The sequence below is a fragment of the Octadecabacter dasysiphoniae genome (assembly GCF_021532615.1).
In the GTDB taxonomy this organism is placed as follows: Bacteria; Pseudomonadota; Alphaproteobacteria; order Rhodobacterales; family Rhodobacteraceae; genus Octadecabacter; species Octadecabacter dasysiphoniae.
In genome coordinates, this window is sequence record NZ_JAKGAQ010000002.1 from 399227 (window position 1) to 454795 (window position 55569).

General features: G+C 56.6%; 61 protein-coding genes and 1 pseudogene (2 of these 62 only partly in view). 35 read left to right on the plus strand and 27 right to left on the minus strand.

Features of this window, described 5'->3' with window-relative positions; translation table 11 throughout:
* From L0664_RS08845 to L0664_RS18675, 8 genes and pseudogenes are all read left to right on the plus strand, one after another.
* Nucleotides 1-1040 carry the 3' portion of a type 2 periplasmic-binding domain-containing protein gene (locus L0664_RS08845; protein WP_235225288.1) on the plus strand. Its footprint begins 526 nt before the window's first position, so 1040 of the gene's 1566 nt are visible here — the last part of the coding sequence; the start codon falls outside the window, past its left edge; the stop codon is at nt 1038-1040.
* Nucleotides 1041-1123: 83 nt separating this feature from the next.
* Nucleotides 1124-3445, plus strand: coding sequence for a DUF4962 domain-containing protein (locus L0664_RS08850; protein ID WP_235225289.1), 2322 nt, complete (start codon nt 1124-1126; stop codon nt 3443-3445).
* Between the two features lie 41 nt (nt 3446-3486).
* Entirely contained in the window at nt 3487-4230 is a 744-nt protein-coding gene (locus L0664_RS08855; RefSeq protein WP_235225290.1) for an SDR family NAD(P)-dependent oxidoreductase, read from the plus strand.
* 20 nt (nt 4231-4250) lie between these two features.
* Entirely contained in the window at nt 4251-4562 is a 312-nt protein-coding gene (locus L0664_RS08860) for a cupin domain-containing protein (protein WP_235225291.1), read from the plus strand.
* A gap of 9 nt (nt 4563-4571) precedes the next feature.
* Nucleotides 4572-5483 carry a sugar kinase gene (locus L0664_RS08865; protein WP_235225292.1) on the plus strand — a complete coding sequence of 304 codons (912 nt, stop codon included), beginning with the start codon at nt 4572-4574 and terminating at the stop codon, nt 5481-5483.
* Complete coding sequence (locus L0664_RS08870; RefSeq protein WP_235225293.1) at nt 5483-6226, plus strand: ribonuclease activity regulator RraA; 744 nt, start codon at nt 5483-5485, stop codon at nt 6224-6226. Before L0664_RS08865 ends, L0664_RS08870 begins: the two co-directional genes overlap by 1 nt.
* A 4-nt stretch (nt 6227-6230) precedes the next feature.
* Nucleotides 6231-7379, plus strand: coding sequence for a mannonate dehydratase (uxuA, locus tag L0664_RS08875; RefSeq protein WP_235225294.1), 1149 nt, complete (start codon nt 6231-6233; stop codon nt 7377-7379).
* Between the two features lie 138 nt (nt 7380-7517).
* A pseudogene (locus L0664_RS18675) lies at nt 7518-8411 on the plus strand (NAD(P)-dependent oxidoreductase); the annotation flags it as partial.
* A gap of 28 nt (nt 8412-8439) precedes the next feature.
* Here L0664_RS18675 and kduD read toward each other — a convergent pair.
* The gene (kduD, locus tag L0664_RS08885) at nt 8440-9186 is read right to left on the minus strand and encodes a 2-dehydro-3-deoxy-D-gluconate 5-dehydrogenase KduD (protein WP_235225296.1); all 747 of its coding nucleotides are present in this window, start codon (nt 9184-9186) and stop codon (nt 8440-8442) included.
* On the minus strand, nt 9183-10004 hold the full coding sequence (gene kduI, locus L0664_RS08890) for a 5-dehydro-4-deoxy-D-glucuronate isomerase (protein ID WP_235225297.1): 822 nt from the start codon (nt 10002-10004) through the stop codon (nt 9183-9185). The genes kduD and kduI overlap by 4 nt, the downstream gene beginning before the upstream one ends.
* A 228-nt stretch (nt 10005-10232) precedes the next feature.
* On the opposite strand from kduI, the gene L0664_RS08895 reads away from it, so the two are divergent.
* Nucleotides 10233-10946, plus strand: coding sequence for a GntR family transcriptional regulator (locus L0664_RS08895; protein ID WP_235225298.1), 714 nt, complete (start codon nt 10233-10235; stop codon nt 10944-10946).
* Nucleotides 10947-11015: 69 nt separating this feature from the next.
* Here the strand turns inward: L0664_RS08895 and L0664_RS08900 are convergent, their stop codons facing one another.
* The 3 genes from L0664_RS08900 to ubiA form a co-directional block, all read right to left on the minus strand.
* Nucleotides 11016-11342: a hypothetical protein gene (locus tag L0664_RS08900; RefSeq protein ID WP_235225299.1), complete on the minus strand. Its 327-nt coding sequence runs from the start codon at nt 11340-11342 to the stop codon at nt 11016-11018.
* Nucleotides 11339-13237: an OmpA family protein gene (locus L0664_RS08905; RefSeq protein ID WP_235225300.1), complete on the minus strand. Its 1899-nt coding sequence runs from the start codon at nt 13235-13237 to the stop codon at nt 11339-11341. The genes L0664_RS08900 and L0664_RS08905 overlap by 4 nt, the downstream gene beginning before the upstream one ends.
* A gap of 72 nt (nt 13238-13309) precedes the next feature.
* Entirely contained in the window at nt 13310-14269 is a 960-nt protein-coding gene (gene ubiA / locus L0664_RS08910; protein WP_235225301.1) for a 4-hydroxybenzoate octaprenyltransferase, read from the minus strand.
* Between the two features lie 11 nt (nt 14270-14280).
* Between ubiA and L0664_RS08915 the strand changes: the two genes are divergently transcribed.
* The 4 genes from L0664_RS08915 (at nt 14281) to L0664_RS08930 (ending at nt 17737) form a co-directional block, all read left to right on the plus strand.
* A complete protein-coding gene (locus tag L0664_RS08915; protein WP_235225302.1) occupies nt 14281-15012 on the plus strand; it encodes a 16S rRNA (uracil(1498)-N(3))-methyltransferase in 732 nt (243 codons plus the stop codon).
* Nucleotides 15009-15518, plus strand: a complete 510-nt coding sequence (locus tag L0664_RS08920; protein ID WP_235225303.1) for a hypothetical protein — start codon at nt 15009-15011, stop codon at nt 15516-15518. Before L0664_RS08915 ends, L0664_RS08920 begins: the two co-directional genes overlap by 4 nt.
* Nucleotides 15519-15577: 59 nt before the next feature.
* Complete coding sequence (locus tag L0664_RS08925; RefSeq protein WP_235225304.1) at nt 15578-16948, plus strand: glutamate--cysteine ligase; 1371 nt, start codon at nt 15578-15580, stop codon at nt 16946-16948.
* 93 nt (nt 16949-17041) lie between these two features.
* Nucleotides 17042-17737, plus strand: a complete 696-nt coding sequence (locus L0664_RS08930; RefSeq protein WP_235225305.1) for a peptidoglycan recognition protein family protein — start codon at nt 17042-17044, stop codon at nt 17735-17737.
* Here L0664_RS08930 and plsY read toward each other — a convergent pair.
* The 5 genes from plsY to L0664_RS08955 are packed head-to-tail and all read right to left on the minus strand — an operon-like array spanning nt 17734 to nt 21585.
* Nucleotides 17734-18342, minus strand: coding sequence for a glycerol-3-phosphate 1-O-acyltransferase PlsY (gene plsY, locus L0664_RS08935; RefSeq protein WP_235225306.1), 609 nt, complete (start codon nt 18340-18342; stop codon nt 17734-17736). The two genes, L0664_RS08930 and plsY, sit on opposite strands and share 4 nt — an antisense overlap.
* Nucleotides 18335-19603 (minus strand): dihydroorotase, encoded by a 1269-nt coding sequence (gene pyrC / locus L0664_RS08940; RefSeq protein WP_235225307.1) that lies wholly within the window; start codon nt 19601-19603, stop codon nt 18335-18337. Before pyrC ends, plsY begins: the two co-directional genes overlap by 8 nt.
* A 41-nt stretch (nt 19604-19644) precedes the next feature.
* On the minus strand, nt 19645-20211 hold the full coding sequence (locus tag L0664_RS08945; RefSeq protein WP_235225308.1) for a hypothetical protein: 567 nt from the start codon (nt 20209-20211) through the stop codon (nt 19645-19647).
* Nucleotides 20198-20626 carry a hypothetical protein gene (locus L0664_RS08950; protein WP_235225309.1) on the minus strand — a complete coding sequence of 143 codons (429 nt, stop codon included), beginning with the start codon at nt 20624-20626 and terminating at the stop codon, nt 20198-20200. The genes L0664_RS08945 and L0664_RS08950 overlap by 14 nt, the downstream gene beginning before the upstream one ends.
* Entirely contained in the window at nt 20623-21585 is a 963-nt protein-coding gene (locus L0664_RS08955; protein WP_235225310.1) for an aspartate carbamoyltransferase catalytic subunit, read from the minus strand. The genes L0664_RS08950 and L0664_RS08955 overlap by 4 nt, the downstream gene beginning before the upstream one ends.
* A 97-nt stretch (nt 21586-21682) precedes the next feature.
* Here L0664_RS08955 and L0664_RS08960 point away from each other — a divergent pair, with 97 nt between their 5' ends.
* The 4 genes from L0664_RS08960 to L0664_RS08975 all read left to right on the plus strand — a co-directional run bounded on the left by L0664_RS08960 (nt 21683) and on the right by L0664_RS08975 (nt 27919).
* Nucleotides 21683-22462 (plus strand): uracil-DNA glycosylase, encoded by a 780-nt coding sequence (locus L0664_RS08960; RefSeq protein ID WP_235225311.1) that lies wholly within the window; start codon nt 21683-21685, stop codon nt 22460-22462.
* Nucleotides 22459-22998, plus strand: coding sequence for a molybdenum cofactor biosynthesis protein B (gene moaB, locus L0664_RS08965; RefSeq protein WP_235225312.1), 540 nt, complete (start codon nt 22459-22461; stop codon nt 22996-22998). Before L0664_RS08960 ends, moaB begins: the two co-directional genes overlap by 4 nt.
* A gap of 91 nt (nt 22999-23089) precedes the next feature.
* Nucleotides 23090-24547: an efflux RND transporter periplasmic adaptor subunit gene (locus L0664_RS08970; protein ID WP_235225313.1), complete on the plus strand. Its 1458-nt coding sequence runs from the start codon at nt 23090-23092 to the stop codon at nt 24545-24547.
* A gap of 3 nt (nt 24548-24550) precedes the next feature.
* A complete protein-coding gene (locus L0664_RS08975) occupies nt 24551-27919 on the plus strand; it encodes an efflux RND transporter permease subunit (RefSeq protein ID WP_235225314.1) in 3369 nt (1122 codons plus the stop codon).
* Here L0664_RS08975 and L0664_RS08980 read toward each other — a convergent pair.
* Entirely contained in the window at nt 27916-28716 is an 801-nt protein-coding gene (locus tag L0664_RS08980) for a protein-disulfide reductase DsbD domain-containing protein (RefSeq protein WP_235225315.1), read from the minus strand. The genes L0664_RS08975 and L0664_RS08980 overlap by 4 nt on opposite strands.
* A 121-nt stretch (nt 28717-28837) precedes the next feature.
* Between L0664_RS08980 and L0664_RS08985 the strand changes: the two genes are divergently transcribed.
* Entirely contained in the window at nt 28838-29404 is a 567-nt protein-coding gene (locus tag L0664_RS08985) for a YqgE/AlgH family protein (RefSeq protein ID WP_235225316.1), read from the plus strand.
* Here L0664_RS08985 and L0664_RS08990 read toward each other — a convergent pair.
* Nucleotides 29401-30348 (minus strand): L-threonylcarbamoyladenylate synthase, encoded by a 948-nt coding sequence (locus L0664_RS08990; protein ID WP_235225317.1) that lies wholly within the window; start codon nt 30346-30348, stop codon nt 29401-29403. The genes L0664_RS08985 and L0664_RS08990 overlap by 4 nt on opposite strands.
* A 90-nt stretch (nt 30349-30438) precedes the next feature.
* Here L0664_RS08990 and L0664_RS08995 point away from each other — a divergent pair, with 90 nt between their 5' ends.
* Nucleotides 30439-32139: an acyl-CoA dehydrogenase gene (locus L0664_RS08995; protein ID WP_235225318.1), complete on the plus strand. Its 1701-nt coding sequence runs from the start codon at nt 30439-30441 to the stop codon at nt 32137-32139.
* Between the two features lie 24 nt (nt 32140-32163).
* Complete coding sequence (locus L0664_RS09000; protein WP_235225319.1) at nt 32164-33189, plus strand: MBL fold metallo-hydrolase; 1026 nt, start codon at nt 32164-32166, stop codon at nt 33187-33189.
* Here L0664_RS09000 and L0664_RS09005 read toward each other — a convergent pair.
* Together L0664_RS09005 and L0664_RS09010 are read right to left on the minus strand one after the other, a co-directional pair.
* Nucleotides 33177-33908, minus strand: coding sequence for a class II glutamine amidotransferase (locus tag L0664_RS09005; RefSeq protein WP_235225320.1), 732 nt, complete (start codon nt 33906-33908; stop codon nt 33177-33179). The two genes, L0664_RS09000 and L0664_RS09005, sit on opposite strands and share 13 nt — an antisense overlap.
* A gap of 1 nt (nt 33909) precedes the next feature.
* Nucleotides 33910-34146, minus strand: a complete 237-nt coding sequence (locus L0664_RS09010) for a DUF6356 family protein (RefSeq protein WP_235225321.1) — start codon at nt 34144-34146, stop codon at nt 33910-33912.
* A gap of 105 nt (nt 34147-34251) precedes the next feature.
* Between L0664_RS09010 and L0664_RS09015 the strand changes: the two genes are divergently transcribed.
* The 4 genes from L0664_RS09015 to L0664_RS09030 all read left to right on the plus strand — a co-directional run bounded on the left by L0664_RS09015 (nt 34252) and on the right by L0664_RS09030 (nt 36013).
* On the plus strand, nt 34252-34713 hold the full coding sequence (locus L0664_RS09015; protein ID WP_235225322.1) for an Lrp/AsnC family transcriptional regulator: 462 nt from the start codon (nt 34252-34254) through the stop codon (nt 34711-34713).
* 16 nt (nt 34714-34729) lie between these two features.
* A complete protein-coding gene (locus tag L0664_RS09020; protein ID WP_235225323.1) occupies nt 34730-35188 on the plus strand; it encodes a hypothetical protein in 459 nt (152 codons plus the stop codon).
* Nucleotides 35189-35251: 63 nt separating this feature from the next.
* Entirely contained in the window at nt 35252-35386 is a 135-nt protein-coding gene (locus L0664_RS09025) for an aa3-type cytochrome c oxidase subunit IV (protein ID WP_235225324.1), read from the plus strand.
* A gap of 6 nt (nt 35387-35392) precedes the next feature.
* Entirely contained in the window at nt 35393-36013 is a 621-nt protein-coding gene (locus L0664_RS09030; protein WP_235225325.1) for a hypothetical protein, read from the plus strand.
* Here the strand turns inward: L0664_RS09030 and L0664_RS09035 are convergent.
* Nucleotides 36007-36336: an AzlD domain-containing protein gene (locus L0664_RS09035; RefSeq protein ID WP_235225326.1), complete on the minus strand. Its 330-nt coding sequence runs from the start codon at nt 36334-36336 to the stop codon at nt 36007-36009. The two genes, L0664_RS09030 and L0664_RS09035, sit on opposite strands and share 7 nt — an antisense overlap.
* Nucleotides 36333-37058, minus strand: coding sequence for an AzlC family ABC transporter permease (locus L0664_RS09040; protein ID WP_235226165.1), 726 nt, complete (start codon nt 37056-37058; stop codon nt 36333-36335). The genes L0664_RS09035 and L0664_RS09040 overlap by 4 nt, the downstream gene beginning before the upstream one ends.
* A 70-nt stretch (nt 37059-37128) precedes the next feature.
* Between L0664_RS09040 and L0664_RS09045 the strand changes: the two genes are divergently transcribed.
* From L0664_RS09045 to L0664_RS09060, 4 genes are read left to right on the plus strand one after another with little or no spacing between them, the layout of a single operon-like run.
* Entirely contained in the window at nt 37129-37662 is a 534-nt protein-coding gene (locus tag L0664_RS09045; RefSeq protein ID WP_235225327.1) for a YcxB family protein, read from the plus strand.
* Nucleotides 37655-38227, plus strand: coding sequence for a molybdenum cofactor guanylyltransferase MobA (mobA, locus tag L0664_RS09050; protein ID WP_235225330.1), 573 nt, complete (start codon nt 37655-37657; stop codon nt 38225-38227). The genes L0664_RS09045 and mobA overlap by 8 nt, the downstream gene beginning before the upstream one ends.
* Entirely contained in the window at nt 38218-39045 is an 828-nt protein-coding gene (locus tag L0664_RS09055; RefSeq protein WP_235225332.1) for a molybdopterin guanine dinucleotide synthesis, read from the plus strand. Before mobA ends, L0664_RS09055 begins: the two co-directional genes overlap by 10 nt.
* Nucleotides 39042-39620 (plus strand): GNAT family N-acetyltransferase, encoded by a 579-nt coding sequence (locus L0664_RS09060; protein WP_235225333.1) that lies wholly within the window; start codon nt 39042-39044, stop codon nt 39618-39620. Before L0664_RS09055 ends, L0664_RS09060 begins: the two co-directional genes overlap by 4 nt.
* On the opposite strand, the gene L0664_RS09065 is transcribed toward L0664_RS09060, so the two are convergent.
* Nucleotides 39617-40627, minus strand: a complete 1011-nt coding sequence (locus L0664_RS09065) for a hypothetical protein (protein ID WP_235225334.1) — start codon at nt 40625-40627, stop codon at nt 39617-39619. The genes L0664_RS09060 and L0664_RS09065 overlap by 4 nt on opposite strands.
* A gap of 13 nt (nt 40628-40640) precedes the next feature.
* Nucleotides 40641-41111 carry a transcription elongation factor GreA gene (gene greA / locus L0664_RS09070; RefSeq protein ID WP_235225337.1) on the minus strand — a complete coding sequence of 157 codons (471 nt, stop codon included), beginning with the start codon at nt 41109-41111 and terminating at the stop codon, nt 40641-40643.
* A gap of 243 nt (nt 41112-41354) precedes the next feature.
* Here greA and L0664_RS09075 point away from each other — a divergent pair, with 243 nt between their 5' ends.
* The 3 genes from L0664_RS09075 to L0664_RS09085 all read left to right on the plus strand — a co-directional run bounded on the left by L0664_RS09075 (nt 41355) and on the right by L0664_RS09085 (nt 45727).
* On the plus strand, nt 41355-43001 hold the full coding sequence (locus L0664_RS09075; protein WP_235225339.1) for an electron transfer flavoprotein-ubiquinone oxidoreductase: 1647 nt from the start codon (nt 41355-41357) through the stop codon (nt 42999-43001).
* A gap of 163 nt (nt 43002-43164) precedes the next feature.
* Nucleotides 43165-44865, plus strand: a complete 1701-nt coding sequence (locus L0664_RS09080; RefSeq protein WP_235225342.1) for a tetratricopeptide repeat protein — start codon at nt 43165-43167, stop codon at nt 44863-44865.
* A complete protein-coding gene (locus L0664_RS09085) occupies nt 44852-45727 on the plus strand; it encodes a 4-(cytidine 5'-diphospho)-2-C-methyl-D-erythritol kinase (RefSeq protein ID WP_235225345.1) in 876 nt (291 codons plus the stop codon). Before L0664_RS09080 ends, L0664_RS09085 begins: the two co-directional genes overlap by 14 nt.
* A gap of 6 nt (nt 45728-45733) precedes the next feature.
* Here the strand turns inward: L0664_RS09085 and L0664_RS09090 are convergent, their stop codons facing one another.
* A complete protein-coding gene (locus L0664_RS09090) occupies nt 45734-46732 on the minus strand; it encodes a polyprenyl synthetase family protein (protein ID WP_235225347.1) in 999 nt (332 codons plus the stop codon).
* Nucleotides 46733-46782: 50 nt separating this feature from the next.
* Between L0664_RS09090 and L0664_RS09095 the strand changes: the two genes are divergently transcribed.
* The 3 genes from L0664_RS09095 (at nt 46783) to L0664_RS09105 (ending at nt 48036) form a co-directional block, all read left to right on the plus strand.
* Nucleotides 46783-46998 (plus strand): putative signal transducing protein, encoded by a 216-nt coding sequence (locus L0664_RS09095; protein WP_235225349.1) that lies wholly within the window; start codon nt 46783-46785, stop codon nt 46996-46998.
* Entirely contained in the window at nt 46995-47747 is a 753-nt protein-coding gene (locus L0664_RS09100; protein WP_235225353.1) for a tRNA1(Val) (adenine(37)-N6)-methyltransferase, read from the plus strand. The genes L0664_RS09095 and L0664_RS09100 overlap by 4 nt, the downstream gene beginning before the upstream one ends.
* A gap of 121 nt (nt 47748-47868) precedes the next feature.
* Nucleotides 47869-48036: a YdcH family protein gene (locus L0664_RS09105; RefSeq protein WP_235225358.1), complete on the plus strand. Its 168-nt coding sequence runs from the start codon at nt 47869-47871 to the stop codon at nt 48034-48036.
* A 34-nt stretch (nt 48037-48070) separates the two neighbouring features.
* Here the strand turns inward: L0664_RS09105 and L0664_RS09110 are convergent, their stop codons facing one another.
* The 4 genes from L0664_RS09110 to L0664_RS09125 form a co-directional block, all read right to left on the minus strand.
* Nucleotides 48071-49006, minus strand: a complete 936-nt coding sequence (locus L0664_RS09110; protein ID WP_235225360.1) for a transcriptional regulator GcvA — start codon at nt 49004-49006, stop codon at nt 48071-48073.
* A 609-nt stretch (nt 49007-49615) separates the two neighbouring features.
* A complete protein-coding gene (gene phbB, locus L0664_RS09115) occupies nt 49616-50341 on the minus strand; it encodes an acetoacetyl-CoA reductase (protein ID WP_235225364.1) in 726 nt (241 codons plus the stop codon).
* Between the two features lie 90 nt (nt 50342-50431).
* The gene (locus tag L0664_RS09120) at nt 50432-51607 is read right to left on the minus strand and encodes an acetyl-CoA C-acetyltransferase (RefSeq protein ID WP_235225366.1); all 1176 of its coding nucleotides are present in this window, start codon (nt 51605-51607) and stop codon (nt 50432-50434) included.
* Between the two features lie 183 nt (nt 51608-51790).
* On the minus strand, nt 51791-52594 hold the full coding sequence (locus L0664_RS09125) for an EAL domain-containing protein (RefSeq protein ID WP_235225371.1): 804 nt from the start codon (nt 52592-52594) through the stop codon (nt 51791-51793).
* Nucleotides 52595-52694: 100 nt separating this feature from the next.
* Between L0664_RS09125 and L0664_RS09130 the strand changes: the two genes are divergently transcribed.
* Nucleotides 52695-53261, plus strand: coding sequence for a DNA-3-methyladenine glycosylase I (locus L0664_RS09130; RefSeq protein WP_235225380.1), 567 nt, complete (start codon nt 52695-52697; stop codon nt 53259-53261).
* Here the strand turns inward: L0664_RS09130 and L0664_RS09135 are convergent.
* The 4 genes from L0664_RS09135 to uvrC form a co-directional block, all read right to left on the minus strand.
* Complete coding sequence (locus L0664_RS09135; RefSeq protein ID WP_235225387.1) at nt 53248-53685, minus strand: molybdenum cofactor biosynthesis protein MoaE; 438 nt, start codon at nt 53683-53685, stop codon at nt 53248-53250. The two genes, L0664_RS09130 and L0664_RS09135, sit on opposite strands and share 14 nt — an antisense overlap.
* The gene (gene moaD / locus L0664_RS09140; protein WP_235226166.1) at nt 53686-53934 is read right to left on the minus strand and encodes a molybdopterin converting factor subunit 1; all 249 of its coding nucleotides are present in this window, start codon (nt 53932-53934) and stop codon (nt 53686-53688) included. It lies immediately after the preceding gene.
* Nucleotides 53931-54593 carry a CDP-diacylglycerol--glycerol-3-phosphate 3-phosphatidyltransferase gene (pgsA, locus tag L0664_RS09145; RefSeq protein ID WP_235225396.1) on the minus strand — a complete coding sequence of 221 codons (663 nt, stop codon included), beginning with the start codon at nt 54591-54593 and terminating at the stop codon, nt 53931-53933. Before pgsA ends, moaD begins: the two co-directional genes overlap by 4 nt.
* A 141-nt stretch (nt 54594-54734) precedes the next feature.
* On the minus strand, nt 54735-55569 hold the 3' end of the coding sequence (gene uvrC, locus L0664_RS09150) for an excinuclease ABC subunit UvrC (RefSeq protein ID WP_235225409.1). The gene runs 1031 nt beyond the window's last position; 835 of the gene's 1866 nt are visible here — the last part of the coding sequence; its start codon lies off the right edge, out of view; it ends in the stop codon at nt 54735-54737.

Genomic DNA, 55569 nt, shown 5'->3' on the forward strand with positions numbered 1-55569 from the left:
ATACGCTTGGATTGGAACAGCCCCAAAACGTCGAAGAACTTGAGGCGACATTGATTGCGTTCCGCGACAATGATCCAAATGGCAACGGTGTGGCCGACGAAATCCCGTATTTCGCCCGCCAATGGGAAGAAGTGAACCGCCTGCTGACATTGTGGGATGCGCGGTCTTCCGGGTCCGACACCTACCATGATTTCTATATCACGGATGCGGGCACGATCGCGCACCCCTATGCGCAAGACGCATATCGCGACGGTATCGCCAATATCGCACGCTGGTATGAAATGGGTCTGATTGATGCGGAAATCTTTACGCGCGGATCGTCTTCACGCGACTTTTTGTTGTCTGAAAACCTTGGTGGTTTGACCCACGACTGGTTCGCATCGACATCCGGTTACAATGGCAAACTGGCGGAAACGGTTCCGGGCTTTAACTTTATCCCGTTCCTGCCGCCAGAATCCGCCGCGGGTGTGCGCATGGAAGAACACCGCCGCATCCCCGTCAAACCGGATGGCTGGGCGATTGGCCACACGAACGATCACGTGATCGAAACCATCAAGTACTTTGACTTCTGGTTCACCGAAGAAGGGCGTTTGATGTCCAATTTCGGCGTTGAAGGCAAAACCTGGAACATGATCGACGGCGAACCTGTGTTCACGGACGAAGTGCTGAATTCCGATGCCGCGGTGAACAGCCAGATGTATCTTGAGGGCGCGCAAATCCAGCGTGGCTACTGGCAGGACTACCGCTATGAATGGCAGTGGACAGCGCAAGCGGCCCGCGAGGGTATCGAACTTTATGATACCGAAGACCTGCTGGTGGATCAGTTTCTGGGCGTCGCGTTCACAGAAGACGAACAGGCGATCTATGACCGGTACTGGCCGTCCCTGCGCACCTACATGCTTGAACGCAATCAGGCATGGATTCTGGGAACAGGCGACGTTGTCGAAGACTGGGACGCCTATATCGAGACCCTAAACGAGATGGGCTACGAAGACGTGCTCGAGGTTATCAACTCCGCCTATGTGCGCCAGTACGGCTAATCACCACATCGCTTCAGATGGCCGGGGAACCCCTCGGCCATCTTCACCTTTACCTAACGCTATGCTGACCAAAGGACCGCCCGATGTCTGCGACGTCTCTTCCGATGCTTGATGAACCCAAAGCTGGCCGTTTAACAATCCAGTATGCGCCCGAGGCTGCGACCCCGACGGTCGAAAACCCGCCGCGTTTTACATGGCTTCCGGTCATTGAGGACGATGCCACTTATGCTTTGCGCGCATCAAAAGACCCGACCTTTCCCGCGAAGAAAACACAGATTTTCGCCCCGATCCCGCTGAATTTCTTTACGCCTGATATGACATTTGAGGCGGGTGACTATCACTGGTCCTATGCGGTTTGTGACCCGCATTCTGGCGCGCCAATCACAACCTGGAGCAGCACACGACAGTTTAGCATTGATGACGATCTGCCCAAAACGCCGCTGCCGTCACGCGAAGCGCGGCTGAAGAATGCAACGCAGGATCACCCGCGTTTGTGGATGACGAACGACAGGTTGGATGATTTTTGCAAAGCCGTGAAAGCCGACCCCGATCATTGCACGTGGTCCACGTTTTACAAGAAATCAGTGCTTCCGTGGATGGATCGCGACGTCATGTCAGAACCTGCGGGTTACCCCGACAACAAACGTGTCGCCGCCGTGTGGCGCCAAACCTACATTGATCTGCAAGAAGCGTGGTACGCCATTCGCCACCTTGCGATTGGTGGCCGCGTAACAGCCGATGCGGCGATGACCGGGCGCGCCAAAGAATGGCTTCTGGAACTTGCGTCATGGGATCCAATGGGCATCACATCACGGTCCTATACCGATGAATGGGCCTACCGTGTGTGCAATGCAATGGCGTGGGGGTATGACTGGCTGTATAATGATCTGACGGCGGATGAACGCATCACCGTGCACACCGCCTTGCTGGCGCGCACCCGCGATATTGCCGAACACGCGATCATCAACGCCAAGATTCATTTGTTCCCCTATGACAGCCACGCGGTGCGGTCTGTGTCGCTGACGATTGTTCCGGCCTGCATTGCTTTGCTGGGGGATGATGAAGACGACGAAGTGCGCGACTGGCTGAACTACTGCATCGAATTTCTGGCCACCGTCTATTCCCCGTGGGGTGACAGCGACGGCGGCTGGGCCGAGGGCGCGCAATACTGGATGATGGGCATGGCCTATCTGATCGACTCGGCCAACCGGTTGAAAAGCTACACCGGCATCGATCTGTATCAACGCCCGTTCCTGCAAAACACCGCCGATTTCCCGCTGTTTTGTAATCCTCCGGATACGAAGCGGGCCTCGATGGGGGATGACAGCGCGCTTGGCGATCTGCCTGCAATCAAGACCGCCCTGAACATGCGCCAGTTTGCAGGCGTGACGGGTAAAGGCGAATACCAGTGGTACTGCGACGAGAACCTGCGCACCAATCCGGGCACCGAAATGGCGTTCTACAACTGGGGCTGGTGGGATACGAATTTCGACGAACTGGTGTTCCAGACAGATTTTCCGGTTGTCGAAGCCACGCCACCGCAAGGCGGATTGCGCCATTTCAAAGGGATCGGTTGGGTCGGCGTGCAGCACGCAATGGATGATCCTGATAATCACGTGCATCTGGTTTTCAAATCGTCCCCGTTCGGGTCGATCAGCCACAGCCACGGCGATCAGAACGCATTTTGCATGTCGGCGTATGGCGAAGACCTTGCTATTCAGTCGGGCCATTACGTTGCCTTCAATTCATCGATGCACCGCAACTGGCGCCGCCAGACCCGTTCCAAGAACGCGATTTTGATCAACGGAAAGGGCCAATACGCCGAAAAGGACAAATCAAAGGCGATGACCGCAACAGGCAAGATCATCGCGGCAGAGCAGCACGGAGATCACATTTTTATCCACGGCGATGCCACGCCTGCCTACCAATCCCTGTCCCCCGAAGTGACCCGTGCGGAACGTAAAATCTATTTCGTGCGCAACAATTATTTCGTGATTGTGGATGAGGTGGACGCGCAAACACCTGTCACAATCGACTGGTTGCTTCATGCGAACCAGCCCTTTGATCTTGGCAAAACATCGTTTCGCAACACGGGCGAACGTGCGGGGTTTTACGGGCAGGTCGTGTGGTCAGAGGCAGGCAAGCCCGAGATGATGCAAAACACAGGTTTCCCTGATGTTGACCCCGTAGATTACGATGGTCTGCCCGTCAGCACATGCCTGACCGCACGCTATCCAAGCGCAACGCGCCACCGCATTGCCACGCTTTTGGTGCCCTACAAACTGGATGCACCAAAGCGGATTTTCAACTTTTTGGACGACCAAGGCTATGACGCCGATCTGTATTTCACCGACGTGGACGAAAACACGTTCAGGGTCGTTATGAAAAAGCTCGCTAATACGTAAATCACCGGCAATGGCCGATCGAACAGGAACGGAGAACTGTCATGAAACTCAAAGGAAAAACAGCTGTCATTACGGGCGGCGGACGTGACATCGGCAGTGCGGTTGCTGTCAAACTTGCGTCTGAGGGGGCCAATGTCACGATCAATTATTTTGCGAGCTCAAAGGGTGCGGATGATACCGTTGCCAAAATCGAAGCAGCGGGCGGCAAAGCGATTGCCGTGCAGGGTGATTTGAACAATCAGGCCGATGTGGATGCGTTGATCGCAACAACAATGGACGCGTTTGGCAGCATTGATGTGCTGGTGAACAACGCAGGTGGATTGATAGCACGCAAGAAAATTGCCGAGATGGAGCTTGAGCATTGGAATGCTGTCATGACCCTGAATTTGACAAGCACGTTCATGATGACCAAGGCCTGTCTGGCCCATATGAAATCCGGCGCGATCGTGAACCTCGCCAGTCAGGCGGGGCGCGATGGTGGTGGCCCGGGTGCGGTGGCTTATGCGACGTCCAAAGGTGCGGTGATGACGATGACACGCGGCTTGGCCAAAGAACTGGGGCCGGACATTCGCGTCAATGCGCTTTGCCCGGGTATGATCGACACGGATTTCCACAACGTGCACACCCCAGATGCGGGCCGCCGCGGGTTCGAAGCAAACGCGCCATTGAAACGCCAGGGGCATGTTGATGACGCAGCCAATCTGGTGCTGTTCCTTGCGTGTGATGACAGTGCGTTCATCACGGGTACTAATATAGATCTTAACGGCGGCATGCTGTTCAGCTAGCCCACTTAAAAGGACACGACATGACTGACTTTCCAGTAGTGCCAACCGGCGAAAACGTAACGCGACAGGTTTTGTCGGATCACCCCGAGATGATGGTCGTTGCGTTTCGGTTTGCAGCGAAAGGGGCCGAAGGGGCCTTGCACAATCACCCCCATGTTCAATCAACCTACGTCAAAGACGGGCGGTTCCGTTTCACCTTGGGTGATGAAGAACGTGAGGTTGGGCCCGGTGACAGCTTTGTCATTCCCAGCGAAATGGTACATGGGTGCGTTTGTCTTGAACCGGGTACGTTGGTGGATTGCTTCACGCCGCGCCGCGATGATTTTCTGTAGGCTGGTGGTATGAAAATTCTCTCTATCGGGGAATGCATGGCAGAGATGTCGCCCCAAGGTGACGTTGGCACATTCCAGCTGGGGTTTGCCGGCGATACGTTTAACACCGCGTGGTATCTGCGCCAGTTCGATCCGAGTGCGGATGTGTCGTTTCTAACGGGGCTTGGGACCGATACGATTTCAGAGCAGCTGCGCAATGTGATTACACAGGCGGGCATAAGTGATGACTACGTGCTTGAAATACCGGATCGGACCATCGGACTTTATCTGATTTCCCTTGAGAACGGGGAACGGAGCTTTTCCTACTGGCGCGGGCAATCGGCGGCGCGGTGCCTTGCGTCTGATCCCGCGATGCTGGAACGGGCAATCAACGATCATGATTTGATCTACTTTTCGGGCATCACCCTTGCCATTCTGGACCCTAAGGGGCGGGCCGCGCTTTTGTCAGCGGTGCGCGACGGGCGGGCGGCTGGAAAAACCATTGCGTTTGACCCCAACCTGCGACCCAGATTGTGGGAAAGCACCGACACTATGTTGGACGTCACGATGGCGGGTGCAGCCGTGTCCGACATCGTGTTGCCGTCATTTGAAGACGAAGCCACGTGGTTCAATGATGCCGACCCACAGGCAACTGCGCAGCGGTATTTATCTGCGGGGGGCCGTACGATTGTGGTCAAGAACGGGGCTGACAGCATATACTTTGTTAGCCCTGACGGCGACGGAACGGTTCGCGTGCCGCCGATTTCGAATATCGTTGATACCACAGCAGCGGGTGACAGTTTCAATGCGGTGATCCTGTCGGGGCTTGGTGGTGGCGTTCCTTTGACGGACAGCATCGCAGCGGCCTGTCAGTTGTCTGGCGCGGTTGTTCAAGCACGCGGGGCACTGGTGCCCATCGCGCCAAGCGAAGGAACACCTTGATGCCCAATCCAGCCCCGGCAGACACGATCACCTTATCCGCTGATACAATTCAGCGCCTGAGGGGCGCGAGCACCGCCACCATCGCGACGCTTCTTTATAAGCGCGGGTATCACAATGCCTATGTGCAAGGGGTCGCACCACTTTCGCCCGACACACCGACGATGGTCGGCACGGCCTATACGTTGCGCTACATCCCTGCCCGTCCTGACACTGACCCGATTGAAGCATTTCGCGAACCCGATCACCCCCAACGGGTCGCGATTGAAGACTGCCCCGAAGGAGCGGTTCTGGTGATGGATTGTCGCGGCGATGCGTCGGCGGCGTCGGCCGGGTCAATTCTGCTTACGCGCCTTCAAGTTCGCGGTGGTGCAGGTGTTGTGACAGACGGCGGCATTCGCGATGCGGCGGGTGCTGCGGCGCTCACGATGCCGGTTTTTGCCGCGAAACCATCCGCACCCACGAACCTGACCAAACATCATGCGGTCGATATCGGATTGCCGATCGCTTGCGGGGACGTGGCGGTTTATCCCGGTGATATTGTGCTTGGCGACAGCGACGGCGTCATGATTATCCCGCGCCACCTTGCTGATGAAATCGCGCTTGAGAGCGTCGAGATGGAGCTGTTTGAACGGTTCGTCCTGCAAGAAGTACTGGCGGGCGTGTCTATCGGTGGCCTTTACCCGCCCACCGATCCGGAAACATCCAAGCGCTTTGCCGATTGGCGCGCGCGCAACGGGGATTAATATCATGCGAGAAACGTGGCGCTGGTTTGGTGAGTTTGACCCGATCCCTTTGAAAGATGTGGCACAGACAGGTGCGCAAGGCATTGTCAGTGCCCTTCATGCTGTGCCCTACGGCGAAATCTGGGCACACGATGCGATTGCGGCGCGCCGTGATGAAATCGCGGCGGCAGGGTTCACATGGGACGTCGTCGAAAGCCTGCCGGTGCACGAAGACATCAAACGCGGTACAGGCGATCTGAACCCGCTGTTCGCAAAGTACCGCCAGTCCCTATCGAATCTGGCGGCTGAGGGCATCAAGACGGTTTGCTATAACTTCATGCCGATCCTTGATTGGACGCGCACGGATCTTGCGGCGCCAGTAGCCCGTGGCGGCACCTGTTTGCATTTCTCGGCTGCAAAAATGGCCGCGTTCGAAATCCACATGCTGGGGCGATCTGGCGCGCGTGATGATTATCATCGCGATGCTGTCACTGAGGGTGATGCCTGGTTTGCCAAATCAACAGAGGCGCAGCGTGCAGATTTGTTATTCGCGATCATGTCCGGACTGCCGGGGGCCTATGATCGTTATGATGTCGAAGGGCTGCGCGGTGTATTGGGAACATATAGCGGGCTGACCCATGATGATCTGCGCGCGAACCTGACACGGTTTCTAAACGAGGTGGTACCAACCGCCGCAGAACTGGGCATGTCCTTGTGCATCCATCCTGATGATCCGCCCCGCGATATTCTGGGGCTGCCACGGATCGTTTCTACGCAAGACGATATTCGCCAGATCCTGAACGCCGTGGATGCGCCCGCGAACGGGCTGACGTTGTGTACTGGATCGCTCGGCTCCGGCGTGGGGAATGATTTGCCCGCCATCGCCAATGCCTTCGCGGACCGTATTCATTTCGTTCATTTGCGCAATGTCACCAAAACGGTGGACGGATCGTTTAGCGAAACGGCCCATCTTGAGGGTGACGTGGATCTTGTGGCTGTGATTGACGAATTGCTGGAGGCCGAAAGCCGACGCGGCGCGAACCTGCCCTTCCGCGCGGATCACGGCCATAGTTTACTGTCGGACGCACAAACAGACACGCAACCGGGGTATACTTTGATTGGCCGTTTGCGCGGTCTGGCAGAGTTGCGTGGTATCATTTGCGCACTGAGTTAGAGGCCGGATTTGACGAATGGCTGTGCCCTACCCACCCCTTGTCTAAATCCCACCAGGTTTCTTGCCGTGGAGCCCCGAATGTCTCTGGTATACTAGTTTGAAATGATCTAACGTCATGATGTTAAACATGACAGTCGCTTAGGAGCTAAAAATATGGAAAATCCCGTTATCGGATTTATCGGCCTCGGACTAATGGGCGGCAATATGGTCGAATGCCTACAGAAAAACGGGCATGAACCGGTTGTCATGGACTTGAACAAAGACGCGGTTGATGCCGTTGTTGCGCGCGGTGCCAGCACGGCGGCGAATGGCAAAGAACTTGCGGCGCAATGCGATATTATCATGCTGTGTCTGACGACTTCGGATGTTGTCGAAGGGCTGATGTACGGGGACGACGGTATTCTGGCGGGCATCAAAGAGGGTGCGGTGGTCATTGATTATGGCACTTCAATTCCGGCCTCGACGCGCAAAATCGGTGCGGATCTGGCCGCGAAAGGTGCGGGCATGGTTGATGCGCCGCTTGGCCGCACACCAGCCCACGCCAAAGACGGCCTGCTGAATATCATGGCCGCGGGCGACAAAGCGACATTTGACAAGGTAAAGCCGATCTTGGACATCCAGGGTGAAAACGTCTTTTACCTCGGCGCACTGGGTGCCGGCCACACGACAAAACTGATCAATAATTTCATGGGCATGACCACCGTTAGCGCCATGAGCCAGGCCTTTGCTGTTGCAGATCGCGCAGGCGTTGACCGGCAACAATTGTTCGACATCATGTCAACGGGGCCGTCTAATTCTCCGTTTATGGGATTTTGTAAAAACTACGCCGTCGACGGTGTCAGCGATCTGGGGTTCTCGGTCGCGAACGCGAACAAGGATCTCGGGTATTTTCTGAAGATGGCCGAAGATTTGGGGACGCGATCCGAAATCGCGGAAGGCACATCCAACAACCTTCAGGCGGCCGTGGATGCGGGCCTGAGCCAAGGCAATGTTCCCGAAATCTTTGACTACTTCATGACGCTGAAGACTTAGGCGTCGCAGCTTGGGTGGTTTTCGCGGGTTACCGCGCAAGCCACCCCCCGTCGACATTCAAGACCGTCCCTGTGACATAGCCTGACGCGGGCGTGCACAAAAACGTCACAGCACCTGCGATATCTGATGGGTCACCCCACCGCCCCGCCGGAATACGCGCCAAGATTTCCGAGCTGCGCTGTGGATCTTCGCGCAAGGCCGTCGTGTTATTGGTGGCGATATAGCCGGGCGCGACAGCATTTACATTGATGTTGTGGGCGGACCATTCATTGGCGAACAATTTGGTCAGACCCGCAACGCCATGTTTTGATGCCGTATAAGCGGGCACGCGGATGCCGCCCTGAAACGACAACAACGAAGCTATGTTAATGATCCGCCCACCTTTGCCACGGGCAATCGCAGCGCGCGCAAAGGCTTGGCACATCATGAAAATAGCCTTGAGGTTGACGTCCATAACGTCGTCCCAGTCGGCTTCTACGTAATCGACGCTGTCCGCACGGCGAATGATGCCCGCATTGTTCACGAGGATATCAAGGTCATCCACGGCCTGTAGACTGTCGGCGGCTTTGGCAGGGTCAGACAGATCGAGGGTAAAGGCCTCAGCGCTGCCGCCTTGTTGTTCAATCAAAGTGACGGTTTCGGCGCAGGATGATCGCCCTGCCGCAATCACGTGGGCACCTGCAGCCGCCAAACCCAATGCAATCGCCTGACCGATGCCGGTATTGGCCCCTGTTACAAATGCGCGTTTGCTGTCCAGACGGAAAGGATCGCTCATCGCAGATCTTCCATCGGAACCATGTCCATGTCGGTGAAATCTACATTGTCACCAGCCATCGCCCAGCAGAACGTATAAGACGACGTGCCCGCACCGGAATGGATCGACCAAGGCGGGGAAATCACGGCCTCTTCGTTGGCCATAACGATATGGCGGGTTTCATCGGGGGTCCCCATGAAGTGGAACACACGCTGGTCTTCCGGGACGTCGAAGTAAAGATATGCCTCCATGCGGCGATCATGCAGGTGCGCGGGCATCGTGTTCCAAACCGAACCGGGCGAAAATTGCGTATAGCCCATCAGCAATTGACAGCTGTCGCACACGTCAGGGTGCAGAAACTGGATGATGACACGTTCATTGGCCGTTTCACGCGCACCCAATTCAACGCGGCGCGCATCAGCGAGCGTAATCAGCTTCGTGGGGCAGGTTCGATGTGCGGGGGCAGACAGCAAATAAAAGCGCCCGCTTTCCAGCGTCACAGCGCCTGCACCCATCCCGATGTACAAAACTTCGCCTTTGCCGACCTGATGGGTTTCACCATCAACCGTAATTGCCCCTGCATCACCAAGGTTCAACGCAGCCATTTCACGGCGTTCAAGAAATGTGGCCGTACCTGTTTCGGGAACATGATCGAGCGTCAGCGGGCCATTTTTGGGCACGCCAGAACCGAGTATCAGGCGATCGTAATGGGAATAGACCAACCGGATTTCGTCATCCGAAAACAGATCGCCGACGTGGAAATGTTCGCGCAATTTCGCGGTGTCGAACGTCTTTGTCGTTTCAGGATCGATAGCATAACGGGTTTGTGCGCTGGTCATTTGTGTGCTTTCAGGTCAGATTAACGGGCGGTTTAAGTGTGGTCGCTTCTATTCGAAGGCGTTGATAGGAACGCGCAATCGTATTTTTGGCCAGCTGTGGGAAGCCTGACGGAATCCTTAAGGTCACTACGCTAATTTCTTCGACTTATAGTCTAGTATTCTAATATGCTAGATAGGTAAGTGTGTCAAAGTACTCTCTTGGCTACTCTGAAAGAAACCGGATCGAACATGCAGATCACCCTGGCACCGCTAAAACCGTCGAACGGGTCCGTCACGGACCAAGTGTTCGACGCGCTTTACGGCGCTATCATTTCCGTTGAGCTGCCGCCCGGCACCAAGGTTTCAGAGGCGGAGCTTGCCAAGGAACTTGATGTGTCCCGCCAGCCTGTCCGTGATGCGTTTTTCCGGCTGTCCAATCTTGGCTTTTTGTCCATTCGTCCGCAACGCGCGACATTGATCACGCAAATTTCGCGCCGCGCCATCCGGGACGCGTTGTTCACCCGCACCGCACTTGAAGTGGAATGTTTGCGGCAGGCGCTGGCCAAAAACAAATCAAGGCTGATTGCCGCGCTGGATGCGAATATCCAACTGCAACACGGGGCACTATCCCAAGACGCGGCCAAATTTTACGCCCTTGATGAAGCCTTTCATGAACTGATCTGCACGGTGTCGGGCCACGACCACGTTTGGCCCCTGATCCGTGAACAAAAAGGGCATCTTGATCGGCTGCGGTTCCTGTCGTTGTCACACAAGCGGCAGCAATTTGTGGTGGCCGAACACAGCGAAATTCTAGGCGCGATTATGACGGGCGTTGGTGCAGACGCCGAACTGAGGCTTCGCGCGCATATTCTGGATGTCGAACAGGTGCTGCCATCGATTGCAGAGCGTCACCCAGACTATTTTGAAACCGTCGACGAAGGCGCCAAACATCAGACGGGCTGATCACTGGCGCCGTTAATACAGCGGATATGGGGGTCTTTTCCTCGCAAGCTGCCCAGCAAGGTATCGACATTAGCCGCCGTTTTGGCGTTCGATATAGGTCCGCATTTCTTCGGCTTCTTGGCGGGCATCGCGCAATCCATCCATCGCAGCGCGCAGTTCGGCCTCGGTTTGGGACAATTGGTTGGTGATCTCGGCTTCGCGTTGTTGCAGGTAGGTGATCGCCTGATCGCGGGTTTCTTCGGCTTCGTGCAGGGCCTGCGCCATACGGTCAAGTTCACCCACTTCTGCTTTGGACACACGGGTAAAACGGTTGATCAGCCAACTGGCGAACCAGCCCAGACAGAACGCCACGAAAAGGATGATCGCGGTGGCGACGATGAATTCGGTTCTGTTCATTCTGTGGCGTCCTCTTGCTCAGCGGCGGCGGCCTCGGCCGCTTCTTGTTCGATTTGTTCAAGCGCTGTGGGTTCTTCGGTGCTTTCGGGCGTGATCAGCGTAAATTCGATGCGACGGTTTGCTTCGCGCCCTTCGGCCGTTTCGTTATCCGCAATGGGGTTGGCTTCGCCGTATCCGACTGCACGGAAATTGGCGACGGGAACGCGGCGCACCCGCAACCCGTCAAGAACCGCATCAGCGCGCTGCTGGCTGAGGCGTTGATTGCCGCCCTCGGACCCTTGGCTGTCAGTATAGCCCGCAATTTCGATCCGCTTGTCCGGGCAGCGCTGCAAAATCTCGGCGATGTCATCAAGGATCGCGGCCCCTGCCCCCGCGATGTTGGCAGAGCTGGGATCAAACGTAATTTTGCGCGCTTCAGTCACGGCAATGATCCCGGCAAGGCATTCTTCTTCGGTCGGCAAGGACGCGATGGGGTCGAGTTCTTCGACATACGTGACGCTGACTTCGAATTCTTCAGTCTGGCCAAGTTTGTCGATCAACAGGCGCGTGATTTCACCGCCCGCGTCCTGCGCGCCTGTGTTGCCGCGAATAACAATGTTGTTTGGCTCAACCACAACAGAGCCATTGGACAGTTTTGACAGGGCTTCGATGGCGGCAAGTACGCGGATCGACCAGCTGTTGGGCAGACCATCGACCACCCGCGTCGCCATTGAAATGTCGGCTGATCCAAACTTTGCGCGGGCGAAATTTTCAGCCGTTAAGTTCAGCAAATCATCGGACACCCGGCCACGCAGTTGCACCAGGCCTTCGGGGCTAAGCGTTGCGATAAATTGGGGGGGGCCTTCGTCGCCCGCCGTTGGCGCGGCGGGCAGGATCGCCTCAAGCGCGAAGACCTCGGGCAGGTTGTTTTCAAGCTGTCCGGCGATGCGATCAAAGTTGCCTTCGACAGTGCCCGGTTTGGCGACCAACGTAACGTCTGCATCCGAAATGGTCACGGTGCCGCCGCCCAGTTCTTCAAGGGCGGTCATCGACATTGTGACGGCATCTGCCCAGCGCGTCGTCGGCGCACCCAAGGCCACGGAACAGCCGATGCGCCCTTCGACACCAGCGGCGGTTGCGGCAGTCACGATGCGGCGTTCGGCGGCAGGTGTATCAGCGACACAGCTGTCAAAACTCGCGCCGCTGTCATCAATAATGAAACGGGTAACAAAAGGTGACACAACAGGGCGCGGGGCGCTGATGCTGATGTTTGTCAACAGCCCATCAGGAATAGAGCGGCGCAGGCTGGCCTCAAGTTCTGCCTTTTGCTCGGGCGAATCTGAAATCGCTTCGACAGACACGCGCGCCGCACGCACCGAAATTTTTGAACGCGGCAATTGGCGCAGGGCCAACAGCGCAAATTCAACAGAAGAATCCCAGCCCTCAGGCACGTCGTAATCAGCCGTTTCCAAAAGATCGGCGAAATTACTGTCCTCGCCCGCGATTCTCTCAAGGCTCTCGGTCAGATCGCCACGATCAGACGACGTCGGGATCAAACCGATGATCGAAATGCCGCTGTCATTGCGCAAAATCTCCATAGAGAATTCTGGCGCCTGCAGGGTGGCGCTGTTCATCACTGTCATGTTGTCGATCACGCGGCTTGCATCGACAACGGACCCGGCGGTGGAAATCGCGCGAAAACCCATCGCTTCGGACGGGGCCTGACCTTCTAGGATCACTTGCAAACCATCGCCCAAAACGCTTGCGAAACTGTGCCCGCGTTCCTCCAATTCGAGGCGGACTGCTTCGACAGAACGTGTTTCGACTGCGGCCACGGCGATCCGTGCGGCGAAGGCACACACGATTGCCGCCAAAAGGAACATGCCAAGTCGAACAAAAAGGGCAGAAAGGCGCATCACGGCGTCCTCGTCTTACTGGGTTATATCCGTGCTTAGGCGGTTGTGCACCAAGGTACAATCAAGGTTCAGTTAAAGGAACAGCGCAACGGCGAAAAATGGCAAAGGAATGAGGCCGCAGTCGCGGTTGGAGCGAAACAAGCGCAGCAATTTGGCGCTATCTTCGGGGTCAAAGCTGCGTTGTTGCCACGCGAGGTGCCAGCCCATCGCCCAAGGTCCGCCCACTGCAACGACCAGCGCCAGCACATTCCCCCCAATTGCAGACAGGATCACGGCGATGCCAAACAGGCAAACCGTGGCAACCATGAAATACCGCAGCCAACGCGGCGTTGTATCACCAAACAAGCGTGCCGTGGATTTTACCCCGATCAGCGCGTCATCCTCTGCGTCTTGGTGCGCGTAGATTGTATCGTAAAATAATGTCCACGCGATTCCGGCAACATAAAGAACGATGGCGGGCCAACCCAAGCTGCCGGTGTGCGCCGTCCAAGCCAGCAACGCGCCCCAGTTGAAAGCAAGGCCAAGGAACACCTGTGGCCACCATGTGAACCGTTTGGCAAACGGGTAAATTGCAACGGGAACAAGGGCGGCAAAGCCCAAAAGCACGGCCATTGGTGGAAATGTCAGAAGGATCAGCAAGGCAAGAAGCGACTGCGTACACATCCAGATGAGCGCTGCGCGCACGCCAACCTGGCCTGACGGAATCGGGCGGTTTGCTGTGCGTTCGACTGATCCGTCAATGTCGCGGTCTGTGATGTCGTTCCATGTGCATCCCGCCCCGCGCATCAAAAACGCACCAATCGCACAGCCCAGCGCGATCCAGAGATCAAACAGCGATGCGCGGCCTGTGTTCAGCATCGCCAACATCAACCCCCACCAACAAGGCAACAACAACAGCCAGGTTCCGATTGGGCGATCCGCACGCGACAGGCGCAAAAACGGACGTGCACGCTGGGGTGCAATTGTATCAACCCAGTTGCCTGTCACGGCATCGGCAATTTCAACCTCTGGCGTCCCGTTGGTGTCGGTCATATGTTCATCCCATGGCCAGAAGTTCATCACGCATTCGTCTGTATATAGACCACCCTTTGGGCCCTGACAAAAGGGTCACGCTGTCACGTGAACAGGCGCATTATCTGTTTGGCGTCATGCGCCTTGGGGCTGGGGATGATGTGTCTTTGTTTAATGGCAAGGATGGCGAATGGCGCGCCGGTGTTGTGGAAAGTTCCAAGCGCGGTGGTGTGCTGGAATGTTTGGAACGCACAGCGCCTTTGCAAATGCCACCCGATGTCTGGCTGGTGTTTGCGCCTATCAAAAAGGATCGCACGTCTTTCATTGTGGAAAAGGCGACTGAGCTGGGCGCGGCGCGGATTGTTCCCGTCCAGACGGAATACACCCAATCTGCCAATCGCGTACGCACCGACAAATTGCAGGCCCATGCGCTTGAGGCAGCCGAGCAATGCGGCGGGACGTTTGTGCCGCCCGTGGACGATGTCGCAAAATTTAACAAGCTGTTGGCGGGCTGGGATCAATCCCGCCACATCCTGTTTTGCGATGAGGCAATGGTGGGTGAAAAAGCGGCCCTCCCAACAGACACCGGCCCATGGGCGATTTTCATCGGCCCGGAAGGCGGATTTTCTGACCGCGAACGCGACGCCCTACTCGCAATGTCATGCGCCCACCCCATCAGCCTTGGCCCGCGTATTTTGCGTGCCGACACTGCTGCGGTATCGGCGCTGACGCTGTGGCAACACTCCTTGGGGGATTGGACATGATCAGACCCGAAATACGTGATGGTCTATGGCGTTGGCGCGAAGTTATTGCTGCGCTGGCGCTGGCTGCTGTCGGGTTATGGTGGGGCACAGTTTCCTTCGGAATCGTGCAATGGATCGGTTGGGGGATGGCCGCGCTGGGGGCTATGCTTGCCTTTTCAGCCGCCCAGAAAGTGCGGTTCAAATCAGATGGGGACGGGCCCGGCGTCGTGACGCTGGATGAACGCCGTGTCACATATCTTGGCCCGCTGGATGGCGGCGTGGCGGATCTGGACCTCATGGTTCAGCTGGATCTGACACCAGCGCCCGCATGGCGATTGATCAACGCAGATGGAAATTACATCGATATTCCCACAAACGCGATGGGGGTCGAAGCACTGTTTGATGTCTTCCTTGCCCTGCCCGGCATTAAGACCGAATACATGTTGTCTGTGCTACAGCGCACACGCCCTGCGCAAATGACGGTCTGGATGGCCCCTGATCATAAGCCTTACACACGTCTGCATTGACACGAGGCGCGGCCTCGGCCACGTCTGAATTCCTGATAGCAAAACTCGGAGCGCTACCCATGTCCATTCCACAGTCCGGCGGCGGCCCGATCACACATCACGACCAGCTCGCGCAATACCTTGCGGATGGATGCAAACCCAAAGCAGATTGGCGCATCGGGACCGAACACGAAAAATTCGGCTATTGCAAAGACACCCACAAACCCCTGCCCTTTTCTGGCGAACGTTCGATTGAGGCTGTTTTGTCCGGCCTGCGGGACCGCTACGGCTGGGCCCCCGTAACCGAAGGCGGTTTTTTGATCGGGTTGGAAAAAGACGGCGCGAATGTGTCTTTGGAACCCGGTGGGGCACTGGAACTGTCAGGTGCACCTGTGGAATCGATCCATCAGACCTGTGACGAAGTGAACAGCCATCTGGCCGAAGTAAAATCCATTGCAGACGAAATCGGTGTCGGATTCATCGGACTTGGGGCCGCACCAGAATGGTCACACGACGAAATGCCACTGATGCCCAAGGGCCGCTATAAGCTGATGGACGCTTATATGGATAAGGTCGGCACCAGCGGAAAAATGATGATGCGGCGGACCTGTACGGTTCAGGTCAACCTAGATTTCGGATCAGAAGCGGACATGGTCCAAAAGATGCGCGTGGCGGTTGCGTTACAACCCGTGGCGACCGCATTGTTCGCCAATTCGCCGTTCTTTGAGGGCAAACCGAATGGCCACAAATCATGGCGCAGCCGGATTTGGCGGCACTTGGATGATGCGCGCACCGGAATGTTGCCGTTCGTATTCGAAGAAGGGTTCGGGTTCGAAGCCTGGGTGCAATATGCCCTCGATGTGCCGATGTATTTTGTGTACCGAAATGGCGAATACGTGGATGCGCTTGGCCAGTCGTTCCGCGATTTCCTGAACGGCAAATTGCCCGCTCTGCCCGGCGAAACACCGACCCTTTCCGATTGGGCCGACCACCTGACAACCGCCTTTCCAGAGGCGCGCCTAAAGCAATTCATCGAAATGCGCGGGGCCGATGGTGGCCCGTGGCGCCGCCTGTGCGCCCTGCCCGCATTCTGGGTCGGCCTGACCTACGATCAAGAGGCTTTGGATGCTGCTTGGGATTTGTGCAAAGACTGGGACGAAGAAACCCGCGAAGCATGGCGTGTCGAGGCATCAATCCACGGGCTTCAGGCGCAGGTAAATGGCCAATCCATGCATGACATCGCCCGTGAAGCCGTTGCAATTGCACAAACCGGATTGCGCAACCGCGCCATGCCCGGTGCGGGCGGCATGGTACCCGATGAAACGCATTTCCTGAACGCACTGAACGAATCCATTGAAACGGGTAAGACGCCGGCAGATGAATTGCTGGATCACTATAATGGTGACTGGAATGGTGATTTGTCCAAAATATACGGTGCGTTCAGCTACTGAATACCTGACTTACGCTAGGTAACCCATTCATCCTAAGTTTGCGCGACTCCCCAAAATATTTCTGGGGCGTTGTTCAATTTTTAGGAGACACCCATGTTCAATAAACCAAATCGTCGGGTGGACCGTGTTTTTATTCACTGTTCCGCATCCGATCACGCCAACCATGACAATGTCGCAACGATGGATCGCTGGCACCGAGAGCGGGGCTGGTCTGGCGTCGGATATCATCTGTTTATTCGCAAAGACGGCACGCTTGAAGCGGGGCGCGATCTTGAACGCGCGCCCGCCGCGCAATCCGGGCACAATCGCGGGTCCATCGCGATCTGCTTGCATGGCCTCAAGCTTGAGAAATTTACCACAGCCCAGTTCGACACCCTCAAATCGCTCAGCGTGCAGATTAACAATGCCTACAGCGGCGCGGTGACGTTTCACGGACATCGCGAAGTTGCAGCAAAGGCATGTCCGGTATTTGAGTATAAGGACGTTCTTGCGTTGAATGAATTTGGCCAATTGGGCCTGACGGGGGCAAACACAAAACCCCTGATTGCGGCCACGTCGTCGACAGATTCCAACAACATGCCCGTGCTGCGGCGCGGGGATCGCGGATCGGCGGTTGCACAGCTTCAGCGGCTTTTGATGATCAAGGACGATGGTATTTTCGGTCCGAAATCAGATGCAGAAGTGCGGGATTTTCAAACAACACAGGGGCTGGTGCGCGACGGTGTGGTCGGCAAAAACACATGGGCTGCGCTGATCGCCAATGATCGTGTGGTGCACGACGGCGGCTAACCCTTTGATCCGATCTTACTTTCGGTTCTGTCGAACAAGCGGCGAATATTGCCTGCGTGGCGCCAGAAAATAAGGGCCGTCAGGAAGATGCACAGCATGTAAATTGTTGGCGATCCAAGGATATGACACCACAAGACTGTTGATGCTGCCGCAACCAGTGCCGCAAGCGATGAATAGCGAAACACGGCCGCTGTGACCAACCACGTGAGGCAGGCAGCGATGCCAACTGGCCATGCCAACGCATACAGCAAGCCAAGGAATGTCGCGACGCCCTTGCCGCCCCGAAACTTGAGCCAGACCGGAAAGCAATGGCCCAGCATCACGCAAAACGCAGCGAGTTGGGCGGCATCCGGTCTTGCGTATTCAAGTGCCAGCAGGACAACAACCGCGCCCTTGCCGGCGTCCAACAGCAATGTCAGCACGGCAGCCTTTTTGGACCCTGTGCGCAACACATTCGTCGCGCCGATATTACCCGACCCGATGTCGCGCAAGTTTCCGAGGCCCATCACACGCGCCAAGATCATACCGAAGGGGATCGACCCTACAATGTAGGCGATGACAGCCCAAAACAGATAGGTATCGATTGAACTTGCGATATCAGGCATTGGCCAACACCTTTGTCTGGTTCACGCCGCCCACATAGGTCGCGATGACGCGGCCCTGCAAAATCGCCCCGTCAAACGGCGTGTTCTTGGATTTGGAATGAAGGCTGAAGCGGTCCAATTTGTAGCTGGCATCAGGATCAAACAGTACAAGGTCAGCAGGGGCGCCAATCGCCAGACGTCCGCAGCTCAGGCCAAGACGTTTGGCAGGATTAAGCGACAACGCACGAAACAGCGCGGGCAAATCCATGTGATCCGCATGAACCAACCGCAGCGCCGCCGGAAGCAATGTTTCCAGTGCAACTGCCCCTGATGCGGCTTCCTCATAGGGCAATCGTTTGGATTCTTCATCCTGCGGGGTGTGCATAGACGAGATGACATCGATCACGCCCGAGGCCACGGCCTCAACCACGGCAAGCCTGTCGTCTTCGCTGCGCAGGGGCGGCTTGAGCTTAAAGAATGTACGGTAATCGGCGACGTCCATTTCATTTAGCGTCAAATGGTGAACGCCAACGCCGGCGGTGATGTCGACCCCGTTTGCTTTGGCACGTTCCAGCGCGGGCAGCGCGCGGGCGGTCGTGATCTGGTCTACGTGATAGGCTGCACCCGTCATTTCCAGCAGGGCAATATCACGGTCGATCCCCATACGTTCGGCCATAGGGGACACTCCGGACAACCCACGCAGGGTCGCGAATTTTCCCGATGTAACAGACCCGCCAGCCGACAGCCCCGGTTCTTGCACGTGGCCAATGACCAGCGCACCGCAGGATTTGGCATAAGTCAGCGCACGGCTGAATACTTTGGTATCGGTGATCACACGGTCACAATCAGTGAAGGCAACGGCCCCCGCATCCATCAAGAAGCCGATTTCAGTCATTTCGCGCCCCGCGCGTTCTTTGGTCAGGGCGGCCATTGGCAAAACATTGACGGCGGCATCAATCGCTGCGCGTCGTTCGACGAATTCCAAAACTTCCGGTGTATCGATGGCAGGATCTGTATCGGGGCGCGTGACGATCGTGGTGATGCCACCTGCAACGGCAGCACGACCCGCAGATGCGAAACTTTCTTTGTGACGTTCACCGGGTTCGGACACTTTAACGCCGATGTCTACGATACCGGGCGCGAGGCATTTGCCGCCGCACTCGATGACGTCGTCGGGCGTGCAGTGTTCGACGATCACGCCATCCGCAACGAACACGTCACCGATGGTATCGGTGCCCGTTTCGGGATCAATCAAGCGGGCGTTTTTAAAATGCGTCTTCATGAAATTCCTTTTGGCCAAGCGGGCCGTGTCCGTAAACCGTTTTAACCGGCAATCTTGATCATCACCCAAACCAACGCGGCCATAACCAGTAATGCGATGGTCGCCACCCGTCCCCCCATGGCCGCATCCGATGGCTGTTTCTTCGGTGGGGTATCATCAACAGGCCCACGCGCGCTTTCGTCCGGCAAAGGTTCAAATGTAACGGGTGCGTTGTCTTGTCGAAATGTCGCGACATTGCCCAGCGGCCGTTCAGGCGTCAGCGTTTGTGCGATGCCACCAAAGGCACGGCTGAACACCAAAACAACGGGGCCTGATACCGCACCAAGCAATTCAAGATATGGCGCGAGGTCCGCCTCAGATACGCCGTGCCCTGTGCTAAGATACTCAGCAAGACCAATCCCAGCGAGGTCGGCGATATCGAACGCCTCAATATGATCACCGTCCAAATGGGTGGCACCGAGCGCGTCAAGAAGCGGCCAAGGATCATCTGCCCCGATCCTGCCATCAACGGTGAAAATCTCAATATCAGTGCTGGGAACGTCGAGGGAATAGACACGGATCAGACCGTGTTCCTGCGCGGTTACCGTGTTCGGATCAATCTGTGTCATCACTCGCTCCCCTTGCGGTGTCGATGGCGGCTGCGAGCGTTTCACCGTCTGCCGCGTAATACAGCGGCAGCATCGCGCGATCCGCCCCGTGGCGCACCCCGACGACAACCGACCGGGCTTTGGTTTCAACCACATCTGCCAGATCAATCGCGGTGCCATCTTGCAGGATAATCCGGCGGTTCGTGATCCAAGCGCGGTGGCGGCCCAGTTTGAACCGTTCTTGCACCAACAGCATACAAGCCAAAAACAGCGGCAGCATAATCCAGAGGGTATCGGGGAAAACGAGGGCAAAGATGAGCGTAGGTACAAGGCTGACCAACAGCAAAAACACAGCGGCGCGCCGGAAGGTACGATGGCTTGGCAGATGGTCAAACACGATCACCTCGCCTTCGTTCAGGGGGGGCGCGTCGGTCACACCATAACCCCGGCGGCGCGTGCCCCGCGTGCAGCCCGCAAATTGCGCGCCAATAAATCCATCGCGGCCATGCGGACGGCGACCCCCATTTCGACCTGTTCCTGGATCACGCTGCGGTTGATGTCATCCGCGATTGTGCCGTCAATTTCCACGCCGCGGTTCATCGGGCCGGGGTGCATCACGATGGCGTCTTCTTTGGCATGGGACAGTTTTTCGGCGTCCAATCCGTAGCGGTGGAAATATTCTCGTTCGGACGGGATGAAACCGCCATCCATGCGTTCTTTTTGAAGGCGCAACATCATGACAACATCGACATCTTCCAGTCCTTCGCGCATGTCGTGAAACACCTCAACGCCGAGGTCTTCGACACCGCTGGGCAGCAACGTCGGCGGGCCAACGAGGCGCACGCGGTTTTCCATTTTACCGAGCAACATGATGTTGGAGCGTGCCACACGGCTGTGCGCCACATCACCACAGATCGCGATGGACAGGCGATGCAAACGCCCCTTGGCACGCCGTATCGTCAAGGCATCAAGCAAGGCTTGCGTGGGGTGTTCGTGACGACCGTCGCCCGCGTTCAGCACCGCGCAATTCACCTTTTGGGCCAGCAAATCCACGGCCCCGGAATGAGGGTGGCGCACGACCAATAGATCGGGCCGCATCGCGTTCAGCGTCAGCGCTGTGTCGATCAGGGTTTCACCCTTTTTGATCGAGCTGGCCTGCATCGCCATGTTCATCACGTCAGCGCCAAGGCGTTTACCCGCGATCTCAAAACTCGCCTGTGTGCGGGTCGAATTCTCGAAGAACATGTTGATCTGGGTCAGGCCTTCAAGGACATCGCGGTGCGCGCGGCCTTTGCGGTTATCCTCGGCGTATTTATCCGCAAGGTCGAGAAGACTGGTTATTTCAGACGGGTGGAGGTGTTCGATCCCAAGCAGGTGTTGCGCGCGAAATGTCATGGGACCTCCGGTTTGACTAACGGCGCTTATATGGATGCAGCGACGGGTCGGCAAGATCAGCGCGTGAACTCCGCACGAGGGCGCGGTAAGATGGCGCATGGAATCGGCAACAGAATTTTGGGGCGCGAAGGCAGCCCTCGACTGGCAAGTCGAAATGGGCGCGGATGAGGCCATCTGCGACGCCCCGATTGACTGCTATGCGCTTGATGCCAAAAAGCCCGTTCCAAAGGCCGTCGCGGTCGAAAACGCGACACCCGGCATTCCCGAACCTGTCGAAGTTGACGCTGTCGCGGTGGCCAAGGACGCTGCCGCTGCCGCGCAAGACCTCGATGGATTGCGCGCTGCGATGTTAGCGTTTGAACACTGCGCGCTAAAGGCTGGTGCGCGCAATATGGTGTTCGCGGGTGGGGCGGTGGGCGCCGACGTTATGATCATTTCAGATGCACCGGACCGCGAAGAAGACAAAGCAGGCGCGATGTTTGTGGGCCGATCCGGTGTGCTGTTGGATAAAATGTTGGGTGCAATCGGTATGGGGCGCAGCGGTGAAGCACCCGTCTACATCGTGCCCGCCTGCCCTTGGAACCCGCCACAAAACCGCGAACCCAATGCAGCGGAACTGGCTATGTTGCGCCCGTTTCTAGAACGCCACATTGCGCTGGCCGCACCCAAAGTGCTGGTCTTGATGGGCAATGGCCCGTGTCAGGCATTGCTGGGCAAAAACGGTATGACACGCCTGCGCGGCGGTTGGACAGACGCGGCAGACCTTCCCGCGATCCCGATGTTCGCCCCGTCCTATTTGTTGCAAAATGGGTCGGCAAAACGCGATGCATGGGCAGACCTTTTGTCCCTTAAATCCCGCCTGAAAGGCCTGTCATGACCATTGGTGACACCCGTGAATTCATCCCCGTACGGATCGCGATCCTGAGCGTGAGCGACACCCGTGGGATCGACGAAGACCGGTCGGGCCAAACTTTGGTGGACCGGTTGACAGACGCCGGCCACATCCTTGCAGATCGAAAAATCCTGCGCGACGAGAGGGCCGATATCGCGGACCAGTTGCGCACATGGTGTGGCGACGAAAATATTGACGTGATCCTGACGACGGGCGGCACTGGCCTGACAGGGCGCGATGTGACCGTGGAAGCCCACCGCGACGTCTATGAAAAAGAGATCGACGCTTTTGGAACGGTTTTCACCATCGTTTCAATGAACAAGATCGGAACCAGCGCTGTTCAAAGCCGCGCGACAGGTGGGGTGGCCAATGGCACCTATCTGTTTGCCCTGCCCGGCAGCACGGGTGCCTGCAAGGACGCTTGGGACGAAATTTTAGTCAAACAGTTGGATTATCGCCACCAACCCTGCAATTTCGTTGAGATTTTACCACGCTTGGATGAAGGCAAACGGCGGAAATAGTGATCCGTCATGCGACATCTAACGTAATTCATAAGACTGCCGCATGCGGCAAACGCGACCGTTTTTTGGGACCCCGAATTAGGATTAAGTCATGCAGTTTTTAAGACGAAGCCTCGTCGGGGTATTTTTGCTGGCCGTAACGCTGTCTTTATTCGCATGGGCTGGAAATACTGTTCGCCTCGCGGTGCAAGAGCGCCTGAACGCCGAACCGCGCAGTTTCCCGCAACGTGAACGGATTTTATCCGTCAACGTCGTGACGGTGACACCGAGGATGATCGAACCGGAATTGACCGCCTTCGGAGAGCTGAACAGCACCAACACCTTTGCGCTGCGGGCGTTGACGGGCGGTACTGTTCTTGAGGTATCGCCAAACTTTGTCGATGGCGGACGGGTGGAAATGGGTGAATTGCTGGTCAGGATTGATCCACGCGATGCGCAATCTGACCGTGACCGTCTTGTTGCCGACCTGCGCGACGCCGAAGCCGAAGTGCGCGACGCCGACCGCGCTTTGATCCTTGAGCGCGATGAGCTGGCCGCGGCACAGGCACAGGCAAATTTACGCACGCAGGCGCTGACCCGCCAACAGGATCTGGCGGATCGCGGGGTTGGCACCGCCGCTGCAATTGAAACCGTTGAACTGGCGCTGTCGGCCGCCAATCAGGCCGTATTGTCGCGTCGTCAGTCCGAAGCCTCAGCACAAGCGCGTTTGGATCAGGCGGCCACCCAACTGGATCGTGCGCGCCTGAACCTTGCGGATGCAAATCGTGCGCTGGCGGATACTGAAATTACCGCGCCATTTGGCGGCACTATGTCTGATGTTAACATTGCCCAAGGGCTGCGCGTAACAGCGAACGAACAGCTGGGTGAATTGATCGACAAGGACAATCTTGAGGTGTCGTTTCGCCTGTCCACGGCGCAATACGCGCGCCTGACGGGTGACGACGGCGGGCTTATGTCTGCCCCCGTCACCGTTGAGCTTGAGGCGCAGGGATTGACCCTGACTGCATCCGGCCAGATCACCCGCGAAAGTGCGAGCGTTGGCGAAGGTCAGACAGGTCGTTTGCTGTTTGCCCGTCTTGATGACGCGTCCGGCCTGCGCGCCGGGGATTTCGTGACGATCCGTGTGACCGAACCTGCCCTGCGCGGTGTCGCCTTGGTCCCTGCGACCGCAATCGCAGCCGATGATACGGCACTTGTGTTGGACGCTGAAAACCGCCTGTCCGAAGTCGCCGTAGAGCTTTTGCGCCGTCAGGGAAATGATGTCATCATTCGCGCACCCGAGCTTGACGGGCGACTGATTGTAGCCGAACGCTCTCCGTTGTTGGGGGCCGGAATTGCGGTGCAACCGATTGATCCAGACGCTGCCGCTGTTGTTCCAGAACCGCCCGAGATGCTGACGCTTGATCCAGAACGGCGCGCGCGATTGGTCGCGTATGTCGAAGGATCGCGGATGCCACCGCCCGTCAAATCCCGCATCATTGGCCAGTTGGAACAAGACGAAGTGCCTGCCGATGTGGTCAATGACCTCGAAGCGCGGATGGGAACCTAGATCATGAATCCCAGCGGTATTCTGTCTTATCTTACGCGCCACCGCACAGCGGCGAACCTGTTGATGGTCATCATGTTGGCCGCCGGTTTGTTCGCTTATCCGAAGATGCGCGCACAGTTTTTCCCCGATGTGATCGTAGACAATGTGACAGTATCGGTTGCGTGGTCCGGTGCGGGCGCAGAAGACGTTGATGATGCGATTATCCAAGTGCTGCAACCCGCACTGCTGGGCGTGGAAGGCGTGACCAACACATCATCCACATCATCCGAAGGGTCCGCACGCATCAGCATGGAGTTCGAGCCCGGTTGGGACATGGCCAAGGCGACAGAGGATGTGCAATTGGCCGTTGATGCAACGTCCAATCTGCCCGAAGACGCGGAAGACCCGAACGTGCGGCGCGGGCAATGGTCAGACCGCGTGACGGACGTGGTGATAACCGGACCCGTGGCGCCTGAACAATTGGGCCGCTTTGCCGATGAATTTACGGTGCGTTTGTTTGCACAAGGCGTAACACGGACAACCATTCGCGGGGTCGCGGCACCCTCAACGATCATCGAAGTTCCGTCGCTTGCGCTAATTCAATACGACATCACGATGGCCGAAATTTCTGACGCAATTGCGCAAGAGGTGAACGCAGATCCAGCTGGCGATGTTTCTGGTGCTGCGCGCGTGCGTACAGGTGTCGAAAAACGCACGGCTGATGAAATCGAAGCGATTGTTCTGCGCACGGACGCCAATGGCGCAGCGCTGACGATTGGTGACGTCGCACGGGTATTTACCGAAGGCGTTGATCGCGCCCGCGCCTATTTTGTCGGCACGGATTCAGCCATCACGATCCGCGTTGATCGTGCGGCCACAGGTGATGCGATTAAAGTGCAAGCAACCGTTGAGGAAGTCGCGCAGGCCTATGCCGCCACCTTACCCGCTGGCACAAGTATTGATCTTATCCGCGCACGCGCCGAACTGATTACAGGCCGTTTGAACATTCTTTACGAAAACGCGCTGCTGGGCCTCGCGTTGGTTGTGGCCCTTTTGTTCATGTTCCTGAATGCGCGCACGGCGTTCTGGGTTGCCGCTGGCATTCCGGTTGCCATGGGCGGTGCGATTGCGCTGATGTATGCCGCTGGACTGACCATCAATATGATTTCTTTGTTCGGCCTGATCATCACCTTGGGCATTGTGGTCGACGATGCGATTGTCGTTGGCGAACACGCCGATTATCGCCATCGAAAACTTGGCGAAAGCCCAGCACAAGCCGCTGAAAATGCGGCCAAAAAGATGTTCAGCCCGGTGTTTTCCGCCACTCTTACGACGATCATTGCCTTCTTTGCGCTGGTTTTGGTTGGCGGACGGTTCGGTGATTTGATCGCTGATATCCCGTTTACCGTCATCGTTGTTCTAATCGCATCGCTGATCGAATGCTTTCTGATCCTGCCGCATCACATGTACAAAGCCTTGGCCGCAAGCAGTGGCGACAAATGGTATGACGCGCCATCGCGGGTTGTGAACCGTGGGTTTGACTGGGTCAAAGAAACGCTGTTCCGCCCGTTCATGGCGGGTGTCATCTGGGCGCGCTATCCTGTGATCGCGATTGCCTTGTTGTTGTTGGCCGTGCAGGCGGGATCATTGATCCGTGGCGACGTGCAATGGCGGTTCTTTAACGCCCCCGAACAAGGCAGTGTCACAGGCAATTTCGCGATGCTGCCCGGTGCCACACGCCAAGATACGCTTGAGATGATGCAATCATTGCAAGACGTGACAGAGGCGTTGGGTCTTGAATACGAGGAACGCTATAGCGCGAACCCCGTTGATTACGCCATCGCAGAAGTGGGCGGTAATTCGGGCCGTGGTATTGCAGGCGCAGACACCAAAGATGCGGACCAATTGGGCGCGATTGCCATTGAATTGATCGATGCGGACAGCCGCCCCTATTCCAGCTTCGCCTTCGTGGCTGAATTGCAGGATCGTGTGATCCGCCACCCGATGGTCGAAACGGTGTCGTTTCGCAGTTGGGGCAGCGGGCCCGGCGGTGACGATATTGACGTGCAATTGTTCGGCGCGAATTCTGAAATCCTGAAGGCTGCCGCAGAAGCGCTTAAGACTGAGCTTGAGCAATTCGGAGAGGTTTCGGCGGTTGAGGATTCCCTGTCTTATGACAAAGAAGAACTGATCCTTGAACTCACGCCACAAGGCCAAGCGCTCGGGTTCACGATTGATGGTTTGGGTCGCGTTCTGCGCAATCGTTTGGGCGGGATTGAAGCCGCCACATATCCGGACGGCCCACGGTCTGCGACGATTCGTGTTGAGCTTCCCTCAGGAGAGCTGACGGCAGATTTCATCGATCGCACACAGATGCGCGCGGCGTCCGGTGCTTATGTGCCGCTTGCGGACATTGTAACTGTGCAATCGCGCACTGGGTTTTCGACAGTACAGCGTGAAAATGGTGTGCAGTTGATTTCGGTTACGGGCGACCTCACGGACGATGACGCAGATCGCGCCGCAGAAATCCAGACCCTGATCCAAGAAGACATCCTGCCCCGCATTGAGGCCGCGTTCAGTGTTTCGACGTCTTTGTCAGGCCTGAGCGAACAAGAGGATGAATTCCTCAATGATGCGCGCGTCGGTCTGATCTTTTGCCTTACCGGGATTTTCCTTGTGCTGGCGTGGATTTTCCAAAGCTGGTCGCGCCCTATTGTCGTCATGGCGATCATCCCGTTTGGCCTGATTGGCACAATCTACGGGCATGCCGTGTGGGAAATTCCGATGTCAATTTTCACGGTTGTCGGGCTGTTGGGAATGACGGGCATTATCATCAACGATTCAATCGTATTGGTAAAAACAATCGATGAATACGCCGAAACCCGCGCGCTGATCCCTGCGATCATCGATGGTGTAAGTGATCGTTTGCGCCCTGTTTTGTTAACGACGCTTACGACCGTTCTGGGCCTCGCGCCGCTGCTATACGAAGGATCATCACAGGCAGAATTTCTGAAACCAACCGTCGTGACATTGGTCTACGGACTTGGGTTTGGTATGGTTTTGGTGTTGTTCATCGTGCCATCGCTTATGGCGATGCAAGGTGATGTTGGCGTGCAGATCGGATCAGCCAAGCGCGGGTTCACGAGTAAGTCACGCGGTATCGCAATTCCGACCCGTATCGCTGTGTTTGGCACCGCTGGTTTGTTCGCTGCCATCGTTGCACCAATGATGCTGACGGGCGCGCCATGGGCAATTTTGGGGGCCGTTCTTCCGGTGCTGAACAGTGGTGTGGTGATGGCGATGGGCATTTTCCTTGCGGTGACGCTCGTGTGGTTGCTGATTGTCTACATCGCGATGGCACTTTTGGTGGGCCGCGCCAAAACACCTGCCTAACCCGCGTCACATCCACGAATGTCGACCGACTGACCATTGGCAAGCACCGTAATCCGCATTTCGGAACGGTTCAGTGCAAAACCACCCCCGTTTACGTGGATCATGTCAGCGCGCGCGAACAGATCGTTGCCGTCGCGCCATGTTTGCGGTTGCGACACCCAAACTCGTTGGTCACCGGCTTCTATCACGACGTCTTCATATCCGCCCATCGCCGCCATATCGATCTGCGCCGTGACGCGCAGCCCGTCTTCCATAGGTTCGAGCAGGCAAGTCACATCACCAACGCCTGCTTCTTGCGCGGTCCGAGGGCGATCCAGAAGGGCCGCAACAATGGCTGGATCACGTGTGCCCCCAATGGGCAGCAAAGCATCAAAATCCAACAAAACCGGAACACAAATTTCTTCGCACACACCGATCTGAACTTGGCCGCGCATCTGCGCAGGCGCACCAGCGTCCGGCACGCGCAATTCAACCGGAATAACCACAGATGTGGAATAGCCGATAGATCGCATTCCGTTGTCTTCAAACACCTCGGGAACGGGCCAGTGTAACGCGGCGCCGTCAAGGTTTTGCGATCCCTGCCAGCCAAAGCGCGGCGGGATGCCACCATCACCGGGAGAGCGCCAATAGGTTTTCCAACCCGGCGCAAGACGCACCTGAAGCCCCGCCATATGCGTGCCACTGTCCGTCCGCCAACCCGGCAGAATTTCAAGTTCAACCACGCCATTCGCGGGATCAGCCCAAACTGGGGCCGCCACACACAGCGCGACAAGTGATGAGAGAATTCGAGATTTCATGCCCCTTCCTGTGCCAATCGCTGCACAAAAGAAAGTCACGTTTGGGTCAGGGATATGTCAGCGGGGTGCACGGCGGTGGGGCACCCTTGCACCTTGGCCTGCGCGGCCCCATCATTAAGGGATGACCAACAGCACCAATTTGACCGGAAAATTCCTAATTGCGATGCCTGACATGGGTGACCCGCGTTTTGATCACGCAGTGGTCTATATGTGTGCGCATTCAAGCGATGGTGCCATGGGGCTGATCATCAACAAACCCACGCCCGAGGTCCGCCTGACTGACCTTTTGGAACAGCTTTCGATTGAAGAAGGCGACGTGGCCGTCGATGTGCGTATTCATTTTGGCGGGCCCGTTGAAACCGGGCGCGGGTTCGTGCTGCATACATCAGATTACGTGTCTGGCGCAGGTACGATGGAAGTCGGCGGCGGGATCGCAATGACTGCGACGCTTGATATTCTGGAAGACATCGCAATGGGCAATGGGCCGAAACGGTCAATGCTTGGGTTGGGGTATGCAGGTTGGGGGCCGGGCCAACTGGAAAGTGAACTGGTCAGCAACGGATGGCTGGTGTGTGATGCGGTCGAAGACATCCTGTTTGGCCGCGCCGCAGAACACAAATGGACCGCGGCGCTTAAGACGCTCGGGATTGATCCTTTGATGCTTTCGACCAGTGGCGGAACGGCCTAGCGCGGGGCGGCTGCGCGGCGAAGCCGATCATTGATTGCGCGGCCAAGACCCCGTTCAGGGATCGGTGATACCGCAATCCTTTGCGCGCCAAGTGCATTCAACTGATGCAAGGCATCAAACAAACGCGCCGCCGCTTCGACCAGATCACCGGATGGCGACAGGTTGACTGCGGCATCGACTGCGCCAAAACCAAGTAAGGTTTCCCCCTGCTCAGCGTTCTCAGCATTCAACCGAACGGTGCCATTCGGGGCATAATGGGATGCCAGTTGCCCGGGCGAAGAAGGCGCGCCAGTTTCCCCTGCGCGGACCAACGGAGAGCCCAGCGCCGCCTCGATCGCTTCTGTCGGGATTCCACCTGCGCGCAACAATGTTGGCACAGGTTGCGTTGCCACGATGGTCGATTCGAGGCCAACGCCACAGTCCCCACCATCAATAATTCCATCGATGCGGCCTGTCATTTGATCCGCAACATGCGCGAACTTTGTCGGGCTGATCTGCCCTGATGGATTGGCGGACGGCGCCGCAATCGGCCCTGCAAAAGCCCCCATCAAACCCCGCGCCACTGCGTGATCCGGCACGCGGATCGCCAAACTATCAAGGCCGGCTGTAACCAACCGAGAAATCCCCGAATCTGCGCGCAGTGGCAGAACCAACGTCAGCGCACCCGGCCAGAATGCCTGTGCCAAACCCTTTGAAACTTCGTCAAATTCAACAAATGCCTCGGCCTGCGCCAAAGATGCGACATGCACGATAAGCGGATTAAAGCTCGGTCGGCCCTTGGCATCATAAAGCCGCGCGACGGCTTCGGTGTTGCGCGCGTCTACGCCCAGCCCGTAAACCGTTTCTGTTGGAAAAGCGATCAATCCACCTGCCGCCAGAACAGCCGCAGAGGCGGTGAACCCAGCATCGTTCGCCGCAAATGTGCGTGTCGTCACTTTCTTCATGACGTCGCGTTTTGGTTGCGGGTTTGGCCCATGGGTTTAGCCTTTCGGAAAACAAATACTTACGTTCCCAATAGGCCAAGGATCAACCGGATGCCATATCGCTCACCCATCGCCGACTTTCGCTTTCTCATGGATCATGTGGTTGGTTTTGATCAGGTTGCAGCCACAGACCGCTACGCCGATGCAACAAGCGACACCTGTGATGCAATCCTGACAGAGGCCGCAAAGATGTGCGACGAAGTGCTCGCGCCATTGCAGCGCGCCGGGGATCAGCATCCGGCCGTGTTGGAAAACGGTAATGTACGCACATCGCCGGGCTTTGCAGATGGATACAAAGCCATCGCCGAAGGGGGCTGGATCGGGATTTCGGCGCCAGCAGTTCACGGCGGCATGGATTTGCCGATCACGCTGGCGATGGCGGTAAACGAGATGATGGCCGGTGCGTGCTTGTCACTGCAATTGAACCCGTTGATGACACAAGGCCAGATCGAGGCGCTTGAACATCACGCCAGCGATGCGATCAAAGACATGTACCTGCCCAAGCTGATATCGGGCGAATGGAGCGGCACGATGAACCTGACCGAGCCGCAGGCCGGATCAGACGTTGGCGCGCTGCGATCCAAGGCGGACCCGCTCAACGATGGTAGCTATGCGGTTTCAGGGCAGAAAATCTACATTTCGTGGGCGGACAATGATTTTACTGAAAACGTCTGCCACCTTGTGCTAGCCCGTTTGCCCGATGCACCCGCAGGCGTCAAAGGCATCAGCCTGTTCATGGTCCCGAAAATCATCCTGAACGAGGACGGGTCTTTGGGGGATCGCAATGCCCTGCGCGTTGTCAGCCTAGAACATAAAATGGGCCTGCACGGATCACCCACTGCAGTGATGGCATATGACAACGCAAAAGGCTGGCTGGTGGGCGAACCGAATGCGGGATTGGCTGCCATGTTCACGATGATGAACAACGCCCGCCTTGGCGTCGCAACGCAAGGTATTGGTGTGGCCGAAGCGGCCTATCAACACGCGCTGACCTATGCGATGGATCGCAAACAGGGGCGCGCTGGCGGGTCTGGCGCGATTGCGGAACATGCTGACGTGCGCCGGATGCTGGCATCAATGAAGGCCGATACATTTGCCGCCCGCGCAATTTCTATGGCCAACGCAGTTGCCATCGACATGGCCACGGCCACAGGTGATGCGGCGTGGGACGCGCGCGCAGCATTGCTCACTCCGATTGCCAAAGCCTTTGGCACCGATATTGGCGTAGAAGTCGCCGCAACAGGCATCCAGACCCATGGGGGTATGGGGTTCATAGAAGAAACTGGTGCGGCGCAATTTGCCCGCGATGTCCGCGTTACGACGATCTATGAGGGCACGAATGGTATTCAGGCCATGGACCTTGTCGCGCGCAAGATGGCGGACAATGGCGAAGCTGCTTTTGCCTTACTTGATGAAGTAGAAGCCGCCGCAGAAGCCGCCAAAACATCTAAACCCGACCTTGCCGAACCGGTCTGGCACGCGGCAGAAACCCTGCGCGAAACGACTGAATGGCTTGTGGCGCAGGATGTACAAACGCGGTTTGCGGGGGCAGTGCCGTACCTTCGGGCGTTTGCGCGGGTCTTGGGCGGGCATTATCACCTTACGGCCGCACTTCAGGGGGATGCGACCCGCGCAAGACTGGCCGCGTTTTACATCAAACGCATACTTCCCGAACACGCAGCCCTTTTGGCGCACGTTCAAGAAGGTGCGGATGATCTGATGGCGATTACGCTGGATGATCTGGTGGCGTGATCGCAACTGGGTTAGGCACGCGCTATGACTGATCCCATCCGATACCCATGGTCCGAACCACCCGCGCAAGGTGAAGCAATCGAAGTTGCGAACGGTGTGCTGTGGATGCGCCTGCCGCTGCCAATGGCGCTGGACCACGTGAACGTCTATGCGCTGGATGATGGTGCCGGTTGGACGATCATCGACACAGGATTCGATTCCCGCAAAACCCGCGCCATCTGGCACGATCTTCTGGCCGGACCACTGGCCGCAAAACCCGTGACCCGCGTGATCGGGACGCACCATCACCCGGACCACATCGGGCTTGCCGGTTGGTTTCAAGACGCCGGCGCAGAACTGGCGATGCCGCGCACTGCTTGGTTGATGGCGCGAATGCTGACGCTGGACGAACAGCCCGCCTACCCGACACGGTCTATCGAGTTTTACCGCAAGGCGGGAATGGATGATGCAATCCTTGCCAAACGCCAAAACGACCGCCCGTTCAATTTTGCCGATTGCGTGCATCCGATGCCGCTGGGGTTCACTCGCTTGCAAGAAGGCGGGACGATCCAGATGGGCGGGCGCACGTGGGACATCCGCATGGGCAACGGCCACGCCCCCGAACATGCAACATTCTGGTCGCGTGATGAAAATCTGGTCATTGGCGGCGATCAATTACTACCGTCGATCAGCCCAAATATTGGCGTCTATCCAACTGAACCTGATGCCGATCCGCTTGCGGAATGGCTAGAGGCGTGCGAACGCCTCGCACCCTTTGCCCGCGATGAACACCTTGTGCTTGGGGGGCATAAATTGCCCTTTACCGGCTTGCCCAAACGGATGCAGCAGCTGATCGATAACCACCACGGGGCACTGAAACGGCTGATTTCCCATATCGCCCAACCGCAAAGGGCTGGCGATTGCTTCAAACCGCTGTTCAAACGCGAGATTGATGAGGGCACATATGGATTGGCGTTGGTCGAAGCTCTCGCCCATCTTAATCATTTGCACCAAACGGGTCAGGCCACCCGCGAATTGCGCGACGGGGCGTATTGGTTTCAAGCGGTCTGATTGATCCCGAGTGAGATAATTTTGTTCGCTGGAATTGCAGCCCAGGACCCACCATCCAAAGGTTCTGACGCGAAGGCCTTGCCGCCGTTATCAAGTGATCCGGACGCGTACAAAGTCGGCGCTGTTCCACGCGAGGCATGCCGAAATCCGTACAATGTTGCGCCATCCGAAAACGTGCACGTAATCTTGACGGGGTCCGGCCCCGATCCGATTTTCGCCAAGGTTGCGGCCATTGCGCGTTCCGGGTCATCATCCAATCCGTTGGCCAGTAACGTCAGAAATATCATCTCACTGTCCGTTGAGCCCTGACGGGCAGAATACAAATGATCGGGCAAGTCGGCCTCGAGCTTTCGTTCGATCGCAGCGAAATGAGGGATTTGTCCGTTATGGCAAAACGACCAACGCCTATAGCTGAACGGGTGGCAATTTTGGCGGCTGGTTTCGCCAACAGTGCTGGCGCGGACATGGGCAATAAATAGACGGGACCGCACCATGCGGCATAGGCTGGTCAGGTTGCCATCAGCCCATGCAGGCAGCACATCGCGATACAGCCCCGGCGTTTCATCGCGATCATACCACGCGATCCCGAACCCGTCCCCATTCACGGCCAATTTTGCCTCGGTCGCGTGTTGGCTTTGTTCAAGCAGGGAATGTTTGGGGCGTACGATTATGTTTTCGAGCGGGATCGATGGGCCTGCGTAGGCTGCAATGCGGCACATATCAGTGGCGCGCGTTCATGCGGTCCGTCAGCTTACGCAGTATCCGGCTGGCAGTGGTTTCGCAAAGCGCAGGGAAAACCGCATGAACCAGTGCGGCGAAACCCGCCGTCATCAGCCAAAACGCGAAACCCGCAGCGAACCGCATATGCTGAAAATAGGTTTCATCAACGGTCGCGGGATGGGCAAGAAACCAGCGGTCCAGCAGGCTTTGGCGGGTAGGTTGGCTTTGGTCGGTCATGTTTGTCTCCCGTGATTGGTGTTGGTGTGACTCTATTGGGTTTTGGTCAAAAACACGTCCCAAACCCTCTGGTCAAAATTAGATTTATTGGGATATCATCCCGCCATGGCCCAAATACTTGATGACTATGACCACAAAATACTATCCCTACTGCAACGGGACGCCACACTGTCGGCGGATGCAATATCGGAGGCCGTCGCCCTGTCGCGCAACGCGTGCTGGCGCCGGATCAAGGCCATGGAAGCCAGCGGCGTTATCCTTGCGCGGGTGGCGCTGCTTGATCCGATCAAGATCGGGTGCCCCCTCAGCGCGCTGGTGTTGATCCGCACCGATCATCATTCAGACACATGGCGCAAAGACTTTGCCGCCGCTGTTGCTACGCTGCCTGAAATCACGTCAGCCCAGCGCATGACCGGTGATCTGGATTACGTCTTGATGGTGCGGCTTGCGGATGTGGCAGCGTATGATGTTTTCTACAAACGGCTGACTTCACGAATTTCTGTATCGGATATTTCTGCCAGCTTCGTTATGGAGGATATCAAGGACACAACGGCACTGCCGCTTTGATCTAAGGACGCCCATCATGGACGACAAAATAGCCACCTCCGCAGAAGCCCTTGAGGCCACGGCCATCCCACGCGTTCACGAGGTTCATACGGACCCCGAAAAAACCTGCCCGGAACCGATCAAAAACGCGGAACCCAAAAGTGCTGCACGTTGGGCGTACGAGCGTTTGATCCTGTATATCCAGAATTTCGAAAAGACCCTCGACAACACTCAAGAAGTCGCGATGGGATTTGCCGGCGACAGTTCAGGTGTGATCAAGATCGAAGGAATGGGGTACTATGACCCTGATATCGTGACATTTTACGGTGCCGACCCGTCCGGCACGAAGACACAGCTGGTGCAACATGTAACGCAGTTGTCTGTCATGTTGCGCGCATTGCCCAAAGATGTCGAAGCCGAAGAACCAAATCGCATCGGGTTTCGTTTGGCCCAGGATCTGGATGACGAAGACACAGGCGGCAATGCGACGACCTGACAGGGCTGACAAGGTCGCATGAATCGGCTAAAGCCAACACAAATCGAACAAAGGGAACATATCATGGCTGACCACAAGCACGGCGAAATGGACGTTACAGTTCAGGAAAAGACATTTGACGGCTTCATAAGCATGGTCACAAAGGCAACGGTGATTATCATCGTCGCTTTGGTCCTGCTCGCGATGATTAACGGATAACCCCTGATGCAGCGCCGCGCTTTTGTTCTTACTGCGCCACTCGTCCTTGCGGCCTGTGCTGCGGGCCAAGATGAAATCCTTTCCCCGCAAGCCGCAATTGATCGCGTAGCGTATGTGCATCCCGGCCCCAAGCGTCTGACGCTGCTGACCATGAAAAATACAGGGTCCGACAATGGCGCGCACACCGGCCTGATGATCAACGCAAGCCAACGGGTCCTTTGGGATCCGGCGGGCAGCTTTGGCCATTCATCTATACCTGAACGCAATGACGTTCATTTCGGGATCACCCCGCGTATTGAACAGTTCTACATCTCGTTCCATTCGCGCATTACGTATTACACGCTGATTCAGGAAATTGACGTGTCCCCCGAAGTTGCCGAACAGGCCATGCGTCTGGCGCTTGCCAACGGGCCGACACCACAGGCAGCTTGCACAACCCACACGTCCCGCGCGCTTAGCCAATTGCCTGGTTTTGAATCTGTCCGAAAAACCTTCTTTCCGAGCAATCTGTCAGATCAATTCGCAAGGCTCCCCGGTGTGCGCGAACGCATTTACCGTGAGGAAGACGCCGACGATAAGTCCATTGCGGCGGCAGAAATCGACGCGGCGATCACCGCCAGTCAGTAAGCGCCCAACAGCCAGATCATGCCGAACAATGTCGCGCCACCGCACAGGATGGCGGCGATCACATTGCGCGTCAGCAGACCTACTGCAAATGTCACCAGCGCTGCGCTAAGCCTTGCGGGGTCCACCTCTCCGTCAGTTGCGGCGGGCCATAGGACAAGCGGTGCAATCAACCCCGGAAGAACGGCCACCGCAGTATAGCGCAAATGGCGCAGCGCCCAGTCGGGCAAATCTTTGCCGCCGATAAGGCCAAGAAACGAAAACCGGATCAGATAGGTGCCGATGCCAAGAACGATAATTGTGGTCCAGATGTAACTGTCGCTCATGGTGTGGCCACCTCGTCAGTTCGGCGCGCCATCCAAAGTTCGATCTGCGCGCCGACCATCATCGCAACCACAGCGGCGATCAACAGACCAAAGTTATAGGGCAATCCAGCAAACAGCAGCGCCAGCAAGATCGATGTCACAGCCGCGATCATATGCGCCAGCGTACGCATCATCGGCGCAATAATCGCGAGGAAACAAATCGGCACAGCGAAATCCAGTGCCATCCAATCCGGTATCGTGTCGCCGATCCAGATGCCCAGCCCCGTTGCCACAACCCACATCGGGCAAACTGGCGTGACCGCCCCGAAAAAGAACGCGATCCTTTGGGGTAGCGTTAAATGGGGCTCATCCTCATAACGGTTAATCGAAACCGCATAGCTTTGATCGACATTGACGTAAGCGATCAACGCACGTTTCCACAGTGGCGCCTCCCCCAGCCATACAGCCAAGGATGCGGAATACATCGCCATACGCAAATTAACCGCCAGTGCCGTAGCGATCACGATTAGGATAGGCGCGTCATCGACCATCAATTGCAGGGCCGCAAACTGTGCAGCACCCGCGAACACAACGGAAGAAAAAGCCATGGTTTGAACGCTGGTAAATCCGGCTTCTGTGGCGACAACGCCGAACAGCAGCCCGAACGGCATCACCACCAGCAAGAACGGAACGCCCATTCGAAATCCGGTCCAGTAATAGGATTTATCGCCCGTCCCTGACATCATGCAGCCTTACAATTTCATGTCTTTGGCCATAGCGTCAGGGCATCCGATTGACAACGAAAGACCACCCATGCGTGCGCCAGACCGATTTGAATTCACGACCCAAGCATCGCACCAACGCGAAGGAATGTTGATTGCGTCAAAGGCGTTGATGAAAGGGCAGAACGCGCTGGTCAGCGCGATTCTTACAATTTCTATAGCGGTTTTATGCGGTTTGGGCGGCATGGCATTGGTAACTTTTGTTGCCTCCATGTTCGATTTTAGTCCGGCGTGGTGGGTTCTGCTGGGCTGGTTCGCGGGCGGTGGTTTGTACCTCGCCAGTTTTCAGATTTTATATTCGCAAATGGCACATGTCATCAGCCAACGCGCCCTGCACCATGCCCCACAAGCGATCACATTCGACGAAATGGGCCTGACCTACGAAGCAACGCCAGCCCGCTGGACGACCCCATGGTCAATGATCGATGCCATCCACGAAACAAAGCAGACCATCACAATCAGCGTCTCTGGTATCGCGTTCACTTTACCGAAAAACGCCGTCGGTGATGAAGGCGCAGTGACCCGTCTGATCACAGATCTAAAGGCGCAGATCGAAGATGCGTGAACCAGTCGGCATCATTCTTGCGGGCGGGCGCGGCACACGTATGGGCGGCGTACCAAAGGGCGACCTGACCCTAGCAGGGCGGCGTCTGTTGGACCTGAGTGCCGATCGATTAGAACCACAGGTCGGTGCCATTGCCGTAAATTCCAACGATCCCATTGCCGCCAGTTTTCCGGTGATTGCGGATACCGTGAACGGGCATCTTGGCCCGCTGGCTGGCGTCTTGGCTGGGTTGGGCTGGGCGCGATCCCATGATCACACACACGTTGTCACCGTCGCCGTCGACACGCCTTTTTTCCCGTGTGATCTGGTGCCACAGCTGTTGATGGCAGGGAATGGCACACTTGCCATTGCGGCGACATCTGATGGGGAGCACGGAACCTTCGGGCTTTGGCCAACCACGCTGCACGATCCCCTGATGGCGTTCCTTGAGGGCGGCGGCCGCAAGGTGCGCGCCTTTACCGAGGCCCACAACGCCACCATCGCTATGTTTCCTGACACAACGCCCGCGCCATTTTTCAACATCAATACTCCCGATGATCTGGCACAGGCGGCGGCATGGATGTGACCTATGACACCATCGTTACAGTTGATTGGTCCGGCGGTGTGCAGAAATCCGTAAGGCCCAGCGCTGATGCCATCTGGGTAAGCGTTAAACGGAACGGTCAGCACCTCGACCCGCAGTATTTTCGCAGCAGGCAAATAGTTGAACCGTGGCTTGAGGACTTGATCGAACAAGAACTAGCAGCGGGGCGGCGTCTGTTCATCGGCTTTGATTTTGCATTCGGGTATCCGAAGGGGTTCGGCGCGGCACTAACTGGGGCGAACGACCCATTGGCGGTTTGGTCCTGGTTCGAAGACCGCGTGCAAGACGCACCAAGATCAAACAACCGCTTTGACGTGGCCAGCGACATAAATCGTCAATTGGGCGGGTGCGGTCCGTTTTGGGGGTGCCCGAAATCCGCCGCGACGCCGTATTTATCAACCCATAAATCTGACCGCGACACGACGCCCTTTCCCGAAAAACGCAAAGTCGAAGAACGGGCGTCCGGGGCATTCACTGTCTGGCAACTGGCCTATCCCGGCGCGGTTGGAAGCCAGGTTTTTATGGGCCTGCCCGTGTTGGAACGATTGCGCAGAAAATTCCATGACCAGATCGCTGTTTGGCCGTTTGAACCGCTTGATCGCCCCGTGTCATTTGTTGAGGTTTGGCCCTCATTGTTCAATGACATCATCACGCCGCGCCTGGCGGATCATCCGATCAAAGACGCCGTTCAAATGCATGTCTTGACCGAACTGATCGCCGGAATGTCCAGCGTGGACCTTGGCCGCGCGTTGAAGGTCCCACGCACGTCCGAGGGGTGGATATTCGGAGTCACACCGTGAAGATCGAGCATGGGTTTCACGAAGAAGAACGCAGGGCGGTCGCCGCACTTTATTGGGCGGTATTCGGACCAAAACTCAACGCCGTTATGGGACCCATGGATCGGGGCCTTGCCTTTGTCGAAGATGTATTGGACCCGTCCCACGCGCTGTGCGCCCGCGATGATGATGGCCAGTTGTTGGGCGTGGCCGGGTTCAAGACCTATGAAGGGGCACTGGTTGGCGGCACCGCGCGCGACATGGCAAACCACTACGGTTGGATATCAAGCCTGTGGCGCATGGGCCTGATCTCGCTCCTTGAACGGGATACGGAAAACAAACGATTTCTGATGGACGGAATATTCGTCAGCGAACATGCGCGCGGCAAAGGGGTCGGAACGGCCCTGCTGAACGCCATTTGCGACGAGGCACGCACCCGTGGCTATGTCGAGGTTCGCCTAGACGTGATAGACAGCAACCCACGGGCGCGCGCGCTTTATGATCGAGAGGGATTTATCGCGACGGACACACATCACCTCGGACTACTGCGGCATATTTTCGGATTTCAAAGCGCAACGACTATGATCAAACGAATCTAGTCGAATGCGCCCGTAACACGGCCCAACAACATAAACGCACGGCTTGTGCGCGTCTCAGCCAAAGCGGCAATGTCTTCGTCACTTGCCTCGGCCTCAAATACAACAAGCATCTGGTCGTACTTGCGCAAAAAGTGGTGCGCTGCATCGCGAAAAATCGCATCTTCGCGCATCCGGCCAGACGTCAACGCAAGCGAAGACCGATCCCGCACACCACCAAGGCTGGCAACGGTTTTCCCGCGCTCACCATGGGCGAACCGGCGCCATATTTCAGCACGGGCGCGGTCCGGGCGCAGGTCATCCATGTAAATTCCGTCTTGGCTCATCAAAGTCAGCACATCTTGGCTGGCTTGGATCAACTGCTTGGCGGTCCGGTCTTTCAATGCGCGGCGCAGGGCGGCAAAGCCGACCTCATCCGTATCGGTGTCGGGAAAGTTCAGCGCGCGCACGAGGTCCGGTTTCGAAATCGGTGGCGTGATGTCTTCGGCTGTGGTGCCCAGCGCAAGGCTGGGTTGATCATCGCCCTTGGGTGCAGGGGCGGGTGTGATCTGCGTTTTTTGTGCGGGGCGGGACGTAGCGAAGGTTGCCAGTGCGGTTTCCGTTTTTTGCGTTGCGCGGGCAATTTCATTCAGCTTGCGTTCAACGGTTGGTTCAATCCCTGTGCCACGCGATTGGCGGTCTGCGACATACGTTTGACGCATGGCATCAATGGCGGCCTGCAACCGCTGACTTTCTTCCCGCACGATCTTGGCAGACCGCGCCGCCATCGCCGCGATCCAGACCATCGCGATAGGTAGAAAAATCGCCATCAGTGTCATGACGAAGCGCATTGAATCTACCGTTGCGGCACCTTCGCCGTCGCCCGGCAAGACGAGAAAGAACAGCGCAACACCGACCAACCAAATGAGGCTGATCACGATCGCAATCACTTCGATCACCGTGACGCGAACACCTTGTGGCTGCGCCCCTGCACGGAGCGGTACATCTGCTTTGTTTGGACGATCCGCCATTGGGACAGAGACCTTATTTGAAAACGATTGTCAGGACTTCGTAGGATTTAACACCGCCAGGCGTGCGCACCTCTACGCTGTCGCCTTCCTCTTTACCAATCAGTGCACGCGCAATCGGCGACTTCATGTTCAAACGGCCGTTTTCGATGTCGGCCTCGTATTCACCGACAATCTGATAGGTCGTTTCTTTGTCGGTATCTTCATCCACCAACGTCACATGTGCGCCAAATTTGATCGCACCACTTAGCTTGCTGACGTCGATCACATCCGCGAGCGAAATAACCCCTTCGAGTTCTTTGACACGTCCCTCAATGAAGGACTGCTTTTCCTTGGCGGAATGATATTCGGCATTCTCGGACAGATCACCGTGTTCGCGTGCATCAGAAATGGCACGAATGATCGTGGGGCGTTCGACGGACTTCAGATGTTTCAGTTCAGCATCCAGTTTATCAAATCCGGCACGTGTCAGCGGTATCTTTTCCATTAAACGCAATCCCTAGAGGGTCAATAATTCAAGTGCACATGCATAACCCGCCCGCGCCCGCCGCCTCAAGGGCGATCACACGCTTACCGCCTTTAATTTTGGGCCTGCCGGCAAACGAATGCTCACAGACGCGACGTTTCGGGCGTGTTTGCGCAATTTTATGTCGCGGCGAGATTGCCCAGCGCATCCGTTCCCTATATCGAACGATAGACACTTATTTATCTAGCCGCAGGGAGGCCCGACATGGCCGAAATTGAACGCGAATCCATGGAATATGACGTCGTTATCGTTGGTGCAGGCCCCGCAGGACTGTCTGCCGCGATCCGGCTGAAGCAATTGGATGCAGACCTGAACGTCGTGGTCCTCGAAAAAGGATCAGAGGTCGGCGCGCATGTCCTGTCCGGCGCTGTTCTTGACCCTGCTGGCCTGAACAAATTGATCCCCGACTGGAAAGCCAAAGGCGCGCCACTGAACACGCCCGTCACCAAAGACAATTTTTATATGTTGGGCGAAGCAGGCAAAATCCGCATCCCGAATTTCCCGATGCCACCGCTGATGAACAACCACGGCAACTACATCGTATCCATGGGCAACGTATGCCGATGGATGGCGGAACAGGCCGAAGAACTGGGCGTTGAAATCTTCCCCGGAATGTCGTGTTCCGAACTGGTTTTTGGTGACAATGGCGAAGTCAAAGGCGTGGTCGCGGGTGTGTTCGGCCTTGAGGCGGATGGCACCATCGGCCCAGACACTGAACCGGGGATGGAGCTTCACGGCAAATACGTGTTCTTGTCCGAGGGCGTGCGCGGATCATTGTCCAAAGAAGTCATCGCGAAATACGGCCTTGCCAAAGATGCCGACGTGCAAAAATACGGTCTCGGCATGAAAGAAATCTGGGAAATTGACCCCGCTAAGCACAGTGAAGGAACCGTTACGCACACGATGGGCTGGCCGCTCGGGTCAAACGCAGGTGGCGGATCGTTCATCTATCACCTTGAGAACAATCAAGTTTATGTCGGCTTTGTGGTTCATCTGAACTACAAGAACCCGCACCTGTTCCCCTACATGGAATTCCAGCGTTTCAAGCATCACCCGATGGTTGCTGACCTTTTGGAAGGCGGCAAACGCATCGCGTATGGCGCGCGCGCTATCAATGAAGGTGGCTACCAGTCGATGCCCAAAATGGTCGCGCCCGGCGTGGCGTTGCTTGGGTGTAGTGTGGGAATGGTCAATGTTCCGCGCATCAAGGGCAACCATAACGCCATGTTGTCCGGCATCGCTGCCGCTGAGGCCGCACATGCCGCCATTGGTGCAGGGCGCGCATCCGATGAGCTGACGGATTACGAAACCGAGGTTCGCGCAGGCGACATTGGCCAAGACCTCAAGAAAGTGCGCAACGTCAAACCCATGTGGTCCAAGCGCGGGTTGCTCGCATCGCTGACTTTGGGCGGCCTTGATATGTGGACAAACACCTTCGGCTTTTCTTTCTTTGGCACAATGAAGCACGGCAAGAACGATGCCGACGCGACCGAAAAGGCGAGCAAGCACAAGCCGATCGATTATCCAAAACCTGACGGCAAACTGTCCTTTGATCGCCTGACCAACGTGGCGTTTTCGTTCACCAACCACGAAGAAAGCCAGCCAGCACACCTGAAGCTGTCGGATGCATCGATCCCGGTGAATGTGAACTTGGCAGAATACGCAGGCCCGTCAGCGCGCTACTGCCCGGCAGGTGTTTACGAATTTGTCGGTGACGGCGCGGACAAGAAATTTCAGATCAATTTCCAGAACTGTGTCCACTGCAAAACCTGCGACATCAAAGATCCGTCCCAGAACATCACGTGGACAGTGCCCCAGGGTGGCGACGGGCCAAACTACCCCAACATGTAAATCCGCTGGATTAAACGAACAGGGCCTCGCATCGCGGGGCCCTGTTTACATCGAATTCACCGCGACATACCGCCCACCCGCAGAATTGTTATTTGCACGAAGGAATCGTGGCCCCTAGGCTGATTGGAACGCAAAAGAACCGGAGCCCGCTTTGACATCACGCTTGACCTTCGCCCTTACCGCAGCAGCCCTGTGTTTCGCGACGCCTGTCGTCGCTGATTTGAATTCGGGTGCTTACCTCGCCGCGCGGCAAGCAGGAATACAGGGCGACTACACAGCCGCCGCCAGCTATTTCCGAAGTGCCTTGCTTGCAGATCCCGGCAACCTGCCATTGATGGAACAGACGATTACGGCGTTTGTTGGCACCGGTCAGATGGAATCCGCCGTCGGTGTTACGCGCCCGTTTCATGCCGCAGGGGGCGACAGTCAAATATCCAATATCGCGATGATGGCGGTTGCCGCACGTAGCGGGAACTGGGATGCGATTTTTGATATGCTTGAGGCCGGTTACGAAGTCGGCCCCCTTATTGACGGTCTTGCGCAGGGCTGGGCCTATGTCGGCAAAGGTGAAATGGAACGCGCCCTGATGAGCTTTGACGAAGTCATCGACACACCAGGCCTGCGCACATTTGGACAACAGCACAAAGCGCTCGCATTGACGATGAACGGCGATCTGAGTGCGGCAAATGAAATTTACGAACTGGCGCCCAATGTTGGCGTGCCGCCTACGCGGGCCTCAGTTATCGCGCATCTGCAAATCCTATGCCAATTGGGCAAATTCGATAAGGCGCTCGGCATTGTGACACGTGCGTTCGGCCCGGCCAATGACCCTGAAATCGCCGCCCTTCGAAATGCGATTGAGGCCGGTGAAACGCCCCCACTTGACCGTGCGGTCACAACCCCTGCGCACGGCATTGCCTACGCGTTCAAAGGCCTGTCCGATATCCTTCAGGGGGAAGCAAACGAAAGCTATCTGCTGCTATATGCGCAGGCCGCGCGCTATATCGCGCCACAAGATGCGGACGCCCAGATTGCCACCGCACGGCTGATGAATGCGCTTGGCCAACATAACGAAGCGGCCCAAACCTTTGCGCAAGTTGCTACATCAGACACTGCGTTTCACACCGCTGAAATTGGTCGTGCCGAGGCGCTCCGCCTTGCGGGACGGTTTGAGAAATCAATTGAGGTTCTCAGTCAACTCACGCGCAGCCATCCCGATATCCCGCAATCCTTTGCAGCGCTCGGGGACATTCACCGTCAGCAAGAAAACTACGCCGATGCGCGCACGGCCTATGACGCGGCACTTTCGGGCTATCCCGAAAGCGCGCAAATCCGGTGGTGGCTTTTGTATTCACGCGGGATGGTGAACGAACGCCTTGATGAATGGCCGGCCTCAGAAGCCGATTTTCGCGCTGCGTTAGAACTGAACCCCGACAATCCGTCGGTCCTGAACTACCTTGGTTATTCTATGGTCGATCGTGGGCTTACAGAACATTACGACGAGGCACTGGTGATGATTGAAACGGCTGTGGCCGCACGGCCCGACAGTGGCGCAATCGTCGACAGCCTTGCGTGGGTTTACTACAAACTAGGCCGCTACCAAGACGCGATTGGCCCGATGGAACGCGCCGCAGAGCTGGAACCAAATGACCCGATCATTTCCGACCACTTGGGTGATGTATACTGGATGGTTGGCCGCGAGACAGAGGCCCGATTCCAATGGCGCCGCGCGCTGTCATTTGAACCCGAGGAGGCAGAGGCCACCCGCATCCGCCGAAAACTCAACATCGGGTTGGATGCAGTCTATGCTGAGGATGGCGAAACGCCCGCCGCCGCAGTAGAAGTGGCGAATGACGATATCTGACACGACCATTCACCAGAAAGCACCTGCCAAAATCAACCTGACCCTCCATTTAACGGGCCTACGTGATGATGGTTATCACCTTCTTGAATCGCTTGTCGTCTTCACGGAATTTGGGGACACGTTGACGGTTGATCAGGCTGTAGATCTGAAACTGATCGTGGATGGGCAGTTTGCCGATGGCGTGCCGACGGATGACCGCAACCTTGTCCTTAAGGCCGCAAATTTGCTTCGCAGCCAGCGGAATGTGGCGGCAGGCGCAACGATACATTTGACAAAGAACCTCCCCCATGGGGCGGGTATTGGCGGCGGGTCAAGCGATGCGGCCGCCGCCCTAACCGCATTGGCAAAGCTTTGGGGTGTGGCCCCCTTATCCCCACATGACGCACTGACGCTTGGGGCGGATGTGCCCGTATGCCTTTGTGCGCCCCATGCAACGGTGATGCGGGGCATCGGCGAAAACCTGTCGCGCGCGCCCTATAATCCCGAAGGCTGGCTGGTACTGGTCAATCCGAATGTCGTTGTTCCGACAAGCACGGTATTCGCCCTCCATGATCGGTTGTATGATTTCACGCCCGCATCCCTCGACCCCATGGACCACGTCAATGACGCCGCAAGTTTTGAAGCCTGGCTTCTTGGCCAGCGCAATGACCTGACAAAAGTCGCGAGCGAACCAAGCATCGCGCCCGTAATTCAGGACGTGCTGAATGCCCTGCGACCACATGCCGTGGATTGTGATATGTCGGGATCAGGCAGCACCTGTTGGGGGCTGTTTCACACAGAAGACGCTGCCAAAGCCTGCGCCGAGCACATTGCACACGGCAATTCCGGTTGGTGGGTACGGGCCAGTCGTATTCTGGCCTAAGCGTTCTTAACGGACCCGCGCGACCACGTAGTCGGCCAGATCAATCAACATCCCCTTGATTGGATGTTCTGGCAACGGGGCCAAGGCCGCCTTTGCCTTTTCCGTCCAGGAAATCGCTTCGATCTTGGTTGCTTCAAGCGTCTTGTGCTTATCCAAAATCGAAAGAGCCGTTTCCAAATCGCCGTCGTCCTGTTTGCCCTTTTCAATGGTGCGCACCCAGAACGCCCGTTCCGTATCATCCGCCAAAGCAACTGCCTTGATCACCGGAAGCGTCAGTTTGCGTTCGCGAAAATCATCACCGATGTTCTTACCGGTCGCGTCTGTTCCTGCGTAGTCGAGTAAGTCATCAACGATCTGAAAACCGACACCCAGCGCATCGCCATAATCATAAAGCGCACGGATCATCGCGGCGTCACGACCAGCGATCACGCCGCCGACTTCCATTGCCGCAGAAAACAAAGCCGCTGTTTTCCCGCGCACAACTTGCAAATAAATTTCTTCGGTCGTGGCCAGATCGCGGGCGGCTGTCAGCTGCAACACCTCCCCCTCTGCAATCGTGGCCGACGCATTGGACAAGATGCGCAACACGTCCAAGCTGCCCGTTTCCGTCATCAACTGAAACGAACGTGCAAACAGATAATCCCCGACCAGAACCGAACTGGTGTTGTCCCACAACAGGTTTGCCGTGGGCCGCCCTCGGCGCTGTTCGCTTTCGTCTACAACATCATCATGCAGCAACGTCGCCGTATGTATAAATTCGACCGTCGCGGCCAGATGCACGTGAAAAGGGCCATCGTAGCCACACAACTTTGCCGCTGCCAACGTCAGCATCGGGCGCAGACGTTTGCCCCCGGCCTCGACCAGATGGGCTGTCACTTCGGGTATACGGGGCGCATGCTTTGACGCCATTCTTTCACGGATGAGCGTATTCACGCCGTCCATTTCCACCGCCAATGCAGCAGCCAAACGGTCGTGGGGTTTTTGCGCGGCGTGGTCCAGGCTCATCACATCGTCCTTACTCGACAAAGGCACGCAATGCGGCCTACATCTGGGGTATGAAAGAACTCTTGCGCACCAACGACATCACAGTCATCGCCTTCGCCAAGGCCCTTCTTCAAGGCGAGGATATAGAGGTGTTCGAGTTGGACGTAAATATGAGCATCCTAGACGGATCCTTGGGCATATTGCCACGCCGCCTGATGGTGCGCCGTCAGGATCATTTTCTGGCGACGTCGGTGATGAAAGCCAACGACATCGATCTTGGCTTTTGAGCACGACCACACATGATGCGTTTCTTGGTGGCCAACTGACGCTTGAACAACCCGCTAAGGGATATCGCGCTGGCGTCGATCCGGTTTTATTGGCGGCCAGCGTTCAGGCAGATCCGGGGCAATCCGTGCTGGAACTGGGCTGTGGCGTAGGCGCCGCGATGTTGTGCCTTGCACGCCGCATTCCGCAGCTGTCGTTATACGGGGTCGAAATTCAGCCCGAATACGCCGACCTGTGCCGCAAAAACGCTGCGGCCAACGGAATTAACGCAACGGTTTGGTCCGCTGATCTGCGCGCCCTCCCCAATGAGCTGACCGCGCTGACGTTTGACCATGTTATCGCCAATCCCCCTTATTTTGATCGCGCGTCAGGCAATGCCAGCCCACTTACGGACCGCGACATTGCCTTTGCCGGTGCGACATCGATGACCGACTGGATCGACACCGCGACGCGACGCCTGAAACCCAAGGGCCGGCTTTCGTTGATACACAAGGCAGACCGATTACCGGATATTTTGCGGGCAATGGATTCCCGGTTGGGGTCCGTGGCGGTCTACCCGATCACGGGTAGAACTGGCCGAACAGCAGACCGGATTATCGTGCGCGCCCGAAAGGGGGGGCGCACCCCGTTCAAGCTCCACGCGCCAATTCCATTGCATGATGGACCGCAACATGTAGCCGATCGCGAAGACTACCGCGCCGAAATTGCGGATATTCTGCGACGCGGTCTAGAATTTAAGCTGCCGGATTAAGAATTTTGCAATCTTTTGGCGGTGTCCTGATCATGCTGGGTCTTTGCTGCTGTGCGGCGTGACAGACGCAGTCTTTTGTGGTCAGCTTAACAGACCAGCAATGTAGTTATGGAGGAACCCTATGAGCTTGACGTCCCACCTGCAGGAACTGAAGAAAAAACACGAAAAACTGTCGAATGCCGTCGAAGTCGCCCAACGCAGTCCGAGCGTTGACGGGCTAGAGGTATCACGCCTCAAGAAAGAAAAACTCCACCTGAAAGAAGAAATCACACGCCTTTCGGCCAGTTGATTTCAAACAGGTGCTGGCGTTATCGCGCCAGCGCCTACGTGCTCGGTGGGACAAGCGTCCGCCCTGCTTCGAATGCCTCAGACGCTTGAATTTCCTCAAGAACCCACGCCCGAAACGCCGCAACATGTGGGCGATTTTCTGTGCCTTTCGGGCAAATGAATCTAAATTGCGCCTCGGTCAGAAGACCTATGTTGAAGGGCGCAATCAGTCGGCCCTGCTCAAGCGCGCGCGTCGCGAGGGACACGCGGCCCAAGACCACCCCCGCACCTGAAATCGCTGCGTCCAACGCGTGATCCGCTTGGCTAAACCGCAGGCCCGAAGACGTGTCAAACTCAACATTCGCAGCGCGGCACCATGCGGGCCAGTCCGTTGGTTGTTTAAAAAATGCTATAGATTCGTCATGGATCAGCGGCGATTGAGACAGTTTTTCTAAGGAACCGAACTGTTCGGCCAAGTCCGGCGTCATCATCGGGGTCATCCATTCACGGATCAGTGGTTCTGAATAAACATCACCATCCTGGCCCAATCCAAACCGGATCGCGACGTCGACAGCATCGCGATCGAAATCGATCAACCTCAATGATGCGGAAAATCGAAGCTCGATTTCTGGGTGGGCCTGTGCGAATTCATATAATCGCGGGGCCAGCCATTTGGATGTGAACGCTGGGCCTGCTGTCACCGTCAAGGTGCTGTTATCACTTAACCTTTGGGTATTCCGCCACGCCGCAGACAGCGCTGCGAAGCCGTCAGAAACACCCGGAGACAACATGCGACCTGCCTCAGTCAACTCAACCGCACGGTTCAAACGGTGAAAAACTGGCTCACCCAAATGCGTTTCAAGCGACTTGATTTGGAACGACAATGCTGCGGGGGTCACGTTCAGCTCTGCGGCTGCTTGCGCGAAAGAAAGGTGGCGCGCAGCGGCCTCAAAGGCACGAAGGGCGGTAAGTGGGGGAAGACGATCAGCCATCTCACATAAGTATAACTTAACTGAATAGATGAAAAGTCTCGTTTGTGCGAAGGTTCGGAAAAGACCATCTTGGGTGCAGGACATGAAACAAACCAAAAGGACCAATCAGATGTTTGAAGCTACCACAAACGCCCGCACCCGTGACGCCATCCGCACTGCACACGCCGAACGCGGTGCTATTCTGCGCGGGCTGTTCCGCCGTAAATGATCGCTCCGGCGGGCTTAGATCGCTGATCCGTTCCGCCGAACGACATGGGCCATTCCCACGCGAAATGGCCCATTTTAGTTTCTTTTCACCAAACGCTCAGGCTCCAATTCAATGGCGTCCGTTGCGTTCAATGCAGGGCGGGGTTGCAGAACTGCGGGTGTCGCCCAGCGCGGGTGCCCTCTACATTAACCCAATGGGAGGAGACCACGCACACCTCAGGAGTGGCCCATGTATAATGTACCAACGCAAAACGAACTGAACAAAATTATCGCCCAAGCCCACGCCCAACGCGCCGGAGCCTTTGGCCGCATGATCAAATCCCTGTTCCGCCGCTAAGCCGGATCAAAATGCAAAAAGGGCCGAGGAAAACCTCGGCCCTTTTGTATGTCTAGCGCTTGGATTTAGACGAAGAACTGCGCACCGTTGGCAGAAATCGTCGACCCGTTGATGAAACCAGAATCGTCAGAGGCGAGGAAGGCAACACATCGTGCGATTTCTTCCGGCTCCCCCAAACGGCCTGCTGGAATCTGCGGGATGATCACATCATTCAAAACCTTTTCAGGGATCGCACGGACCATTTCGGTGCCGATGTAACCGGGGCAAACAGCATTTGCCGTGATGCCTGCGCGCGCGCCTTCTTGGGCAAGCGATTTCACGATGCCCAGATCGCCGGATTTAGTCGCAGCGTAGTTAACTTGCGCGAACTGGCCCTTTTGTCCGTTGATCGACGAAATCACGATCACGCGGCCAAACTTGCGTTCGCGCATACCGGGCCAAACCGGGTGCACCGTGTTGAACACGCCGGTGAGGTTCGTGTCGATGACTTCGTTCCACTGCTCGGGCGTCATTTTATGGAAAGGTGCGTCGCGGGTGATGCCAGCGTTGGCAACGACAACTTCGATTGGGCCTAGGTCGGCCTCAACCTGTTCAATACCTGCTTTGGACGACGCATAGTCAGCGACGTTCCATTTGTAGGTTTTGATGCCTGTCGCTTCAGTGAATTTTGCAGCGGCTTCGTCGTTGCCCGCGTATGTGGCCGCAACAGTATAACCGTCAGCCTTTAGTTTCTTTGAGATAGCTTCGCCGATACCGCGCGAGCCGCCTGTCACGAGTGCAACACGTCCCATAATCTGATCCTCCAAGGAATTGTAGTTCGGTAATGATGTTATCCGGAAGAAATCTTCGACGCAATAATATTACGCCGAAGATTTCAGTGTTTACGGACGCTCAACACACAATGCGACGCCCATACCGCCACCAATGCACAATGTGGCGAGGCCTTTCTTTGCACCGCGGCGCTTCATCTCGAACAACAGGGTGTTGAGAACGCGGCAGCCGGATGCGCCGATCGGGTGGCCAATCGCAATTGCGCCGCCGTTGACGTTCACGATTGCCGGATCCCAGCCCATGTCTTTGTTCACGGCACAGGCTTGCGCAGCAAAGGCTTCGTTGGCTTCCACAAGGTCAAGATCATCCACAGACCAACCTGCTTTATCGAGAGCTTTGCGCGAGGCATAGATCGGACCAACGCCCATAATGGAAGGGTCCAAACCGGCCGTCGCGTAAGACGCGATGCGCGCAAGTGGTTCGATCCCACGCTTTTCAGCCTCGTCCGCGGACATCAGCAACGTTGCCGCCGCGCCATCGTTCAGGCCGGATGCGTTGGCTGCTGTTACGGTGCCGTCTTTGGTGAACGCGGGGCGCATTTTAGCCATGGCTTCGATAGTTGCGCCGTGGCGGATGTATTCATCCGCGTCAGTGATGATATCGCCTTTGCGGGTCGAAACGGTGAACGGCACGATTTCATCTGCGAACTTGCCCGCCTTTTGTGCGGCTTCGGCTTTGTTCTGGGACGCGACTGCGAATTCATCCTGCATATCGCGGGAAATCTGCCATTGCTCTGCCACGTTTTCCGCCGTTTGGCCCATGTGGTACTGGTTGAACGCATCCCACAGGCCGTCCTTGATCATGGTGTCGATCAGTTTCATGTCGCCCATTTTCTGGCCCGCACGCATGGATTGGGCGTGGGGGGACATTGTCATGTTTTCTTGACCGCCCGCAGCCACAATGGACGCATCGCCCAACATGATGTGCTGTGCGCCCAGCGCAACGGCGCGAAGGCCGGACCCGCACACTTGGTTCAGGGACCATGCGGCTGCGTCTTTTGACAGGCCCGCGTTCATGTGCGCCTGACGGGCGGGGTTCTGGCCCTGCGCCGCGGTCAGAACCTGACCAAGGATTGTTTCAGACACATCGGCTGGATCGATGCCCGCGCGTGCGACAACTTCGGCCAGAACGGCTGCACCGAGGTCATGGGCGGGTGTGTTGGCAAATGCGCCACCAAAGCTACCGACGGCCGTACGGGCAGCGGATGCGATTACTACGTTGGTCATGGAGTGAGTCCTCTCTTGTTCCGACATGATCGGCGGAGTTCAAGAGAGCCCGAAACGCACGAGGTTGGCAACAGAGCCCTCAGCCGCCGTTGCTCTTTGTCTTATGACGTCAGGGAAACAACCGCAATGCTGTGCGACTGCGCCAATTGCCCGTCTGGGACATTGCTGTGATGCCGTTAGCGCCTAAACTGTGAACTTCGGGACCCCGAAGTGATATCCCTGCACGCAGTCCGCCCCGATCGAGATTAGAAAATCAGCCTCCTCTTGGGATTCGACACCCTCGGCCACGGCGAACATTTCAAATTGATGTGCCACAGTGATGAGAGCTTCGGCCAAGACCTGATTGTCGGGATCATTGTGGATATTGCGAATAAAGTGGCTGTCGACCTTCACCAGATCAAAAAAGAAGTCTTTGAGGTGCCGGAAAGCCGTCATGCCCGCTCCGAAATCATCCAGTGCAAAAGCCAAGCCATAGGGCTGCATTTCTTCCATGAATCTGATCACAACTTCCGGAAGTTGCATCGCGCTGGATTCTCCGATTTCAAGAATTAGGCGATCCACATGCATGGACCGGCTTTCCAATTCACGGTCCAACACCCGGCGCCAGGCCGCGTCCCCTAAAGAGCGCGCAGACACATTCACCGACAAACGCAGATCGCGGTTATGTTCCAACAGACCAAATGCCAAACGCAGACTGGCGGCATCAATGTCACGCCCCAATCCGGTTTCTTCAATCTGACCCATGAACTGTCGGGCCGGAATGATACGACCCGTTTCATCCATGACGCGGATCAGGCATTCATGGAACGCGATCGGGTAGTGGTCTTGTGTTGCGCAGACGGGCTGCATGGCCAGCTTACAATTATCGGTCGCAAGTGCGGTGCGCACCATCGACAACACATCCTTATCGCGTACGCTGACCGCATACTCCAACGGGTCACGCGGCGTCTGGTCATCCCACGCGTCTGTCGGTTTCATCATTGCCATTCCCACATCCCTTCGCCCGCGACATTGCACGACGGCCTTTAAGGGCTGGTAAAGAGACCGGATTTGAACTCAATTGGACGTATAATTCGAGAGGGACACAATGTCAGAACGCTGTGGCTGGGCCGGCCTGGAACCCATTTATACGGACTATCACGACGCTGAATGGGGCGTGCCCGAATGGGACAGCCGCGCGTTATGGGAAAAGCTGATTCTAGACGGATTTCAGGCAGGACTAAGCTGGATCACAATCCTTAAGAAACGGGACAATTTCCGCGCTGCTTTTGAAGGGTTTGACCCCGCCGTGATCGCCACCTGGGGGGACGCCGACGTTGAACGTTTGCTTCAAAACGAAGGCATCATTCGCCACCGCGGCAAAATCCAAGCGACCATCGGGAACGCACAAGCCTACCTCGAGATCGAAGATTTCTCTGCTTACTGCTGGAACTGGGTTGGCGGCGCACCGATGCAGACAAATTTTAAGACGTTGGATGAGGTTCCCCCATCTACCGATCTGTCAGCGGCGTTTTCTAAGGACTTGAAAAAACGCGGATTCAAGTTCTGCGGACCAACGATTGTCTATGCGTGGATGGAAGCCTGCGGTCTGGTGAACGATCACCTCACGACATGCCCACAACACGCCAGCTGCGCCGCACTTACCAACGCTTAAGCGCGTCTTCGTCTTCGGTCTTTGACGCAACCCAATCGGCCCCGTCGCGCGTGACTTCGCGCTTCCAGAACGGCGCGCGGGACTTGAGGTAGTCCATCAAAAATTCAGCCGCTTCGAACGCATCTTTGCGGTGACATGATGCCGTGGCGACCATCATGATCATCTCCTCTGCCTCAAGCACGCCGAACCGATGGACAATGAGGGCGCCTGCCAAATCCCAACGTTGCATCGCCTCAGCGCGGATCGCGCCCAGCGCCTTTTCAGTCATGCCGGGGTAATGTTCGATCTCCATCGATGTCAGACCGCCGGACACATCACGCACCAAACCGGTAAAGCTCACAACCGCGCCAGCGCCCGCAACGGATGCCGTAAAGGTATTCAATTCACCGCCCGGATCGAACGGCATGGCCTGCACGCGGATCATTCAGCCACCCGTCATAGGTGGGAAAAATGCGACTTCGCGAACACCCTTCAGCGACGCATCAAATTCTGACAATTCTTGGTCCAGCGCCACGCGCAGCGCGGACGTATCGGCAAACGCCATATCATAGCGGGCCTCGCGGGCGCGCAACTCGTTGATTAGGTCACTAACGGTTGCCGCAGATGTCTCAACTTCTTCGCGCGGCAGCCCGATACGTTCACGCACCCATGCGAAATATAAAATCTGCATCAGTCTTCCTTCAAATGCGGGGCCGCTTTGCGCAGGTAGTCTGCGCCGGTGATCACGGTCAACGCCATGGCAATCCAAAGCAAAGTAATTCCGACCCACCACGAATAGGTCATGCCGGTCAGTTTCCAGCGGACGCCGCCCTCATCGGAGATACTGCCTCCCATTATGGCGTCAAACGTCGCTTGATCCAGCCCCTCGATCGCCATGTTGAAATAGGTCTCGAACGCGCCGGTTGAAAACAGCACCGCGATGGCCGTCATCTGGGCCGCCGTTTTCCATTTGGCCAAAGGCGTGACCTTCAACGTGCCTGCTGTATCACCCAGAAATTCACGTAAACCAGATACGAATGTTTCCCGAAACATGATCAACGTGGCAGGAATCAAAATCCACGGGTCCATCCCTGAAAATCCGCAGATCACCAGCAGCGCGATCACCACCATTGCCTTATCGGCAATCGGGTCCAGCATCGCGCCAAACTTGGTCTGCTGGTTCCATGCCCGCGCAAGATAGCCATCGATCCAATCCGTGGTCGCCGCAATAACAAACAGCACCAACGCAAACCAATCCGCCCAAGGCCGCGCGAAATACAAAAACATGATCGCAACGCCGGGCGCCGCAAGAAGACGCAACAGCGTCAGGATATTGGGAATGTTCCAAGTCATAAGTCTATCTACTCCCATTCAAATTCACGCGCCACTCCCTGATTCCCCGTCTGAGCTTCATAAATATTCTAGGGGGAGTCCGCAGGACGGGGGGACTAGTCCCCCTTTTGTCGGATTTGCGCAGCAAATTCGAACCAGACGTTAGCCCTTCTCGTTAAAGTAGCCATAAATCGTTTCCGCCATATTGGCCGAAATGCCATCCACCGCTTTCAAATCCGCCAAGGCAGCACGCCCAACCGCTTTGGCTGATCCAAAGTGCTGCAACAACGCCCGTTTGCGCGTGGCGCCCACGCCCGGCACATCATCAAGCGGCGTCGCACCAATCGCCTTGGATCGTTTGGCGCGGTGCGTCCCGATCGCGAAACGGTGCGCCTCATCGCGCATGCGCTGCACAAAATAAAGGACCGGATCATTGCGCTGCAACGCCATGACCGGCTTGCCCGTGCGGTGGAATTCTTCTTTGCCGTGATCGCGATCAAGGCCTTTGGCAACGCCAACCATTGGCACGTCGCCTACACCCAATTCTGTCATGATTTCACGCACAGCACTGACTTGCCCCGCACCGCCGTCGATTAACAACAAGCCGGGCCAAGTGCCCAATTCACGATCAGGATCTTCTTTCAGCAGCCGTTTGAAACGGCGCGTCAGGACCTCTTTCATCATGCCGAAATCATCACCCGGCGTCAGGTCATCGCCCTTGATATTGAATTTACGGTATTGGTTTTTGTCGAACCCTTCGGGCCCCGCAACGATCATCGCACCAACGGCAAACGCGCCCTGAATGTGAGAGTTATCATACACTTCGACCCGTTGGGGCACATTCGTAAGATCGAAAGCCTCTTTGAGGCCGCGCAGCAACCGCCCTTGCGTGGCGGTTTCAGACATCTTGCGGCCCAGACTTTCGCGGGCGTTCCGTGCCGCGCCTGAAACCAGCTCTGCCTTTTCGCCGCGCTGTGGCACGAGGATTTCAACCTTA

Excerpts from the sequence above, each read along its gene's own strand:
- L0664_RS08850 (WP_235225289.1), top strand. The coding sequence starts at position 1,124 with ATGTCTGCGACGTCTCTTCCGATGCTTGATGAACCCAAAGCTGGCCGT.
- L0664_RS08855 (WP_235225290.1), top strand. The coding sequence starts at position 3,487 with ATGAAACTCAAAGGAAAAACAGCTGTCATTACGGGCGGCGGACGTGAC.
- L0664_RS08860 (WP_235225291.1), top strand. The coding sequence starts at position 4,251 with ATGACTGACTTTCCAGTAGTGCCAACCGGCGAAAACGTAACGCGACAG.
- L0664_RS08865 (WP_235225292.1), top strand. The coding sequence starts at position 4,572 with ATGAAAATTCTCTCTATCGGGGAATGCATGGCAGAGATGTCGCCCCAA.
- L0664_RS08870 (WP_235225293.1), top strand. The coding sequence starts at position 5,483 with ATGCCCAATCCAGCCCCGGCAGACACGATCACCTTATCCGCTGATACA.
- uxuA (WP_235225294.1), top strand. The coding sequence starts at position 6,231 with ATGCGAGAAACGTGGCGCTGGTTTGGTGAGTTTGACCCGATCCCTTTG.
- kduD (WP_235225296.1), bottom strand. The coding sequence starts at position 9,186 with ATGAGCGATCCTTTCCGTCTGGACAGCAAACGCGCATTTGTAACAGGG.
- kduI (WP_235225297.1), bottom strand. The coding sequence starts at position 10,004 with ATGACCAGCGCACAAACCCGTTATGCTATCGATCCTGAAACGACAAAG.
- L0664_RS08895 (WP_235225298.1), top strand. The coding sequence starts at position 10,233 with ATGCAGATCACCCTGGCACCGCTAAAACCGTCGAACGGGTCCGTCACG.
- L0664_RS08900 (WP_235225299.1), bottom strand. The coding sequence starts at position 11,342 with ATGAACAGAACCGAATTCATCGTCGCCACCGCGATCATCCTTTTCGTG.
- L0664_RS08905 (WP_235225300.1), bottom strand. The coding sequence starts at position 13,237 with ATGCGCCTTTCTGCCCTTTTTGTTCGACTTGGCATGTTCCTTTTGGCG.
- ubiA (WP_235225301.1), bottom strand. The coding sequence starts at position 14,269 with ATGACCGACACCAACGGGACGCCAGAGGTTGAAATTGCCGATGCCGTG.
- L0664_RS08915 (WP_235225302.1), top strand. The coding sequence starts at position 14,281 with ATGGCCAGAAGTTCATCACGCATTCGTCTGTATATAGACCACCCTTTG.
- L0664_RS08920 (WP_235225303.1), top strand. The coding sequence starts at position 15,009 with ATGATCAGACCCGAAATACGTGATGGTCTATGGCGTTGGCGCGAAGTT.
- L0664_RS08925 (WP_235225304.1), top strand. The coding sequence starts at position 15,578 with ATGTCCATTCCACAGTCCGGCGGCGGCCCGATCACACATCACGACCAG.
- L0664_RS08930 (WP_235225305.1), top strand. The coding sequence starts at position 17,042 with ATGTTCAATAAACCAAATCGTCGGGTGGACCGTGTTTTTATTCACTGT.
- plsY (WP_235225306.1), bottom strand. The coding sequence starts at position 18,342 with ATGCCTGATATCGCAAGTTCAATCGATACCTATCTGTTTTGGGCTGTC.
- pyrC (WP_235225307.1), bottom strand. The coding sequence starts at position 19,603 with ATGAAGACGCATTTTAAAAACGCCCGCTTGATTGATCCCGAAACGGGC.
- L0664_RS08945 (WP_235225308.1), bottom strand. The coding sequence starts at position 20,211 with ATGACACAGATTGATCCGAACACGGTAACCGCGCAGGAACACGGTCTG.
- L0664_RS08955 (WP_235225310.1), bottom strand. The coding sequence starts at position 21,585 with ATGACATTTCGCGCGCAACACCTGCTTGGGATCGAACACCTCCACCCG.
- L0664_RS08960 (WP_235225311.1), top strand. The coding sequence starts at position 21,683 with ATGGAATCGGCAACAGAATTTTGGGGCGCGAAGGCAGCCCTCGACTGG.
- moaB (WP_235225312.1), top strand. The coding sequence starts at position 22,459 with ATGACCATTGGTGACACCCGTGAATTCATCCCCGTACGGATCGCGATC.
- L0664_RS08970 (WP_235225313.1), top strand. The coding sequence starts at position 23,090 with ATGCAGTTTTTAAGACGAAGCCTCGTCGGGGTATTTTTGCTGGCCGTA.
- L0664_RS08975 (WP_235225314.1), top strand. The coding sequence starts at position 24,551 with ATGAATCCCAGCGGTATTCTGTCTTATCTTACGCGCCACCGCACAGCG.
- L0664_RS08980 (WP_235225315.1), bottom strand. The coding sequence starts at position 28,716 with ATGAAATCTCGAATTCTCTCATCACTTGTCGCGCTGTGTGTGGCGGCC.
- L0664_RS08985 (WP_235225316.1), top strand. The coding sequence starts at position 28,838 with ATGACCAACAGCACCAATTTGACCGGAAAATTCCTAATTGCGATGCCT.
- L0664_RS08990 (WP_235225317.1), bottom strand. The coding sequence starts at position 30,348 with ATGAAGAAAGTGACGACACGCACATTTGCGGCGAACGATGCTGGGTTC.
- L0664_RS08995 (WP_235225318.1), top strand. The coding sequence starts at position 30,439 with ATGCCATATCGCTCACCCATCGCCGACTTTCGCTTTCTCATGGATCAT.
- L0664_RS09000 (WP_235225319.1), top strand. The coding sequence starts at position 32,164 with ATGACTGATCCCATCCGATACCCATGGTCCGAACCACCCGCGCAAGGT.
- L0664_RS09005 (WP_235225320.1), bottom strand. The coding sequence starts at position 33,908 with ATGTGCCGCATTGCAGCCTACGCAGGCCCATCGATCCCGCTCGAAAAC.
- L0664_RS09010 (WP_235225321.1), bottom strand. The coding sequence starts at position 34,146 with ATGACCGACCAAAGCCAACCTACCCGCCAAAGCCTGCTGGACCGCTGG.
- L0664_RS09015 (WP_235225322.1), top strand. The coding sequence starts at position 34,252 with ATGGCCCAAATACTTGATGACTATGACCACAAAATACTATCCCTACTG.
- L0664_RS09020 (WP_235225323.1), top strand. The coding sequence starts at position 34,730 with ATGGACGACAAAATAGCCACCTCCGCAGAAGCCCTTGAGGCCACGGCC.
- L0664_RS09025 (WP_235225324.1), top strand. The coding sequence starts at position 35,252 with ATGGCTGACCACAAGCACGGCGAAATGGACGTTACAGTTCAGGAAAAG.
- L0664_RS09030 (WP_235225325.1), top strand. The coding sequence starts at position 35,393 with ATGCAGCGCCGCGCTTTTGTTCTTACTGCGCCACTCGTCCTTGCGGCC.
- L0664_RS09035 (WP_235225326.1), bottom strand. The coding sequence starts at position 36,336 with ATGAGCGACAGTTACATCTGGACCACAATTATCGTTCTTGGCATCGGC.
- L0664_RS09040 (WP_235226165.1), bottom strand. The coding sequence starts at position 37,058 with ATGTCAGGGACGGGCGATAAATCCTATTACTGGACCGGATTTCGAATG.
- L0664_RS09045 (WP_235225327.1), top strand. The coding sequence starts at position 37,129 with ATGCGTGCGCCAGACCGATTTGAATTCACGACCCAAGCATCGCACCAA.
- mobA (WP_235225330.1), top strand. The coding sequence starts at position 37,655 with ATGCGTGAACCAGTCGGCATCATTCTTGCGGGCGGGCGCGGCACACGT.
- L0664_RS09055 (WP_235225332.1), top strand. The coding sequence starts at position 38,218 with ATGGATGTGACCTATGACACCATCGTTACAGTTGATTGGTCCGGCGGT.
- L0664_RS09065 (WP_235225334.1), bottom strand. The coding sequence starts at position 40,627 with ATGGCGGATCGTCCAAACAAAGCAGATGTACCGCTCCGTGCAGGGGCG.
- greA (WP_235225337.1), bottom strand. The coding sequence starts at position 41,111 with ATGGAAAAGATACCGCTGACACGTGCCGGATTTGATAAACTGGATGCT.
- L0664_RS09075 (WP_235225339.1), top strand. The coding sequence starts at position 41,355 with ATGGCCGAAATTGAACGCGAATCCATGGAATATGACGTCGTTATCGTT.
- L0664_RS09085 (WP_235225345.1), top strand. The coding sequence starts at position 44,852 with ATGACGATATCTGACACGACCATTCACCAGAAAGCACCTGCCAAAATC.
- L0664_RS09090 (WP_235225347.1), bottom strand. The coding sequence starts at position 46,732 with ATGAGCCTGGACCACGCCGCGCAAAAACCCCACGACCGTTTGGCTGCT.
- L0664_RS09095 (WP_235225349.1), top strand. The coding sequence starts at position 46,783 with ATGAAAGAACTCTTGCGCACCAACGACATCACAGTCATCGCCTTCGCC.
- L0664_RS09105 (WP_235225358.1), top strand. The coding sequence starts at position 47,869 with ATGAGCTTGACGTCCCACCTGCAGGAACTGAAGAAAAAACACGAAAAA.
- L0664_RS09110 (WP_235225360.1), bottom strand. The coding sequence starts at position 49,006 with ATGGCTGATCGTCTTCCCCCACTTACCGCCCTTCGTGCCTTTGAGGCC.
- phbB (WP_235225364.1), bottom strand. The coding sequence starts at position 50,341 with ATGGGACGTGTTGCACTCGTGACAGGCGGCTCGCGCGGTATCGGCGAA.
- L0664_RS09120 (WP_235225366.1), bottom strand. The coding sequence starts at position 51,607 with ATGACCAACGTAGTAATCGCATCCGCTGCCCGTACGGCCGTCGGTAGC.
- L0664_RS09125 (WP_235225371.1), bottom strand. The coding sequence starts at position 52,594 with ATGGCAATGATGAAACCGACAGACGCGTGGGATGACCAGACGCCGCGT.
- L0664_RS09130 (WP_235225380.1), top strand. The coding sequence starts at position 52,695 with ATGTCAGAACGCTGTGGCTGGGCCGGCCTGGAACCCATTTATACGGAC.
- L0664_RS09135 (WP_235225387.1), bottom strand. The coding sequence starts at position 53,685 with ATGATCCGCGTGCAGGCCATGCCGTTCGATCCGGGCGGTGAATTGAAT.
- pgsA (WP_235225396.1), bottom strand. The coding sequence starts at position 54,593 with ATGACTTGGAACATTCCCAATATCCTGACGCTGTTGCGTCTTCTTGCG.